The organism is Isoptericola sp. NPDC057559 (assembly GCF_042801555.1).
Classification (GTDB): Bacteria; Actinomycetota; Actinomycetes; order Actinomycetales; family Cellulomonadaceae; genus Isoptericola.
On record NZ_JBHVFQ010000012.1, the window covers coordinates 1 to 56,892 of the forward strand.

General features: G+C 74.8%; 49 protein-coding genes (1 of these 49 only partly in view). 24 read left to right on the plus strand and 25 right to left on the minus strand.

The features are described from left to right. From ACFU5J_RS12705 to ACFU5J_RS12745, 9 genes are all read left to right on the plus strand, one after another. Positions 1-738: 2-oxo acid dehydrogenase subunit E2 (locus ACFU5J_RS12705; protein ID WP_430578940.1), on the plus strand; the 738-nt coding region annotated here is incomplete at its 5' end. Continuing rightward, on the plus strand, positions 735-2,357 hold the full coding sequence (locus ACFU5J_RS12710; RefSeq protein WP_430578941.1) for a carboxyl transferase domain-containing protein: 1,623 nt from the start codon (positions 735-737) through the stop codon (positions 2,355-2,357). The genes ACFU5J_RS12705 and ACFU5J_RS12710, both read left to right, overlap by 4 nt. A 5-nt stretch (positions 2,358-2,362) precedes the next feature. Beyond that, entirely contained in the window at positions 2,363-4,564 is a 2,202-nt protein-coding gene (locus tag ACFU5J_RS12715; protein ID WP_430578942.1) for a biotin carboxylase N-terminal domain-containing protein, read from the plus strand. Then, positions 4,561-5,748, plus strand: coding sequence for an acyl-CoA dehydrogenase family protein (locus ACFU5J_RS12720; RefSeq protein ID WP_430578943.1), 1,188 nt, complete (start codon positions 4,561-4,563; stop codon positions 5,746-5,748). The genes ACFU5J_RS12715 and ACFU5J_RS12720 overlap by 4 nt, the downstream gene beginning before the upstream one ends. Positions 5,749-5,775: 27 nt before the next feature. Beyond that, positions 5,776-6,294, plus strand: coding sequence for a MaoC family dehydratase (locus tag ACFU5J_RS12725; protein WP_430574410.1), 519 nt, complete (start codon positions 5,776-5,778; stop codon positions 6,292-6,294). After that, entirely contained in the window at positions 6,291-7,259 is a 969-nt protein-coding gene (locus tag ACFU5J_RS12730; protein WP_430574411.1) for an HpcH/HpaI aldolase/citrate lyase family protein, read from the plus strand. The genes ACFU5J_RS12725 and ACFU5J_RS12730 overlap by 4 nt, the downstream gene beginning before the upstream one ends. Next, the gene (locus ACFU5J_RS12735; RefSeq protein WP_430578944.1) at positions 7,256-8,011 is read left to right on the plus strand and encodes a CoA transferase subunit A; all 756 of its coding nucleotides are present in this window, start codon (positions 7,256-7,258) and stop codon (positions 8,009-8,011) included. Before ACFU5J_RS12730 ends, ACFU5J_RS12735 begins: the two co-directional genes overlap by 4 nt. Beyond that, positions 8,008-8,706, plus strand: coding sequence for a 3-oxoacid CoA-transferase subunit B (locus ACFU5J_RS12740; RefSeq protein ID WP_430578945.1), 699 nt, complete (start codon positions 8,008-8,010; stop codon positions 8,704-8,706). Before ACFU5J_RS12735 ends, ACFU5J_RS12740 begins: the two co-directional genes overlap by 4 nt. A gap of 12 nt (positions 8,707-8,718) precedes the next feature. Then, entirely contained in the window at positions 8,719-9,894 is a 1,176-nt protein-coding gene (locus tag ACFU5J_RS12745; protein ID WP_430578946.1) for an acetyl-CoA C-acyltransferase, read from the plus strand. A 107-nt stretch (positions 9,895-10,001) separates the two neighbouring features. Here the strand turns inward: ACFU5J_RS12745 and ACFU5J_RS12750 are convergent, their stop codons facing one another. After that, complete coding sequence (locus ACFU5J_RS12750) at positions 10,002-10,442, minus strand: anthrone oxygenase family protein (protein WP_430578947.1); 441 nt, start codon at positions 10,440-10,442, stop codon at positions 10,002-10,004. Positions 10,443-10,522: 80 nt separating this feature from the next. Here ACFU5J_RS12750 and ACFU5J_RS12755 point away from each other — a divergent pair, with 80 nt between their 5' ends. Further along, the gene (locus ACFU5J_RS12755; protein WP_430578948.1) at positions 10,523-11,107 is read left to right on the plus strand and encodes a TetR/AcrR family transcriptional regulator; all 585 of its coding nucleotides are present in this window, start codon (positions 10,523-10,525) and stop codon (positions 11,105-11,107) included. 78 nt (positions 11,108-11,185) lie between these two features. On the opposite strand, the gene ACFU5J_RS12760 is transcribed toward ACFU5J_RS12755, so the two are convergent. Beyond that, entirely contained in the window at positions 11,186-17,155 is a 5,970-nt protein-coding gene (locus tag ACFU5J_RS12760) for a GH92 family glycosyl hydrolase (RefSeq protein WP_430578949.1), read from the minus strand. Between the two features lie 162 nt (positions 17,156-17,317). On the opposite strand from ACFU5J_RS12760, the gene ACFU5J_RS12765 reads away from it, so the two are divergent. Genes ACFU5J_RS12765 through ACFU5J_RS12775 form a run of 3 tightly spaced genes read left to right on the plus strand, consistent with a single transcriptional unit; the run spans position 17,318 to position 18,647 of the window. Further along, positions 17,318-18,028, plus strand: a complete 711-nt coding sequence (locus tag ACFU5J_RS12765; protein WP_430578950.1) for a ThuA domain-containing protein — start codon at positions 17,318-17,320, stop codon at positions 18,026-18,028. Positions 18,029-18,031: 3 nt separating this feature from the next. Beyond that, complete coding sequence (locus ACFU5J_RS12770) at positions 18,032-18,229, plus strand: hypothetical protein (RefSeq protein ID WP_430578951.1); 198 nt, start codon at positions 18,032-18,034, stop codon at positions 18,227-18,229. A gap of 31 nt (positions 18,230-18,260) precedes the next feature. Continuing rightward, complete coding sequence (locus tag ACFU5J_RS12775; protein WP_430578952.1) at positions 18,261-18,647, plus strand: VOC family protein; 387 nt, start codon at positions 18,261-18,263, stop codon at positions 18,645-18,647. Between the two features lie 28 nt (positions 18,648-18,675). Here the strand turns inward: ACFU5J_RS12775 and ACFU5J_RS12780 are convergent, their stop codons facing one another. The 4 genes from ACFU5J_RS12780 to ACFU5J_RS12795 form a co-directional block, all read right to left on the minus strand. Continuing rightward, positions 18,676-19,347, minus strand: a complete 672-nt coding sequence (locus ACFU5J_RS12780) for an AIM24 family protein (RefSeq protein WP_430574421.1) — start codon at positions 19,345-19,347, stop codon at positions 18,676-18,678. Between the two features lie 62 nt (positions 19,348-19,409). Continuing rightward, a complete protein-coding gene (locus ACFU5J_RS12785) occupies positions 19,410-20,111 on the minus strand; it encodes a hypothetical protein (RefSeq protein ID WP_430578953.1) in 702 nt (233 codons plus the stop codon). Positions 20,112-20,163: 52 nt separating this feature from the next. Further along, positions 20,164-20,661 carry a tRNA (cytidine(34)-2'-O)-methyltransferase gene (locus ACFU5J_RS12790; RefSeq protein WP_430574423.1) on the minus strand — a complete coding sequence of 166 codons (498 nt, stop codon included), beginning with the start codon at positions 20,659-20,661 and terminating at the stop codon, positions 20,164-20,166. A 46-nt stretch (positions 20,662-20,707) separates the two neighbouring features. Then, the gene (locus tag ACFU5J_RS12795) at positions 20,708-21,892 is read right to left on the minus strand and encodes a hypothetical protein (protein ID WP_430578954.1); all 1,185 of its coding nucleotides are present in this window, start codon (positions 21,890-21,892) and stop codon (positions 20,708-20,710) included. Positions 21,893-22,118: 226 nt separating this feature from the next. Here ACFU5J_RS12795 and trpS point away from each other — a divergent pair, with 226 nt between their 5' ends. Beyond that, positions 22,119-23,234 carry a tryptophan--tRNA ligase gene (trpS, locus tag ACFU5J_RS12800; RefSeq protein ID WP_430579007.1) on the plus strand — a complete coding sequence of 372 codons (1,116 nt, stop codon included), beginning with the start codon at positions 22,119-22,121 and terminating at the stop codon, positions 23,232-23,234. A gap of 13 nt (positions 23,235-23,247) precedes the next feature. On the opposite strand, the gene ACFU5J_RS12805 is transcribed toward trpS, so the two are convergent. From ACFU5J_RS12805 to ACFU5J_RS12855, 11 genes are all read right to left on the minus strand, one after another. Further along, complete coding sequence (locus ACFU5J_RS12805; RefSeq protein ID WP_430579008.1) at positions 23,248-24,279, minus strand: hydroxyacid dehydrogenase; 1,032 nt, start codon at positions 24,277-24,279, stop codon at positions 23,248-23,250. Then, positions 24,276-25,454, minus strand: coding sequence for a dihydrodipicolinate synthase family protein (locus tag ACFU5J_RS12810; protein WP_430578955.1), 1,179 nt, complete (start codon positions 25,452-25,454; stop codon positions 24,276-24,278). Before ACFU5J_RS12810 ends, ACFU5J_RS12805 begins: the two co-directional genes overlap by 4 nt. Next, positions 25,454-26,527 (minus strand): NAD-dependent epimerase/dehydratase family protein, encoded by a 1,074-nt coding sequence (locus ACFU5J_RS12815; protein WP_430578956.1) that lies wholly within the window; start codon positions 26,525-26,527, stop codon positions 25,454-25,456. The genes ACFU5J_RS12810 and ACFU5J_RS12815 overlap by 1 nt, the downstream gene beginning before the upstream one ends. Next, positions 26,524-27,432 carry a carbohydrate ABC transporter permease gene (locus ACFU5J_RS12820; RefSeq protein ID WP_430574428.1) on the minus strand — a complete coding sequence of 303 codons (909 nt, stop codon included), beginning with the start codon at positions 27,430-27,432 and terminating at the stop codon, positions 26,524-26,526. The genes ACFU5J_RS12815 and ACFU5J_RS12820 overlap by 4 nt, the downstream gene beginning before the upstream one ends. Before the next feature lie 2 nt (positions 27,433-27,434). Further along, complete coding sequence (locus tag ACFU5J_RS12825) at positions 27,435-28,379, minus strand: carbohydrate ABC transporter permease (RefSeq protein ID WP_430574429.1); 945 nt, start codon at positions 28,377-28,379, stop codon at positions 27,435-27,437. 108 nt (positions 28,380-28,487) lie between these two features. Continuing rightward, on the minus strand, positions 28,488-29,762 hold the full coding sequence (locus ACFU5J_RS12830) for an ABC transporter substrate-binding protein (RefSeq protein WP_430578957.1): 1,275 nt from the start codon (positions 29,760-29,762) through the stop codon (positions 28,488-28,490). Positions 29,763-29,872: 110 nt separating this feature from the next. Next, the gene (locus tag ACFU5J_RS12835) at positions 29,873-31,186 is read right to left on the minus strand and encodes a Gfo/Idh/MocA family protein (protein WP_430578958.1); all 1,314 of its coding nucleotides are present in this window, start codon (positions 31,184-31,186) and stop codon (positions 29,873-29,875) included. A gap of 308 nt (positions 31,187-31,494) precedes the next feature. Beyond that, the gene (locus tag ACFU5J_RS12840) at positions 31,495-33,690 is read right to left on the minus strand and encodes a peptidase C14 (protein WP_430578959.1); all 2,196 of its coding nucleotides are present in this window, start codon (positions 33,688-33,690) and stop codon (positions 31,495-31,497) included. Positions 33,691-33,731: 41 nt separating this feature from the next. Further along, positions 33,732-35,837 carry a peptidase C14 gene (locus ACFU5J_RS12845; RefSeq protein WP_430578960.1) on the minus strand — a complete coding sequence of 702 codons (2,106 nt, stop codon included), beginning with the start codon at positions 35,835-35,837 and terminating at the stop codon, positions 33,732-33,734. A gap of 268 nt (positions 35,838-36,105) precedes the next feature. Next, entirely contained in the window at positions 36,106-37,152 is a 1,047-nt protein-coding gene (locus ACFU5J_RS12850) for a GNAT family N-acetyltransferase (RefSeq protein ID WP_430578961.1), read from the minus strand. Between the two features lie 205 nt (positions 37,153-37,357). Continuing rightward, entirely contained in the window at positions 37,358-38,026 is a 669-nt protein-coding gene (locus ACFU5J_RS12855; protein WP_430574435.1) for a GntR family transcriptional regulator, read from the minus strand. Between the two features lie 175 nt (positions 38,027-38,201). Here ACFU5J_RS12855 and ACFU5J_RS12860 point away from each other — a divergent pair, with 175 nt between their 5' ends. Genes ACFU5J_RS12860 through ACFU5J_RS12875 form a run of 4 tightly spaced genes read left to right on the plus strand, consistent with a single transcriptional unit; the run spans position 38,202 to position 42,388 of the window. Further along, positions 38,202-39,623: a hypothetical protein gene (locus ACFU5J_RS12860; RefSeq protein WP_430578962.1), complete on the plus strand. Its 1,422-nt coding sequence runs from the start codon at positions 38,202-38,204 to the stop codon at positions 39,621-39,623. After that, a complete protein-coding gene (locus ACFU5J_RS12865) occupies positions 39,620-40,411 on the plus strand; it encodes an SDR family NAD(P)-dependent oxidoreductase (protein ID WP_430578963.1) in 792 nt (263 codons plus the stop codon). The genes ACFU5J_RS12860 and ACFU5J_RS12865 overlap by 4 nt, the downstream gene beginning before the upstream one ends. Before the next feature lie 7 nt (positions 40,412-40,418). Next, on the plus strand, positions 40,419-41,579 hold the full coding sequence (locus ACFU5J_RS12870) for an enolase C-terminal domain-like protein (RefSeq protein ID WP_430578964.1): 1,161 nt from the start codon (positions 40,419-40,421) through the stop codon (positions 41,577-41,579). After that, on the plus strand, positions 41,576-42,388 hold the full coding sequence (locus tag ACFU5J_RS12875; RefSeq protein WP_430578965.1) for an SDR family NAD(P)-dependent oxidoreductase: 813 nt from the start codon (positions 41,576-41,578) through the stop codon (positions 42,386-42,388). The genes ACFU5J_RS12870 and ACFU5J_RS12875 overlap by 4 nt, the downstream gene beginning before the upstream one ends. 9 nt (positions 42,389-42,397) lie before the next feature. Here ACFU5J_RS12875 and ACFU5J_RS12880 read toward each other — a convergent pair whose 3' ends face one another. Both ACFU5J_RS12880 and ACFU5J_RS12885 read right to left on the minus strand, forming a co-directional pair. Then, positions 42,398-42,727 (minus strand): nuclear transport factor 2 family protein, encoded by a 330-nt coding sequence (locus tag ACFU5J_RS12880; RefSeq protein WP_430574440.1) that lies wholly within the window; start codon positions 42,725-42,727, stop codon positions 42,398-42,400. 53 nt (positions 42,728-42,780) lie between these two features. After that, on the minus strand, positions 42,781-43,548 hold the full coding sequence (locus tag ACFU5J_RS12885; protein ID WP_430578966.1) for an SDR family NAD(P)-dependent oxidoreductase: 768 nt from the start codon (positions 43,546-43,548) through the stop codon (positions 42,781-42,783). 93 nt (positions 43,549-43,641) lie between these two features. On the opposite strand from ACFU5J_RS12885, the gene ACFU5J_RS12890 reads away from it, so the two are divergent. After that, positions 43,642-44,643: a C-terminal binding protein gene (locus tag ACFU5J_RS12890; protein ID WP_430578967.1), complete on the plus strand. Its 1,002-nt coding sequence runs from the start codon at positions 43,642-43,644 to the stop codon at positions 44,641-44,643. A 53-nt stretch (positions 44,644-44,696) separates the two neighbouring features. After that, positions 44,697-45,551 carry a fumarylacetoacetate hydrolase family protein gene (locus tag ACFU5J_RS12895; protein ID WP_430578968.1) on the plus strand — a complete coding sequence of 285 codons (855 nt, stop codon included), beginning with the start codon at positions 44,697-44,699 and terminating at the stop codon, positions 45,549-45,551. Positions 45,552-45,566: 15 nt separating this feature from the next. Here ACFU5J_RS12895 and ACFU5J_RS12900 read toward each other — a convergent pair whose 3' ends face one another. Together ACFU5J_RS12900 and ACFU5J_RS12905 are read right to left on the minus strand one after the other, a co-directional pair. Then, positions 45,567-46,433, minus strand: a complete 867-nt coding sequence (locus ACFU5J_RS12900; RefSeq protein ID WP_430578969.1) for an SMP-30/gluconolactonase/LRE family protein — start codon at positions 46,431-46,433, stop codon at positions 45,567-45,569. A 107-nt stretch (positions 46,434-46,540) separates the two neighbouring features. Next, positions 46,541-48,475: a phosphoenolpyruvate carboxykinase (GTP) gene (locus tag ACFU5J_RS12905; protein ID WP_430578970.1), complete on the minus strand. Its 1,935-nt coding sequence runs from the start codon at positions 48,473-48,475 to the stop codon at positions 46,541-46,543. A gap of 133 nt (positions 48,476-48,608) precedes the next feature. On the opposite strand from ACFU5J_RS12905, the gene ACFU5J_RS12910 reads away from it, so the two are divergent. After that, positions 48,609-50,102, plus strand: a complete 1,494-nt coding sequence (locus tag ACFU5J_RS12910) for a helix-turn-helix domain-containing protein (RefSeq protein ID WP_430574446.1) — start codon at positions 48,609-48,611, stop codon at positions 50,100-50,102. A 26-nt stretch (positions 50,103-50,128) separates the two neighbouring features. On the opposite strand, the gene ACFU5J_RS12915 is transcribed toward ACFU5J_RS12910, so the two are convergent. Next, a complete protein-coding gene (locus ACFU5J_RS12915; RefSeq protein ID WP_430578971.1) occupies positions 50,129-51,442 on the minus strand; it encodes a hemolysin family protein in 1,314 nt (437 codons plus the stop codon). Positions 51,443-51,594: 152 nt separating this feature from the next. Continuing rightward, positions 51,595-52,386 carry an ABC transporter ATP-binding protein gene (locus ACFU5J_RS12920; RefSeq protein WP_430574448.1) on the minus strand — a complete coding sequence of 264 codons (792 nt, stop codon included), beginning with the start codon at positions 52,384-52,386 and terminating at the stop codon, positions 51,595-51,597. A gap of 181 nt (positions 52,387-52,567) precedes the next feature. Here ACFU5J_RS12920 and ACFU5J_RS12925 point away from each other — a divergent pair, with 181 nt between their 5' ends. Beyond that, positions 52,568-52,951 carry a YybH family protein gene (locus ACFU5J_RS12925; RefSeq protein ID WP_430574449.1) on the plus strand — a complete coding sequence of 128 codons (384 nt, stop codon included), beginning with the start codon at positions 52,568-52,570 and terminating at the stop codon, positions 52,949-52,951. Between the two features lie 27 nt (positions 52,952-52,978). On the opposite strand, the gene ACFU5J_RS12930 is transcribed toward ACFU5J_RS12925, so the two are convergent. Beyond that, entirely contained in the window at positions 52,979-54,295 is a 1,317-nt protein-coding gene (locus ACFU5J_RS12930) for an alpha/beta fold hydrolase (protein ID WP_430578972.1), read from the minus strand. A 55-nt stretch (positions 54,296-54,350) separates the two neighbouring features. Between ACFU5J_RS12930 and ACFU5J_RS12935 the strand changes: the two genes are divergently transcribed. Continuing rightward, complete coding sequence (locus tag ACFU5J_RS12935; RefSeq protein WP_430578973.1) at positions 54,351-55,082, plus strand: hypothetical protein; 732 nt, start codon at positions 54,351-54,353, stop codon at positions 55,080-55,082. Beyond that, positions 55,066-55,659 (plus strand): TetR/AcrR family transcriptional regulator, encoded by a 594-nt coding sequence (locus tag ACFU5J_RS12940; RefSeq protein ID WP_430578974.1) that lies wholly within the window; start codon positions 55,066-55,068, stop codon positions 55,657-55,659. The genes ACFU5J_RS12935 and ACFU5J_RS12940 overlap by 17 nt, the downstream gene beginning before the upstream one ends. Positions 55,660-55,859: 200 nt before the next feature. On the opposite strand, the gene glpK is transcribed toward ACFU5J_RS12940, so the two are convergent. After that, positions 55,860-56,892, minus strand: partial view of a glycerol kinase GlpK gene (glpK, locus tag ACFU5J_RS12945; protein ID WP_430574453.1) — the 3' portion only. The gene runs 482 nt beyond the window's last position; 1,033 of the gene's 1,515 nt are visible here — the last part of the coding sequence; the start codon falls outside the window, past its right edge; the stop codon is at positions 55,860-55,862.

Sequence of the window (56,892 nt, forward strand, 5' to 3'; positions counted from 1 at the left end):
ACGCCGGTACGCGGGGTGCGCAAGCGCACCGCCGCGGCGATGGTGGCGAGCGCGGCGGCCCCGCAGGCGTCGGTGTTCCTCACCGTGGACGCCACCGCGAGCATGGAGCTGCTGGCGCGGCTCAAGACGCACCCGATGGCCGGCGGGCAGCGCATCACCGTGCTGGCGCTGGTGGCGCGGGCCCTGTGCGCGCTGCTTCCCGCGCACCCGTCGCTCACGAGCCGCTGGGTGGACCTGCCGGACGGCGAGGCCGAGATCGTGCGGCCCGCGCACGTGAACCTCGGCATCGCCGTCGCCACGGACCGGGGCCTGGTGGTGCCGCACGTGCCGGCGGCGGACACCCTGTCGCTCACCGGGCTCGCCGCCGCGCTCACGGACCTCACGACCACGGCCCGCGCCGGCCGCACCACGCCGGAGCGGCTGACGAACGGCACGCTGACCATCACCAACGTCGGCGTCTTCGGCGTGGACGCGGGCACGCCGATCCTCAACCCGGGGGAGCCCGCCATCCTCGGCCTCGGCCAGGTGGTCCGCCGCCCGTGGGAGCACGACGGCGAGGTGGCGCTGCGCCAGGTGACGACGCTCAGCCTCACGTTCGACCACCGCGTGGTCGACGGCGAGCAGGGCGCCCGGTTCCTCGCCGAGCTCGGGGCGGTGCTCGCCGACCCGGCGCTCGCCCTCCTGCTCGGCGGCGACGCCCCGGCCGCCGACGGCCCGACCGAGGGGGAGGCCCCGTGACCGTCCTCGACTCCGCCGTCGACCCCCGCGCCGACGCGGCCCGCGCCAACGACGAGGCCCAGCGGGCGCTCGCGGACCGGCTCCGCGAGCGCACGGCCGCGGCCGCGCTCGGCGGCACGGAGCGGGCGCGCGACCAGCACACGTCGCGCGGCAAGCTGCTGCCGCGCGACCGCGTGGCCCGCCTGCTGGACGAGGGCAGCCCGTTCCTCGAGGTCGCGCCGCTCGCCGCCTACGGCCTGGACGACGGCGCCTGGCCGGGCGCGGGCGTCATCGCCGGCGTAGGGCTGGTGAGCGGGCGGCAGGTGATGGTGGTGTGCAACGACGCGACCGTCAAGGGCGGCACGTACCACCCGCTCACCGTGAAGAAGCACCTGCGGGCGCAGGAGATCGCGCTGGAGAACCGGCTGCCGTGCGTGTACCTCGTGGACTCGGGCGGCGCGTTCCTGCCGCGGCAGGACGAGGTGTTCCCCGACCGCGACCACTTCGGGCGGATCTTCTACCACCAGGCGAAGCTGTCGGCGGCACGCATCCCGCAGATCTCGGCGGTGCTCGGCTCCTGCACGGCGGGCGGTGCCTACGTGCCGGCCATGAGCGACGAGACCGTCATCGTGCGGGACCAGGGCACGATCTTCCTGGGCGGTCCGCCGCTGGTGAAGGCCGCGATCGGCGAGGACGTCTCGGCGGAGGAGCTGGGCGGCGGGGAGCTGCACGCGCGGCGGTCCGGCGTCGTCGACCACCTCGCCGAGGACGACGAGCACGCGCTCGACCTGGTCCGCGACATCGTCAGCACGCTGCCGCCGGACCCCGCGCCGGCGTGGGACGTCGCGCCGTCCCGGGAGCCGGTCGTCGACCCGCAGGGCCTGTACGCCGCCGTGCCGGTGGACGTGCAGCAGCCGTACGACCCGCGCGAGGTGATCGCCAGGATCGTCGACGGCAGCGAGCTGCACGAGTTCAAGCCGGAGTACGGCACCACGCTCGTCACGGGGTTCGCGCGCATCCACGGGCACCCGGTCGGGGTGCTGGCCAACGCGGGCGTGCTCTTCCGCGAGTCGGCGCTCAAGGGGGCGCACTTCGTCGAGCTGTGCGACCAGCGCGGCATCCCGCTGCTGTTCCTGCAGAACATCTCCGGGTTCATGGTGGGCCGCGACGCGGAGGCCGGCGGCATCGCGAAGGACGGCGCCAAGATGGTCACGGCCGTCGCGACCACGCGCGTGCCGAAGCTGACCGTCATCGTGGGCGGCTCGTTCGGCGCCGGGAACTACGCCATGTGCGGGCGGGCGTACTCGCCGCGCTTCCTGTGGTCGTGGCCCGGGTCGCGGATCTCCGTGATGGGCGGGGCGCAGGCGTCGTCGGTGCTCGCCACGGTGAAGCGCGACCAGCTCGCCCGCCGCGGCGAGGAGTGGGACCCGGCCGAGGAGGAGTCGTTCCGCGCGGAGATCCGTGACGGCTACGAGGTGGCCGGCGACCCGTACCACGCCACGTCGCGCCTGTGGGACGACGGCATCGTCGACCCGCCCGACACCCGCCGCGTGCTGGGCCTCGCGCTGGGCGTGTGCGCGCGCACGCCCCTGCCCGGCGCCGACGACTCCGAGCCCCGCTTCGGGCTCTTCCGGATGTGAGGGCGATGGACACCCGAGGTCTTTCCGGCACCGCGTTCACCACCGTCCTCGTGGCCAACCGCGGGGAGATCGCGTGCCGCGTGATCGGCACGCTGCGCCGCCTGGGGATCCGCTCCGTCGCCGTGTACTCGGACGCCGACTCCGGCGCCCGGCACGTGCGCGAGGCCGACGTCGCCGTGCGGCTCGGCCCCGCGCAGGCGGCCCGGAGCTACCTCGACGTCGAGGCCGTGGTCGCGGCCGCCGTCGCGACGGGCGCCGACGCGATCCACCCCGGCTACGGCTTCCTGTCCGAGAACCCGGCCCTGGCGCGGGCGTGCGAGCGCGCCGGGATCGTCTTCGTCGGGCCGCCCGTCGCCGCCGTGGAGACCATGGCGGACAAGGCGGCCGCGAAGCGGCTCGTCGCCGCGCACGACGTGCCCGTGCTGCCCGGGACCGTCGACGACGGCCTCGACGACGCGGCCCTGGTCGCCGCGGCCGACGACGTCGGGTTCCCGCTGCTGGTCAAGCCCGTCGCGGGCGGTGGCGGCAAGGGGATGGAGGTGGTGCGCACGGCGGACGAGCTGCCGGGCGCGCTGGCCTCGGCCCGGCGCGTGGCCGCGTCGTCGTTCGGCGACGACGGGCTGCTCCTGGAGCGGCTCGTGGGACGGCCGCGACACATCGAGGTGCAGGTGCTCGCCGACACCCACGGCTCCGTCGTGCACCTCGGCGAGCGCGAGTGCACGCTGCAGCGCCGCCACCAGAAGGTGGTGGAGGAGGCGCCGTCCCCCGTCGTGGACGAGGCGACCCGGGCGCGGCTCGGCGAGGCCGCCTGCGCGGTGGCGCGGTCGGTCGGCTACGTCGGCGCGGGCACCGTCGAGTTCCTGGCTCCCGGCGACGACCCGAGCACGTTCTGGTTCATCGAGATGAACACCCGCCTGCAGGTGGAGCACCCGGTCACGGAGCTGGTGACCGGCCTCGACCTGGTGGAGCTGCAGCTGCGCGTCGCGGCGGGCGAGCCCCTCGGCCTCGCGCAGGACGACGTCGCCCTGCGGGGGCACGCCGTCGAGGCCCGCCTGTACGCCGAGTCGCCGGCGCGCGGGTTCCTGCCCGCCGCGGGCCGCGTGCTGCGCTACGACGACGCCGGCGCGCCGGCCGGGCCCGGCGCCACGCCCCTGCGCCTGGACAGCGGGCTGCTGCCGGGCGCCGAGGTGACCGGCGACTACGACCCGATGCTGGCCAAGGCCGTCGCCTGGGCGCCCGACCGGGCCCGGGCGGTGGAGCGGCTCGACGGCCTGCTCGCCGACGTCGTCGTGCTGGGCGTCGAGACCAACGCCGGCTTCCTGCGCGACCTGCTCGCCGACGACGACGTGCGCGCAGGCCGCCTCGACACCGGCCTCATCGACCGCTTCGTGGCGGACCGCGGCGAGCCGGCGCTCGACGCGGACGCCGTCGCGGCGGGCCGGGCTCCCGACGCCTCGCTGGTCGCGGCGGCGCTGCTCGTGCTCGCCGGCCCGGAGCACGCGGCCGGTGCGTGGGCCTCGGACGGCTTCCGCCTCAACGGGCGCGCCGCGCCGCGCCGCGCGGTGCTCGTCGACGCGACGGGGGCCGAGCACGCCGTCGCCGTCGCCGGGACCGCGGACACCGCCGTCGTCACGACCGGCGACGGCGAGCCGGTCCGCGCGTCCTTGCGCCCGCTCGTCGACCCGCACGGCGACCCGCAGGCCGGCGGCCGCCACCTGCTCACCGTCGACGGCGTCACCCGGACCGTGGCGAGCGCGCTCGACGCCACGACCGCGACGGTGTGGGTGCACGTGGACGGGCGGACGTCGTCGTTCGCCGTGCCGGGGCGGGCGGCGCTGGCCTCGCGCCGGCGCGCCGAGCGCGCCCTCACCGGCGGTGGCGACGACGGCGCCGCGCGGTCCGCGGCGGTGCGGGTCGCGATGCCCGGCACCGTGTCCGCCGTGCCCGTCGCGGACGGCGACGTCGTGGCGGCGGGCCAGCCCGTCGTCGTCGTCGAGGCGATGAAGATGGAGCACCCGCTGCTCGCGCCCGTCGCCGGCGTCGTCCGCGTCGACGTGCGCACGGGCGACCAGGTGCGCCTCGACCAGGTCGTCGCCGTCGTCGACCCGCCCGCCGACACCCCTGTGCGCAACCCCGCAGACCCCGCTCCCGCCCCGGCAGACCCCGCCGTCGCGGCAGCACACTCCGACACCCGAGGAGCGTCATGATCAGCGAGACCCAGTCCACCGTGCTCACCGACGAGCAGCGGAAGCTCAGCGCCGTGGTGCGCGAGTTCGCGGACCAGGTGGTGGCCCCTGCGGCCTACCGGTACGACACCGAGCGGCGCCTGCCGGTCGAGATCATCGCCCAGATGGGCGAGCTCGGGCTGTTCGGCCTGCCGTTCCCCGTGGACGTGGGCGGGCAGGGCAAGGACTACGTGTCCCTGTGCCTCGCGGTGGAGGCGCTCGCCCGCGTGGACCAGTCGATCGCGGTGACGCTCGAGGCCGGCGTCGGGCTGGGGATCATGCCGATCTTCCGGCACGGCACGGAGGAGCAGAAGCAGCGCTGGCTGCCCGACCTCGTCTCCGGGCGGGCGCTCGCCGCCTTCGGGCTCACCGAGGCGGGCGCCGGCTCCGACGCCGGGGCCACCCGCACCACGGCCCGGCTCGACGAGGCCGCCGGCGAGTGGGTGATCGACGGCTCCAAGCAGTTCATCACCAACTCCGGCACGCCGATCACCAGCGTCGTCACCGTCACCGCGGTGACGGGCGAGCGGACCGGCGCCGACGGCGCCGTGCACAAGGAGCTGTCGTCGTTCCTCGTGCCCTCGGGCACGCCCGGCTTCGCCGTCGGCCCCAGCTACGACAAGGTCGGCTGGCACACCTCCGACACGCACCCGCTGACGCTCGACGGCGTGCGGGTCCCGGCCGGGAACCTGCTGGGCGAGCAGGGGCGCGGCTACGCGAACTTCCTGCGCGCGCTCGACGAGGGCCGCATCGCCTTCGCCGCGCTCGCGACGGGCGCGGCGCAGGGCTGCCTGGAGGAGGCTCTGCGCTACTCGCGCGAGCGCGAGGTCTTCGGCCACGCGATCGGCAGCAACCAGCACATCGCGTTCACGCTGGCGCGCATGCAGGCGCGGGTGCACTCGGCGCGGCTGTGCTGGCTGGACGCCGCGCTCAAGCAGGTGCACGGCAAGCCGTTCAAGGCCGAGGCGTCCGTGGCCAAGCTGGTGGGCGGCGAGGCGGCGATGGCCAACGCCCGCGACGCCACGCAGATCTTCGGCGGCTACGGCTTCCTCAACGAGAACCCGGTGGCGCGGCACTACCGGGACTCCAAGGTGCTCGAGGTGGGCGAGGGCACCACGGAGGTGCAGCTCATGGTCATCGCCCGCGACCTGGGGCTCGCGTCGTGAGCCCCACCGGGGAGGAAGGAGCACGTCATGCGTGACGAGGTGCAGCGGGGGCTGTACTACGACGAGCTGGAGCCCGACGTGCGGTACGTGCACCGGCCGGGCCGCACGATGACGGAGGCGGACGACGTGCTGTTCACGTCCGTCACGATGAACCCGCAGGGGCTGCACCTGGACGCGGCGTGGGCGGCGACGCAGCCGTTCGGCCGCCCCCTGGTGAACTCGATGCTCACGCTGGCCACGCTGGTGGGGCTGTCGGTGGCGCACCTGACGCGGGGCACGCTGGTGGCGAACCTCGGCTTCACGGAGGTGGCGTTCCCGCACCCGATGTTCCACGGCGACACCCTGTACGGGGAGACGACGGTGGCCGACCGGCGGCCGTCGCGCTCGCGCCCGGGGCAGGGGATCGTCACCGTGGAGCACGTGGGCCGCAACCAGGACGGCGACGTCGTGGCGCGGGCGGTGCGCACGATGCTGATGTGGACCCGCGAGGGGCACGAGGAGCACGAGCACCGGCTGGCGGCCGAGCACGGCGGGGGAGTGCTGTGAACCCCGCCCCGTTCACCCTCGGCCCGGCGCTGCTGTTCTGCCCCGCGGACCGGCCCGACCGGTTCGCGAAGGCCCTGGACCGCGCGGACGCGGCGATCCTCGACCTGGAGGACGCCGTCGCGCCCGGCCGCAAGGAGGCCGCCCGCGCCGCGCTCGTGGAGACCCCGCTCGACCCGGACCGGGTGGTCGTGCGGGTCAACGCGGTCGGCACCCCGGACCACGACGCGGACCTGGCGGCCCTGGCGCGCACCCCGTACCGCACGGTGATGCTGCCGAAGGCGGACGGGCGCTTCGTCGGCCCGTTGCTGGCGCCGGACGGGCGCCCCTACGCCGTCGTCGCCCTGTGCGAGACGGCCGCGGGGGTGCTCGCGGCGCCGGCGCTGGCCGCGCGGCCGGACGTCGTCGCGCTCGCCTGGGGCGCCGAGGACCTGGTGGCCTCCCTGCACGGCACGTCCAGCCGGGGCGCCGACGGCGGGTACCGCGACGTCGCCCGGCACGCCCGGTCCGCGGTGCTGCTGGCCGCGGGCGCCGCGGGCAAGGCGGCGGTCGACGCCGTGCACCTGGAGCTCGACGACCTCGCCGGGCTGCGCGCCGAGGCCCTCGACGCCGCGGCCAGCGGGTTCGTGGCGTCGCTGTGCGTGCACCCGAGCCACGTGGCGGTCGTGCGGGCCGCGTTCGCGCCGTCGGAGGCCGAGGTGGAGCGGGCGCGCGAGGTGCTCGCCGCGGCGTCGGGGCGGGCCGAGGCGCTCACCGCGCTGGCCGGTGCCGACGGACGGGACGGCACCGCCGACGCGGGCGTGCTCACGGTCGGCGGACAGATGGTCGACGCGCCGCTCCTGCGGCACGCTGAGGCGGTGCTGCGGCGCGCCGCGCAGGCGGAGCCGGGCACCGAGGACGACGGGCCGCGCGCTCCCGACGGGGCCGCCGGCGGACGTACGGTCGAGGAGAACGGGGGAGCACGATGACGAGGACCACCACCCGGCGGCAGCCCAGCGCCGTGGCCGCGCTGGAGGGGCTGCTGCACGACGGCATGACGATCGCCGTCGGAGGGTTCGGCCTGAGCGGCAACCCGAACGACCTCATCGAGGCGGTGCGCGACTCGGGCGTGCGGGACCTGACGATCGTGTCCAACAACATGGGCGTGGACGGCAAGGGCCTGGGCATCCTGCTGGAGAACGACCAGGTGCGGCGCGTGCTCGCGTCGTACGTGGGGGAGAACAAGCTGTTCGCGCAGCAGTACCTGGACGGCGCGCTCGAGGTCGAGTTCGTGCCGCAGGGCACCCTCGCGGAGCGGCTGCGCGCGGGCGGCGCCGGCATCCCCGCCTTCTACACCCCGACGGGCGTCGGGACGCCGGTGGCGGAGGGCAAGCCGGTCGACGAGATCGACGGCCGCCGCTATGTGCTGGAGCGCGCCATCGTGGCGGACCTGTCCCTCGTGCACGCGCGCCGCGCCGACCTGTTCGGCAACCTCGTCTACCGGTACACGGCGCGCAACTTCAACCCGGTGATCGCGACGGCCGGTCGGGTGACGGTGGTCGAGGCGGAGGAGATCACCGACGAGCCGATCGACCCGGACGTCGTCGTGACGCCGGGCATCTACACGCACCGGCTCGTGCTCGCGCGCGAGCGGGTCAAGGACATCGAGCAGCGGACGGTGCGCCCCGCCACGAACCACAGCCCGGCGGGCACGGCGACGACGGCGGGAGGTGCGGCATGACCTGGACGCGCGACGAGATGGCCGCGGTGGCCGCCGCCGAGCTGCACGACGGCGACTACGTCAACCTCGGCATCGGCATCCCGACGCTGGTGGCGAACCACCTGCCGGCCGGGGTGGGGATCACCCTGCAGAGCGAGAACGGCCTGCTCGGCATCGGCCCGTTCCCGCTCGAGGGCGAGGAGGACGCCGACCTCATCAACGCCGGCAAGCAGACGGTCACGGCGGTGCCGGGGGCCAGCTACTTCGACGCGGCGGCGTCGTTCGCGATGATCCGCGGCGGCCACGTCGACATCGCGATCCTCGGCGCGCTGCAGGTGTCCGCCACGGGCGACCTGGCGAGCTGGACCGTGCCCGGCAAGCTCGTCAAGGGCATGGGCGGGGCGATGGACCTCGTGGTCGGCGCGCGGCGCATCGTCGCGCTGATGGAGCACGTCGCCCGCGACGGCTCGCCCAAGCTGCGCAGCCGCTGCACCCTGCCGCTGACGGGGGAGGGCGTGGTCGACCGGATCGTCACCGACCGCGCCGTGCTGGACGTGACCGACCACGGGCTGGAAGCCGCGTTCGTGCTGCGCCGGCTCGCGCCCGGGGTGAGCGTCGACGACGTTCGCGAGGCCACCGAGGCGGAGGTCCTCGTGGAGCTGGAGGACGAGAAGGATGTCGGGACGGGTCATGGCGTGCCAACGCCGATCGACTGAGGAGGAACTGTCATGACCGTGATCGTGGGGTACCGGCGGACGGCGTTCGTGCGCTCCAACGGGGCGTTCGCCACCGTGCCGGCGACGGCGCTGGGCGCGCACGCGCTGGCGGGGGCGCTCGCGGCGGCGGGCATCGCGCCCACCGAGGTGGAGATCGTCGTGGGCGGGCAGGTGCTGCAGGGCGGCGCGGGGCAGAACCCCGCCCGGCAGGCGGGCGTCGGCGCGGGGGTGCCGATGACGGTGCCGGCGATCACGCTCAACGCCGTCTGTCTGTCCGGGGCGGAGGCGGTGACGCAGGCGCACCGGCTCATCGCGGGCGGGGAGGCGCAGGTGGTGGCCGTCGTCGGGATGGAGTCGATGACGCTCGCGCCGCACGCGTGGGTGGGTTCGCGGGCCGGGAAGAAGTTCGGCCCGGTGGAGCTGGTCGACACGATGGCGCACGACGGGCTGACCGACGCCTTCGAGCGGGACTCGATGGGGCTCAGCACGGAGCGGCACGGCGAGCGGATGGCCGCCGCGGCGTGGAACACCCGCGCCGCGCAGGACGACCTGGCCCTCGCGTCGCACGCGCGGGCCGCGAAGGCGGCGGACCTGCTGGCCGAGGAGATCGTGCCGTTCGAGGTGCCGGGGCGCCGCGGCGCGGTGGTGGTCGACACCGACGACGGCGTGCGGCCCGACTCCACGATCGAGGGGCTGGCGCGGCTGCGGCCCGCGTTCCGCGAGGACGGCACGATCACCGCGGGCAACGCGTCGCAGATCTCCGACGGCGCGGCCGCCCTGGTGCTCATGGCGGACGACGCCGCCGCGGCCCGCGGCCTCACCGGGGTGCGGGTGCGGTCGCACGCGCTGGTCGCGGGGCCCGACGTCGGGCTGCACGCCCAGCCCGCGAACGCGATCGGTGCCGCCTGCGAGCGGGCCGGCGTGTCCCCGCGCGACCTCGCCGCGGTCGAGATCAACGAGGCGTTCGCCGCCGTCGTGCTCGCGTCCGTGGACATGCTCGGCCTCGACCCGGAGCTGGTGAACGCGCACGGCGGCGCCATCGCGCTGGGTCACCCGATCGGCGCGTCCGGCGCCCGCGTCGTGGGGCACCTGGCGCGGCGGCTGGAGCTGCTCGGCCCCGGGTCCGTCGGCGTGGCCGCGCTCTGCGGCGGTGGGGGGCAGGGGTCGGCGGTGCTGCTGGAGGCCTGACCGCCCGGACCGGACCATGAATCGAGCGTGCTGACGTGATCCTCGAACGACCCGTTCGAGGATCACGTCAGCACGCTCGATGCCGTCCCCGCCGGAGCCGTGGCGGCTCAGCGGACGGCGGCCACGGTCACGAGGACGAACGCGGCGACGATGACGGCGACGCGCACGAGGTGGAGGCGGTTCCACCGGTCCTTCTGCTCGCGCCAGTCCGCGGGGAGCGTGTCGGGCGTCCACTCCTTCGACCGGTCGTTGATGGGGACCAGCAGCGCGACGGACATCACGACGCTGACGAGCATCAGTGCCACGGAGGTCCAGGCGAGGGCCGCGGCCTCGGGGGTGACCAGCGCGGTGCCGGCGATGAGGAGCGTCGCGCCGATGTACCAGAACGGCATGAGGCGCCCGAGCATCCGGCCGCCGTGCGCGCGGGCGAGGACCGCGGCGTCGTCGGGCAGGCCGTCGAAGATCGGGTTCATGACGAACATGACGGACGCCTCCACGCCGACCAGCAGCCCGGTGACGACGACGGCGACGATGGGCAACCACTCCATGACGACCTCTTCCTGGACCGTAGGATCTAGCAGTGCTAGGAAACGTATCAGCGATTCGCTAGCAGTGCTAGGGTCGGTTCATGACGACCCCCGCAGCAGCCCGCCGAGCCCGCCAGGTCGAGGAGCGCCGGGAGCTGATCGTCGCCGCGGCCCGCGCCCTCGCCGAGGAGCAGGGGTGGGAGGCCGTGACCACCCGGCGGCTCGCGGACGCGATCGAGCACAGCCAGCCCGTGCTCTACGGGCACTTCCCCCAGGGGCGCACCGAGATCGTCACCGCCGTCGCGCTGGCGGGGTTCGAGGAGCTGGCGGCCGCGCTCGCGCCGTCCGCCGCCGCACAGGGGAAGGACGCCGACCGCGTGCGCGCGCTCGTGGTGGCCTACCTCGACTTCGCCGCGCGCCACCCGGCCACCTACGACGCGATGTTCCTGCTCCCCGTCGTCGTCCCGTTCGCGGCGGACGACACCCCGGCGGTCATGAAGGAGGGCTTCGCGGCGATCGCCGGCACTCTCGCGGGGCTGCGGCATCCGCCCGCCGACCCCGCGACGGCGGCCGAGGTGCTCTGGAGCGCCGTGCACGGGCTCGCCTCGCTGCACCGGGCGGGCCGGCTCTCCGCCGACGCCGACGACCGGCGCGTCGACGCCCTGGTGCGGGCCTTCGCCCCCTGAGGGCCCGCGGGCGCCCCGGACGCGCCGAGGGCCGCCGTCCGGTCGGACGACGGCCCTCGGTGGTGGTGACGGGCGGGGTCAGCCGTCCGTCGCCGGGATGTTCGCCAGCAGGGCGCTCAGCGCGCTGGCCTGGGTGCGCCAGTCGTACACGTTGGCCTTCTCCGACCCGCTGCCGCCGGCCCAGCGCAGGCCGAGCCGGTCGTCACCGTTGCGGTCGTGGGCCCAGACGGACCCCGCCTGCCGGTCGACGAACTCCTGGTACGGGTGGCCGTCGAGGGCGTCGTTGAGGTCGCCCACGTACCGCAGGAAGATGCCCTTGAACTGCTTGGCGTTGTCGTCGCAGGTGCCCGCCGGGTCGCACTCCTCGGTGAGGATCCCGTCGGTGACCAGCTCCGGGTCGGTGGTGCCGGCGTCCGCGAGCTGGCGCACGGTCGCGAGGACCGACGCGTCGCCGGTGGCCCGGTACAGCTCGAGGCCGCCGCCCAGGAACACGCCCTGGTTGTAGGTCCACACGGTGCCGCCGTTGTTCTCGCAGTCACCGTTCAGACCGTCGTTCACCAGCCCGTCGGCGTTGATCATGCCGCTGGAGGTGATCCAGTCCCAGCCGGCCTGGGACCGCCCGAGCCACGTCGTGTCGCCCTCGATGCGGTTGTGGAGCTCGGCGCTCAGCCGCACCCACAGCCCGTTGGTGACGGCGTTCTTGTACGTGCGCTCGTGGTCCCACCACACGCCGCCGCCGCAGGTGCTGGTGTCCCAGTAGCCGTTGACGAACTCGCCGATGGTCTCCGCCATGTCGAGGTACTTCTTGTCGCCGGTGAGGTCGTACGCCTGGACCCAGGCGAGGCCCCACCACTCGGAGTCGTCGATCGCGCGGCTGGTGAAGTTGCCCCACAGCTCGTCGCCGGAGAGCTCGCCCGCGGGGAACTTCCCCTTGTTGCGCTCGAACGTGCGGTCCACCTGCGGCAGGTAGCTCAGGTCGCCGGTGCGCTGCATGTACTCGATGACGGTCTCCGTCGCGACGGCGGAGTTCCACCAGCTCGACGGCCACCAGGCCTTGCCGGTGTCGTAGTCGCCCATGAGCACCTCGGCCGCGCGGGTGGCCCGCACGGTCGACGGCGGGGAGGCGATCAGCTCGTCCAGGAGCGGCAGCAGGGCCGCCTTCGCGAGCTTGCTCGCCTTGTTCTCCTTCGCGTCGGCCACGGTCGAGCGGAGCTCGGCCAGGGCCTTCGCTAGCGGGGCGGCGTGGTTGCCGTCCGCGGCGTCCTGCGCGTCCTCGACCAGGCCGAGAAGGGTGCGCGAGAGGCCCTTGTTGACGTCGCCGCTGCGGGTCAGGTCGCCGATCTGGGCCCGGACGAGGTCGAGGCCCTCGCCGTGCCCGACCCACTGCGACACGACCAGCTCGAGGTCCTCGCGGACGCGGTCGGGCAGGCGGCTCTCCGGCGTCGTGTCCATGACGGCCTTGAGCGCGCGCACCTGGGCACGGACGCCGTCGGCGTCACCCTTGCCCTCGGCCGCCCGGGCGGCGTCGAGGACGTCGCCCAGCTCCCGCGCCGTGCGGGCGGGGATCTCGCGGTCGTGCCGGGCGTCGTCGACGACGGCGGCGATCTCCGCGACGCGCGGCTGGTGGGCCAGGAGCTCCAGCTCGGACAGGGCCGTGGCCTTGTCCTGGGAGGAGGTCACGACGATCCGGTAGTGCCCGTAGATCCCCGGGTCGGCCACCGAGAACGCCCGCGTCTGCTGACGCTCGGCGAACTTCTGCCCGCGCCGGGTGTCCAGGGTGACCCACTTCCTGCCGTCGGCCGAGCCCTGCAGGGTCCAGGCCTTCGGGTCCGCGCCCTTCTCGGCCGCCGACGTCAGCGTGTACATGGTCACGCGGGCCGTGCGGCCCTTGAGCTCGTAGGCCACGGAGGGCTTGGCCGAGGTGAACGTCGTCGACGTGGCCGACGTGTCGTCGAACAGCGTGCCGGCCTTCGCGACGGAGTCGTCCGTGGTCGCCGTCCCCTTCTTCGGGCCGGTGACGTCGGCGAGCGGGTCGGGCACGTCGTCGCCCTGCGTGATCGAGGGGAGCGCGTCGTCCTCGCCGGTGCCCCACGCGGACGGCGTCGGGCCCATGTCGAACACGATCGTCCCGCCCGCGGTCAGCTGCTCGTGCGTGAAGGACGTCGACGTCTGGGGCTTGCCGTTCACGGTGACGCCCTGGATGTAGATGTTCTTCGCGCTGTTCTTCGGCGCGCTGAGCACGAGGTCCTTGCCGCCGGCGAGGTGGATCGTCGCCTTCGTGAACAGCGGGGAGCCGATCGCGTAGGTGGGGCTGCCCACCTGCAGCGGGTAGAAGCCGAGCGCGTTGAAGACCTGCCAGCCGGACATCTCGCCGTTGTCCTCGTCGCCGGGGTAGCCCTGGCCGATCTCGCTGCCCACGAAGCCGCGGGCGAGCGCCTCGCGGACGATCTCCTGCGTCTTGGAGGGCTGGCCGACGGCGTCGTACAGGTACGGGATGTGGTGCGAGACCTGGTTGCTCAGGCCCCACTGACCGATCCGGACGGCCTTGGCCTCGCGCATCTCGTGGATGACGCCGCCGTACGCGCCGGGGTACTGCGCCGTCTCCGGGGTGCTGAAGAACTCGTCGAGCTTGTCGGCGAGCTTGTCCCGGCCGCCGTACAGGTTCGCCAGGCCCTGCGGGTCCTGGACCGCGTGGAACGCGAAGTTCCAGCCGTCGGTCTCCGTGTACGGGCTGCCCCACGCGCGCGGGTCGAAGTCGGCGGCGGACTGCGACCAGCCGCCGTCGGCGTCCTTCGCCCGGAAGAACCCGGTCTCGGGGTCGAACAGGCGCACGTAGTTCTGCGACCGGTTCAGGTAGTACTCGTAGTTGTCCGCGTACTCCTGGTGGCGCGGGTCGGAGGCGTCGGTGGAGTCCAGCAGCTTCTTCGACATCGTCGCGATGCCGTAGTCGTTGAGGTAGTCCTCCAGCGACCACGACGCGCTCTCGTGCGTCGAGGCGGGCGTGTAGCCGAGGAACGTCGCCTGCTCCTGGCCCTTGCGGCCCACGTGCTCGTTCGGCGGCGCCACGGACGCGTTCTTCAGTGCCGCGTCGTACGCCCGCTGCACGTCGATGTCCTCGACGCCCTTGCCCAGCACGTCGGAGAACGCGACGTCGGAGCTGGTGCCGGTCATGGAGTTCGCGTAGCCCGGGGCGGACCAGCGCGAGACCCAGCCCCCGTCGTCGTACTGCTGGGTCATCCCGTCGACCATCTCGGCGGCGTCCCCCGGGTACAGCAGGGAGTACGCGGGCCAGGTGGTGCGGTAGGTGTCCCAGAAGCCGTTGTTGACGAAGACCTTCCCGTCGACGATCTTCGCCCCGGTCCTCGTGGCCGTGGTGCCCGCGGGCGCGGGGTCGAGGCTCGTGCCCGACTGGTCCACGTGCTTCCACTCGGGCGCGGCCGCCGTGCCGACGTTCTCGTGCCCGGAGTTCGGGTACAGGTTGAGGCGGTAGAGGTTCGAGTAGAGCGTGGTGAGCTGGTCGGCCGAGGCGCCCTCCACGTCGATCACGCCGAGCTTGGCGTCCCACAGGTCCTGCGCGCGGTCGCGCACCTGCTCGAACGTGTCGTCGCCGGCGATCTCGAGGTCGAGGTTGTGCTTGGCCTGCTCGACGCCGATGAGCGACGTCGCGATCCGCATCTCGACGGTCCTGGTCGTCGAGGTGTCGAACGTCAGGTAGCCCGCCACCTTGTCGCGGTCCCCGACGGTGAGCTTGTCGCCCGCCGTGGCGGGCCGGTCGAACGTCGCGTAGACGTACATCCGCTTGTAGCCGTTGCTCTGGCTGCCGCCCGCGACGTCGGTGTAGCCGGACAGGGTGCCGGTCCTCGGGTCGAGGGTCAGCCCGCCGTCGTTGCGCACGTTGTCGAACAGGACGTTCGACTCGTCGCCGGTGAACGTGAACCGGAACATCGCCGCGTGGTCGGTGGGGGCGATCTCGGTCTTCATGCCGTCGTCGAACGTGACGCCGTAGTAGTACGGGCGCGCGGTCTCGTTGTCGTGGCTGAAGGTCTTGGCCCGCACGGAGCGGGTCGCGTCGGGCGTGCCGGTCGCGGTGGACGGCATCACCTGGAACATCTGGCGGTCGGCGATCCACGGGCTCGGCTCGTGGCTGAGGTTGAAGGACTCGATCTGCGGCCGGTTCTGGCCGTCGTTGTCCTTCTGGTAGGCGTACAGCCAGTTGGTGGACCCGGAGTCGGTCGACGGCGTCCAGAAGTTGAAGCCGTGCGGCACCGCCGTGGCGGGGATGTTGTTGCCGCGGGAGAAGTCGCCGGTGGAGTTGGTGCCGCGCGTCGTCAGCACGTGGTCCGACGGGTGGTCGGAGGTGTGCTGCGCCGGCGCGTCGGCGATGGAGATGTCGTCGACCCAGCCGCTGAAGTCGGCCGGCCCGGCCGCGTTGTCGTAGCCGACGAGGACGCGGTCGATCGTCTTGCCGGCCGCGACGTCGCCGAGGTCGCTCTGCACGGCGTTCCACTGGTTGACGTACAGCGCCTTGGCGTCGCCCTGGCCCTGCGGGTCGAGGGCGAAGCCGTGGCCGTCGGTGGCGGCGAGGTCGCTGAGGTAGGTCCCGTCGGTGAACGCGAGGTCGACGGCGACGTGCGTGCTGGCGTAGGACTGGTCCTTCTCCGACGCCTCGGGGAACAGCTTGTACGACAGCTGCGTGTCGTCGCCCACGGGGACGTCGACGTCGAGCACGCGGTTGTACGCGTACCCGCGGCCGTCGGCGGTCTGGCTGCCCGCGTAGCGCAGGGCGTGCGTGCCGGTCCAGCCGGCCTGCGTCTTCGCGGCGTAGGCGCTGGCGGGGCCGGTGCCGAGCGTCGTCGCCATCGGGGTGGCCGGTGCGGCCTCGGTGGAGACGAGCCACTCGGCGAGCTGGGTGCCGTCGCTGCCGGAGTTCTCGGTGACCTTGAGGCGGTAGTAGCGGAACGACCTCGGCTCCGCGACCGTGTACTGGCGGGTCTCGAGGCGCTCGGCGAAGCCCTGGTTGGTCCGGGTGTCGAGGGTGGTCCAGGCGTCGCCGTCGTTCGACCCCTCGAGCTTCCAGGACCGCGGGTCGCGGTCGGGGGCGTCGCCCGCGGACGCGAGCGCGTAGGTCGCGACGGGGGCGGCCTTCTCGAGCTCGTAGGTCACCGAGGGCGTCCGGGAGCCGACCAGCCACTTGCTGCTCACGTCGCCGTCGGCCAGGTTGGCCGCGACCTCGTTCGGAGCGTTCTCGCCGCTGGCGGTCACCTTCGCGACGGTGTCCGTGACGTCGCCCGGGAAGTCGATCGTGCCGGGCTTCAGACGCTGGACCGACGCGTCGGCGACGACGACGTCGAGCGCGCCGCTGTTGTGGGTCCGGACCTGGAACTGCGGCCGGCCGCCGCCGCTGGCGGGGCGGGCGATGTCGACGGTCACGGTCTTCGGCTCGGCCGTGAGCGTGACCTCCTCGCCGCCGACGTCGCGGTTGCCGTCGTAGACGTTGAGGAACACGGTGCCGCTGCCGCTGAGGGTCACCGACGCGCGGAGCGGGACGCCGCGCTCGAGGTCGGGCAGCGGCACCTGGACCCAGGTCTCGCCGGCGGACTGCATGGCCCAGTGCATCGCGGAGTCGTCCGCCGCGGCGGTCGGCTCGAGCGTGCCGGGCACGTTGCCGACGCCGTTCTGGAACGGGCCCTCCCAGGCGAGGGCGTCGGTCGCGTCGGCGAGCAGGTTGTCGCCGACCGGGGTGCTGGGGCTGCGCTCCAGCACGGTGGTGCCGACGACGCCCGACGAGCGGGGGCCGTCGGGGCCCTGCTCGGCTTCGCTGTCCCAGGTGGGCTGCGGGTCGTCGGGCTCGAACGACGTGAAGAACGACCCGCCGTCGGCGCTCGGGGCGGCGGGGGCGGCCGTCGCGACGCCCGCGACGCCGACGCCGGTGGCGCCGAGCGCGAGCGCGAGGACGGGCGAGACGGTGAGCTGCAGGCAGCGGGCGCGCCCCGCGGCACGTGGCCGCGGCGGCGCGGTCGGGGGTGGGGTGGTCGGGCGTGAAGGCATCAGTGACCTCGTGGCTCGGGGCGGCAGGGATCGCCACCGACTGACAGCGTTGTCTTTCGGAGCACACCAGACCACAACTCCGGCATTTACTCAATATGAAAGACGAAACTCGTCTGCGTGGTGGGTGGCGCCCGCGCGGCGACTGCGCCACGCTCGGGGCCCGTGACCTCCCCATCGATCGCCCGCATCCTGATCCTGGCCGGCCGCGGCCGCCACGAGGACCCCTGGCACGACCACGCCGCCACGTCGCACCGGCTCGCGCTGGTGCTCTCCGGGCTGGAGGTCGGCGCCGGCGCCCCGGACGTCGTCGTGCGGAGCACGTCCCCCGAGGCGCTCGACGACCTCGACGACGTCGACCTGCTCGTCGTCAACGCGGGCACCTCCTGGCCGGGTTTCCGGGAGGCCGGCATCGGACCCGACGACGCGGCGTGGGCGCCGTTCCACGCTCGCCTCGACGCGTGGGCGCGCTCCGGCGGCCGGATCCTCGCCGTGCACCAGGCGGCCAACGCGTTCGGCGACCACCCCGCCTGGGAGGAGGTGCTCGGCGGCCGGTGGGTGCCGGGGACCTCGATGCACCCGCCGCTCGGGCCCACCACCGTGCCGCTCGCGGTCGGTGCCCACCCGATCACGGAGGGCCTGGGGTCCGTCGACGTCGTCGACGAGCGCTACTGCCGCCTGCGGGTGGCGCCGACGTCGCAGGTGCTGGGCTGGGTGACGGACGACGAGGGCGAGCGGCACCCCGCCCTGTGGGTCGCCGACGGGCACGGCGGGCGCACCGTCTACTCCGGCCTCGGCCACGACGGGCGCTCCTACGACTCGCCGTCGCACGCCGAGCTCCTGCGCCGCGCGGCGACCTGGCTGCTGGAGGGCTGACGCGTGCGCGTCCTCGGCGTGGGGGTGCTCTTCATCGTGGCGGTCGTCGCGACCACCTATGCGGTCGAGGCGCTGGCCCCCGACCTTCCGCCCTGGGGCAGGTCACTCGTGATGGCGCCGGTCTTCGTCGTCGGCGGCCTGTCCGTCCGGGCCGCCGCGGTGCGGCGGCGCGCGGAGAAGTCTCGGCGTGAAGTATCTTGACGTCGAGAGACTTCGACGACGAGGAGACGACATGCGACTGCACCACGTCCAGGTGGCCTGTCCCCGCGGCGGCGAGGCCGCCGCGCGCGCGTTCTACGGCGGCGGGCTCGGGCTGACCGAGGTGGCGAAGCCGCCGGAGCTGGCGGGCCGCGGCGGCTGCTGGTTCCGCGGCTACGACGACGCGGGGGTGGTCGTGGCCGAGATCCACGTCGGCGTGGAGGACCCGTTCGCGCCGGCGCGCAAGGCCCACCCGGCCCTGGTCGTCGACGACGCCGCCACCCTCGACGCCACCGCCGACCGGCTCGAGGGTGCCGGCTTCGACGTCGACCGCACCGAGCGTGAGTCGTTCACCGGCTACCTCCGGTTCCACACCCGCGACGGCGCCGGCAACCGGGTCGAGGTGCTCGCCCCCGCCTGACGGCGTCGCCGCGAGACGGCGCCCCGGCCTACTGCTGGTTCGGCAGCGGGTGGCCCTCGGAGGCCTGCACCACGACGATCCCCTCCCCGGTGAGCCCCAGCTGGTACGCCTCGCCGGAGCCGCGGCCGATGGCGGCGCCGAGCTTCGCGGTCTTGCGCACGGTGCTGCGGAGCGACGTCGACCAGAGCACCACGCTCTGCATGTCGACGTACGTCGGCTCGTCCACCTGCAGCACCACGGGGGTGCCGTAGGCGGTGACGGCGAGGGCGCCGGAGCCCGTGAACGTGGTGTTGAACAGCCCGCCGCTGAGCATGGACGCGCCTTGGACGCGGTTGATGTCCCAGGTGAGGGTGCTCTCGAAGGCGAGGATGTTGCTGCCGGAGACGGTGACGCTCTCGTTCTCCAGGTACAGGACGAACACCTCGTCCGCGTCCTGCGCGAGGAAGACGTCGCCGCTGCCCGAGACCTTCATGAGGGACATGCCCTCCCCGGTGAAGGCCTTCTTGAACAGCTTGGTGACGCCGCCGGCGCCCTCGTAGGCGAAGTCGACGTCGCCCTGGTAGGCGACCATCGCGCCCTGCTTGGCGAAGAAGAAACCGCCGGAGCCGGCGAGGTCCACCTTGAGCATCCGCGGGTTGACGAGCTGGAAGCTGCCGGGCTCGCCCTGCGGCTCGGTGTGGTTCATGAGGCTGCTGCGCATGGTCTCCATCCTTCCGTCCGGCCGGCCCGCGGGCATCCGCCGGAGGGAGGAGGGCGGGTCGGTCAGGTGGAGGCTTCGAGCCGCCGCCGCAGGTCCGACACCTCGCGCTCCAGGCGTTCGGCCGACCGGTACTGCACGAGCCCTCCGTGGGCGACCGTGCGTGCGGAGTCCTCGTCGCAGCCCAGCGTGACGGCCACGCGCGTGACGGCGTCGTCGTCCGACGCGGCCGCGAGCACCTCGTCGACCAACCGGGGGAGCACGGACCGCGCGGCCAGCAACGCCGTCGTGCGGTCCAGGCGCCGGCGCAGCGCCGTGGCCTCCTCCTGCGGGGAGGACGTCTCCGGGCGGCGGCCGGCGATGTCGTCGGCGGTCAGGTCGAGGGTCAGGGGTGTCTCCGTCCCGAGGCCGATCCCGGGGAGCACGGCGTCGACGAGGGTCTGGCCCGGCCGCGCCCGGGCCCACTCGGAGCCGCCGACCCTCACCGGCAGACGCGCGTACTCGCCCGAGTCGAGCGGGACGGCGAACAGCTCGCTGCCGGAGTAGGCGAAGCCGAAGCCGCCACGTTCCTTCCCGGCGGACCGCAGCACGCCCACCGCAAGGAGGTGCTCCCCCTCCCGCGGCGCCCAGGGCGCGGTCCCCACGTTGACGAGGTCGACCGCGAGGTGGTCGAGGTCGGGGGCGGCGAGCGTCGGGCCCGCCCAGCGCAGGACCAGCCCGCGGGCGCGCTCCGGGTCGACGGGCAGGGCACGGTTCGGAGGGGCCATGCGCCGAGCATCCCAGGACCGCGGGAGCGCGCAAGAGGGCGGGCGAGCGGTGTCAGGACGCCCCGGGGAACCCGGCCTGGCGCCACGCCTCGTAGACGACGATCGACGCGGCGTTGGTGAGGTTCAGCGACCGCCGGCCGGGGAGCATGGGGATCTTCACGCGGTCGGTGACGCGCGGGTGGTCCAGGGCCGCGTCGGGCAGGCCGGTGGGCTCGGGGCCGAACAGCAGCACGTCCCCGGGCCGGTACGCGACGTCGGTGTACGTGGTGGTCGCGTGCGCGGTGAACGCGAAGACGCGGGCGTCGGGCAGGGCGTCGAGAGCGGCGTCGAACGACGGGTGCACGTCCGTGACGGCGAGGTCGTGGTAGTCGAGGCCGGCGCGCTTGAGCTTGGCCTCCGACAGGTCGAAGCCCAGCGGCTCCACGAGGTGCAGGCGCGCCCCGGTGACGGCCGCGAGCCGGATGGCCGAGCCCGTGTTCCCGGGGATCCGCGGCTCGTAGTAGACGACGTGGGCGAACGGGGACGGCGGGGCGGCGGGCTGGTCGGGCACGGCCCGATTCTCCCACCCGGAGGCGTGCGGGTCAGCCGTCCGCCTGCTACTCGGCCGCGGCCGCCTCGGACCCCGGCGCCCCGCCGTTCATCCGGACGACCTTGCCCTTCAGGGAGAAGTCCACCCATCCGGAGTGGTAGTCGTCGGTGGTGGAGACGGCGACGCGGGGCGGGCTGGGCTTCTCGTCGGCGAACACGTAGCGAGCGACGCGCAGGGACGGGTCCTCCTCGTCGATGCCGGTGAGGCGGCCGGCCTCCTCGACGAGCCCCGGCAGCGTGGCCCAGTCGACGTCGGTGGCGTCGAACAGCTCGCGCGGCACGTCCTCCGGCTCCGGCTGGATGAGCGACGGGCCGGTGCGCTCCGCGGTGCCGTCGCGGTACTGCCACTCGTCGGTGGTGCCGGCGCCCGGCGACGTGGGCGCGGTGACGAGCACGAACTGGTCGTACACGCCCACCTCGGTGACGTCCGTGCCCGAGAGCGCCAGGACGGCCTCGATCGCGGGCTCCAGGTTGCCGGGCGTGAACATGGAGGTCTCGGCGGCGGCCGTGGCCTCGCTCTCGGCCCGGATCTCGTCGATCGAGCTGCCCTGGAGCAGCTGGCCTGCCTCGGCCCACGCCGGGTACAGCGCGGCGGCGCCGCCCAGCACGGCCAGCACCGGGAAGACGACGAACGGGATGTGCCGGATCGCGCCGGGCGCGCGGCCCTGGCGCGGGGGCGCCCAGACGTCGGCGACGGGCGCCTCGCGCACCTGCCGGTCGTTCGCCGCGCGCGCCGCCCACTCCGGGTCGGGGGCGTCGTCGATCGCGACCTCCGGGCGCTCGGCGTCGAGCTGCGTCACGACCCGCACCGCCCCCGGCTGCATGGACGGCAGGTGCGCCAGGTTCACGACCCGCCGCGTGGTGGTGCGGTACGGCCCGCGGCCCTGGCGGGGCACCACCAGGAGCTCGATGTCGCACACGGGCTGGTCGTTGACGCTGGACCCGGTCGCGTCGATGCGCACCACGCGGGCCAGCATGGTGCGGCCCGCCGCCTTGGCGGCGGCCGTCTGCCGGGGGTTCGCGACGCCGGTCGACCCCACGACGCTGCCGATGATGGTCAGCGGCAGGCAGATGCTGGCCACGACGATCGCCACCATCCGCAGGGTCGTGTAGAACGCGGCGCCGGTGAGGGCGTCGCCGAGGATCGACGCCGCCAGCACGCCGAGGGACAGAGCGAACAGGCAGCGGATCACCGGAACATTCTGCCTGGTCCGGGGGCGGATACCGACCGGCCCCCGGTCGGCGGGCGTACGATGGCGGCATGTCGATGCGCGCGTGCTGGTGGTGGCTGCCTCCGCAGCCGTGACCCGACGCGCCCACCAGCACCCGTCCCGAGCTGCCTGTCGCAGCCGGGACGTTTTTCGTGTCCGGACGGACCGACGGGCGGCGAACCCCCGAAGGAGCCGCACCAGGTCCGTCCTGTCCGCCCCCGCCGCCTCCCCCGTCCCCGCGCCGTCCCCGGCGGCCACGGCGAGCGCCGCCGTCGCGCAGGCCCGCTCGGCCGAGATCGAGGCCGAGATCGCCCGCGACCCGGGCCGCTTCCGCGTCCTCACCGGCGACCGGCCGACGGGCGCCCTGCACCTCGGCCACCTGCTCGCCACCCTCGACAACCGGGTGCGGCTGCAGGACGCCGGGGTCGAGGTGGTCCTCGTCGTCGCCGACTACCAGGTCATCACCGACCGGGACGACGCCGGCGACCTGCCCGCCGTCGTGCGCGAGGTGGTGCTCGACTACCTCGCCGCGGGCGTCGACCCCGCCCGCAGCACCGTGTTCACGCACTCCGCCGTCCCGGCGCTGAACCAGCTGCTGCTGCCGTTCCTGTCGCTGGTCAGCGTCGCGGAGCTGGAGCGCAACCCCACCGTGAAGGCGGAGGCCGCGGACGCGGAGAGGCGGCAGGGGCGCGGCATGTCCGGGCTGCTGTTCACCTACCCGGTGCACCAGGCCGCGGACATCCTGTTCTGCCACGGCAACCTCGTGCCCGTGGGCCTCGACCAGCTGCCGCACCTGGAGACGACGCGGATCGTCGCGCGGCGGTTCAACCAGCGCTACGCGACCGCGAGCCCGTACTTCCCGGAGCCGGAGGCGCTGCTCACGCCGTCGCTGACGGTGCTGGGGAACGACGGCGCCAAGATGAGCAAGTCGCGGGGCAACGCGCTGGAGCTGCGCGCGTCGGAGGACGACACGGTGCGCTTCTTCCGCCGGGCCCGCACGGACTCCGAGCGGCACATCGCCTACGACCCCGACGGGCGTCCCGAGGTGGCGAACCTGCTGCGGATCGGCGCGCACTTCGCGGGCACGACGCCGCAGGAGCTGGCCGACCAGGTGGGGGACGCCGGTGCCGGCCGCCTCAAGTCCGTCGTGACGGAGGCGGTCGTGGAGGGGCTGCGGCCGCTGCGCGAGCGCCGGCGTGCCCTCGCGTCGGACGGCCCCGCCGTCGTGCGGGACGTCCTCGCGCGGGGCAACGCCCGGGCGAACGAGGTCGCGGACCGCACGCTGGCCGACGTCCGCGAGCTCATGGGCACCGTGTACGCCTGAGCGGCGGGGTCCCTCAGGCGATCCCGTGGAGCGCGTCGCGCGTCACCTCGTGGCCGAGCGGCCGGCCCTCGAGGTGGCGCGCGACCTCGTCCACGACGATGGCGCCCTGGCGCAGGCGGCCCTCGACGGTCGCGGCCGCGTGGTGCGGGGTGAGCAGCACGTTGGGCAGCCGCCGCAGGGGGTGGTCGCGGGGCAGGGGCTCGTCGTCGTACACGTCGAGCGCCGCGTCGATCCGTCCCGTCGTGAGCTCGCGCACGAGGGCGTCCTCGTCGGTCAGCCACGACCGCGCGGTGTTGACCAGCCCCGCGCCGTCCGGCATGAGCCCCAGCTCGCGGGCGCCCACCAGGTGGCGGGTCTCGGGCAGCGTCGGGGCGTGGATCATCGTCACGCGGCTGGTGGCCAGGAGCTCGTCGAGCGGGAGCAGCCCGACGCCCAGGGCCGCCGCGTCGGCCGCCGTGAGCGTCGGGTCGGCGACCACGACCTCGGCGCCGAGGGCGCGCAGCATCGCGATGGCGGCGCGCCCGGTGCGGGACGCCCCGAGCACGCCGACGCGCGAGCCCGCGATCTCGTGGCGCGGCGGCGCGTCCTCGGCGCGCTCCCACGGGGCGCCGTCGTGCAGCGCGTTGTGGAACCGGGGCAGCCGGTGCAGCAGCGCGAGGGCGAACGCGACCGACACCTCGGCGACCGGGCGGGCCATGCCCTGGCCCGCCTGCGTCACCCGGACCCCGCGGTCGAAGAGCTCGGACGAGACGAACGGCTTCACCGAGGCCCCGGTGTGCGCCACGAGGCGCAGCGACGGGAGGAGGTCGAGCACGGTGGCGTCCAGGCGCGGCGTCCCCCAGGAGATGACGAGCACCCGCGCCCGGGCCCGCACCTGAGGGTCGGCCGCCGCCAGCGCCGCGACCAGCCCCGCGGGCTCGTCCACGGCGACGACGTCGACGGCCGCCTCCAGGGCCGACCAGGCGTCGGGCGCGAAGAACTCGTCGCGCAGCCCGGGGGCGACCGCGACGACGGCCACGGGGCGAGCGGTCCCGGCGGCCGTCATGCGAGCCACGCGTCCCGGTGCTCGGCGATCAGCGCGTCGTCCGCGGCGGCGAGCCACGGGTACGACGCGGTCACGCGGGTCAGCTCCTCGGCCTGCCCGGGAGACAGGGTCTCCGCGGGGTCGAGGCACCAGATGCCGTCGAGCAGGCCCTGGCGCCGCAGCACCTCGTGCACGCCGGCGATGACGCCCGCGAAGTCGTGGGCGGCGTCGAACACCGCGGCGTTCGCGTCCGTGAGGGCGGACTGCCGCGCGACGAGGGCCGCGAGCGCTCCCGGGTCTGGCACGGTGGCGGTGCTCGTGCCGGGCGGCGGGTCGCCGTGCGCGGCGTGGGCCAGGCGCAGCGTCTCGACCGCGCCGGCGGTCCAGACCGCCCACTGACCGAGCAGGCCGCCGACGAACCGGGCGCGGTAGGTGGACGTGCCCCCGTCCGGGGCGGCCACCGGCACGTCGAGCCGCGACACGAGGTCGGCCACGATGGCGTCGTCGTTCCCCGTGTACAGGGCGATCTGGTCGCCGCGGCCGGACGCGGCGACGCCCCGCAGCACGTCGAGGGTCCGGTAGCGGTGGAAGGGCGCCGCCTTGATCGCGACGACCGCCTCGATCGACGCGTACTCGCGCCAGAAGCCGACCGACAGGCGCGGGCCGCCGATCGCCTCCTGGAGGTAGAAGCCGATCACGGGCAGCACCTCGCCCACGGCCCGGGCCCGGTCGAGCAGCACCCGCTCGACCTCCTCGCGCGTCCCCGTCAGCCCGGGCACGCGCGGCGCGAGCAGCACGGCGTCGTAGCCCAGGCCGGCGGCGAGCTCCGCCTCGGCGACGGCCTGCCGCACGTCGCCCGCGGCGCCCGCGACCTGGACGAGCGGCCGCGGGCCGGGCTCCGCCGCCCCGGCGGGCGCACGACCGGCGATCGTGTCCCGCGAGACCTCGGCGGCGAGCTCCAGCACGGGGCGGAGGAGGCCGTGCTCGCGGATCTCGAACTGCGTGGTGTGCACGCCCACGGCCACGCCCCCGGCGCCGGCCGCGTGGTAGTAGCGGGTGAGGGCGCGCTGGCGCCGCTCGTCGAGCCGGCGGCCGGCGTCGAGGGCGAGCGGCTGCGCGGGGATCACGGTGCCCGCGCGCAGCAGCGCGCCGACGTCGTCCGCCAGGCGGGGCACCTCGACCGGGGCGGCCGTCATCAGAACTTCCCGTCGCGGACGGCGAACTTGGTCGGCTTGCCCGACGTCGGCAGCCCGGCGGCCAGCCACGCGGCCTGCCACTCCACCAGGGTCCGCAGCGGCACCTGGGGGTAGCCGAAGAGCTCGTGGCAGCGGCTCGCGTCGTTGAGCAGCGCCGTGGGCGACTCGGTGCCCGTGAAGGACACCTCGCGGCCCAGGGCGGCGCCGAGCTGCGTCGCGAGCCGGCGCACGGACGCGGTCTCCGGCCCGGTGAGGTTGATGGCCGTGGCGGGCGCGGACGCGTGCCCGAGGGCGCGCAGCGCGACCTCGTTGGCGTAGCCCTGCCACACCACGTTGACGTGCCCGGTGGTGACGTCCACGGGCTCGCCCGCGAGGATCGGGGACGCGACGTCGAACAGCACGCCGTAGCGCAGGTCGACGGCGTAGTTGAGCCGGACGGTGGCGACCTTCGTGCCGCGGGTGAGGGCCACGTGCTCGAACAGCCGCTCGCGTCCCAGGCAGCTCATCGCGTACTCGCCGACGGGCCCCACCGGGTGGTCCTCGGCGCAGCCGCCCGACCCGACCGGCACGAGCGGGTACACATTGCCGGTGGAGAACGCGGCGATCGTGGAGTCGGCGTAGCGCCGGGCGACGTCGTGCACCAGCGCGGCGTTCGCCGCCCACGCGAGCGACGGCGCGGAGGTCGTGCCGAACTTGGCCCCCACCATGTAGACGACGTCGGCCGCGTCGGGCAGCGCGGACAGGTCGGCGTCGGGGCCCATCAGGTCGGCCGTGACGACGTCCACCCCGGCGTCCCGCAGGGTGTCGGCCTGCGCGGCGTCGGACCAGCGGGAGACGGCGTGCACGGCGTCTCCGGAGCGACCGGCGGCGTCGAGGGCCCGCCGGGCGAGGACGGTGAGGGAGGGGCCCATCTTGCCGCCCGCGCCGAGGATCACGAGGTCGCCCGTGCGGGCGGCCATGTCCTCGACGAGCGCGGGGGACGGGGTGGTGAGCAGGCGCTCCAGCTCGGCCACGGAGGCCGGGGCCGAGAGGCGGGCGGACGGTGCGGTGGTCGTCGTCATGCGTGCGGTCATCCCTTGATTCCGGACATCGTGACGCCCTCCTGGAAGTAGCGCTGGGCCACGAGGTAGGCGGCGAAGATCGGCACGAACGAGATGGTCGCGCCGGCGAGGATCATGTTGAGCGGCACGTCCTGCTGCTGCAGCGAGGCGATGCCGACGGTGAGGGTCCAGTGCTCCGTGCCCTGGCCGATGATGAGCGGCCACAGGAAGTCGTTCCAGTGCCACAGGAAGACGAACGTGCCGAGCGTCGCGAGGATCGGCTTGCACAGCGGCAGGACGATCGAGACGAAGATGCGCCACTCCGAGGCGCCGTCGAGCTTGGCCGCCTCGAACAGCTCGTCGGGCAGGTCCACGATGAACTGCCGCATGAGGAAGACGGCCTGCGCGTTCGCCAGGGTCGGCAGGATGAGGCCCCAGTAGGTGTCGAGGCCGCCCGCCTGCGCGATGAGGATGAACGTCGGGATGAGGGTCACGTGGTACGGCACCATGACCATCGCGAGGAACGACCAGAACATCGTCTCGCGGCCCGGGAACCGCTTCTTGGCGAACGCGTAGCCGGCCATCGCGGACAGGGCGAGCACCGCCACGACCGACACGGCCGAGTAGATCAGCGTGTTGACGAACCACGTGCCGATCCCGCCGGCGGAGAGCACCCGCTCGTAGGCGCCCGTGCCGAGGTTCGTCGGCAGCAGCGACGCGGGGAACTCGATCGCGGCGGCCGGCTTCAGCGACAGGACGACCATCGCGTAGAACGGGAAGATCGTCACGACGGCGGCCACGGAGAGCACGACGTAGCGCACGACCTTGCCGCCGAGGGTCGGCTCCATGCCCGAGCCGCGCGAGCGGCGGCGCCGCGCGGGAGGGCTCGCGGGGCGCGGGGCGGCCGCGGGGGGCGGCGTGGTGACCTGGGTCGTCATGGTCACTTCTCCTTCCCGATGACGGCTCGCTGCACGAGGGCGACGACGAGCGTGAGGACGAACAGGGCGACGCCGAGGGCGCTGGCGTACCCGAGGTCGAAGTACTTGAAGCCCTGGTTGTAGATCTCGTAGACGAGGCTGTAGCTCGCCCGGGCGGGCCCGCCGCCGGTCATCATGTAGACGAGGTCGAAGATCTGGAACGACGCGGTCGTCTCGATGACCGCGAGGAAGAACAGGGTCGGCTTGAGCTGCGGCACGATGATGTTCCAGAACCGCTGCCAGCCGTTGGCGCCGTCGATCGCCGCGGCCTCCTCGAGCTCGCGGGGGAGGTCCTGCATCCGGGCCAGCAGGATCAGCATCCCGTAGCCGAACCGGGACCAGATGGCCACGAGCGCGAGCGCGGGCAGGACGAACGTCGTCGACCCCAGCCACGAGTCGGTCGACAGCCCGAGCAGCCCCATGAGCTTCGACCAGGGTCCGCCGGTCGAGAACACCCAGGTGAAGACGGTCGCCGCGAGCACGAGGCTCGTCACGACGGGCAGGAAGAACACCGACCGGTACAGCCGCGAGCCGCGGAACCCGCGCCGCACCAGCAGCGCCATGAGGGTCGAGATCGCGAGCTGGACCGGGACGATGAGGACGCTCAGCACGATCGTCACGCGCAGCGCGGACCAGAACACCGGGTCGACGACCAGCCGGCGGAAGTTGTCCAGCCCGGTCCACTCGGCGCCGGCGCCGATCGTGTAGTCGAAGAAGCTCAGGCCGACGCCGGCGATCGCCGGCCCGAAGCGGAAGAGCAGGAAGAGCAGGAACGCCGGCAGCGCGAACAGCAGGCCGATGCGGGCCTCGCGCCGCGCCATCGTGCGGCGCAGGGCGCCCGGCCGGCCGGGAGGCCGGGGGCCGGTCGCCGCGCCCGGGGCGGGTGCGGTCGGGGTGGTGGTCGTCATGGGTGGTTCTCCTTCGCGGCGCGGGCGCCGGGCGCCGGGAGGCGGGCTCCCGGCGCCCGGCACGTCCGTGCACGGTGCGTCGGTCCGCTCCGGACCCGCGCGGGTGGGTCAGCCGAGCAGGGGCGCAGCCGCCGCGGCGGCGTCCTCGAGCGCCTGCTCCGGGGTCTTCTCGCCGATGAGCGCGGCCTGGATCTCCGGGGCGAGGACGCCCATGACCTCGCGGGACTTCTCGTTGAGGTCGCCGGAGGTGGTGGCGTCGAGCGTGTCCTCGAGGGCCGTCATGGTCTTGTCGCCCTCGTAGAGGCCCGTCTGGTCGCTGTACGGCCCGAACCAGCCGGAGGCCTGGGCGTACTCGGCGCTGACCTCGTCGCTCGTGGCGAACGCGAGCCACTTGCCGGCCGCGTCCAGGTCGTCCGAGCCCTTCATCAGCGACAGCGAGCCGACGGTGCCGTAGCCGATCGACTTGGCCTCCTTGAGGGACGGCAGCACGACCACGTTGTCCTCGCCCCAGAAGGACGCGACGTCGGCCGGACCCTGCTGCCAGGTGCAGGCGATCTTGCCCTGGGCGGTGCGGGTCTGCTCGAACGCCGGGATCGTGGTCAGCAGGTCCTTCTCGACGTAGCCGCCCTCGGCGAGGTCGGTGATGAACTGCAGCGCCTCGACGCCCTCGGGGGAGTCGAACGCGACCCCCGTGCCGTCCTCGGTGAACACCGAGCCGCCCGCCTGCCACAGGAGCGGGTAGAACGACTCGTTGAGCGTCGCGTCGACGGCGCCCCAGTAGTTGGTGACGTCGTAGCCCGCGTCCTTGAACTCCGGCGCCAGCGCCATGAGGTCGTCCCACGTGGCGGGGTAGTTGCCGGACTCGCCGATCGCGTCGAACGCGGCGGCGTTGCAGACCAGGGGCTTGGAGTTCATGATCAGCGGCGACCCGAGCATGGCGTCGTCGATCGTCACGGCGGCCTTGGCGTTCTCGCGCAGCCCGGCCGACTGGTCGGTGACGAAGTTGTCGACGGCGGCGAGGGACTTCGCGTACTTCGGCAGCTGGTCGGGGATGAGGTAGACGACGTCCGGCCCCTTGTTGCCGGCGATGGCGGTCGCGAGCGTCTCGTCGCGGCCGGCCCAGGGGTAGATTTCGACGTTCACGTCGACGTCGGGGTTCTCCTTCGTGAACTCCGCGATCTTCTCGTCCCAGAACTTCTTGTGGGCGGCCTCGTCCGCGATGACCGGGTAGGTCCACATGGTGACGGAGCCGGAGGCGGCACCGTCCTCGGGCTCGGGGACGGCGTCGCCGCCCGTGGTGCCGCCGCCGCACGCCGTGAGGGCGCCGAGCGAGGCGAGGGCGAGGGCGGCGGTCCAGCCGCGCCGGATCGTGCGCTGGGTCATCGACTTCTCCTTCGGGAGTGCCCGGGCCGCTCCAGTGCGTCCGGGCGATGGGCTGTGTCGGGTGTCGAGCAGGTCGGTGCCGTCCGGGGGGACGGGTCGGTCGGCGGCGGTCACCGGGCGGGGACGTCGACGACGGTGCGGTGGTGCCGGGACTCCTCGGCGGCGAAGACCGCGAGGTGGGACTGGAGGGACTCGACGGCGCCGGAGCGCACGTGGCTCGGGTCGCCGGTGGCGACGGCGCGCACGAAGGCGTCCATGACGCCGCTGTCGCCGCCGCCGTGGTCGTCGGCGGCGTTGGTCGCGCCGTGGTGGCCGCCGTCGTGCACGGTCACGCTCCCGTCGCGGAAGTCGGTGACGCGCACCTTCTCGCCGTCGCCGTCGAGGCAGCCGTGGGTGCCGAAGATCTGCGTCTTGCGGTGGTCCTGCTCGCTGAACGCCGTCATCGTGAAGGTGGCGGCGGAGCCCCCGTCGAGCTCCATCGCGACGACCTGGTGGTCCACGACGTCGTTGTCGGAGGCGTAGACGCAGCGGCCGTAGTCGCCGGTGCGCAGGGCGTCGAGGACGCCCGCCTCGTCGGTCGCGTCGGTGATCACCGAGACGGGCCAGATCGGGCCCTGCTCGCGCAGCGTGGTCAGGTAGAGCCGGGGCGCCGAGTAGGGGCAGGTGGGCTCGAGGGGGCAGTCGAGGCACCGGTCCGCGGCGCCCTCCGGCCGCTCCTCGGGGCGGAAGTGCTTGAGGGAGCCGAAGCTCGCGACGCTCGTGATGCGCTTGCCGGTGACGTACCGGATCCAGTCGAGGTCGTGGCTCGACTTGGCGAGGAGCATCGGGCTGGACGTCCGCTCGGTGCGCCACGGGCCCCGCACGTACGAGTGGGCGTCGTGCCACCAGCCGACCGGCTCCAGGTGCTGCACGTTGACGATCTCGCCGAGGACCCCGGAGTCCACGACCGACTTCACCAGGTCCGTGTACGGCATGTAGCGCATGACGTGGCAGACCCCGAACAAGGTGCCCGCCGCCTCGACCGCGTCCACGACGGCGCGGCACTCCTCCGGGCTCGGGGCCAGGGGCTTCTCCACCAGGACGGCGTAGCCCTGGGGGGCCAGCGCGACGACGGGGTCGCGGTGCTCGCGGTCCTGCGTCGCGACGATCACCATGTCCGCGACGCGGCCGTCGGCGTGGTCGGTGCCGGCGGCGACGAGGTCCCGCCAGCCCTCGAGCTCGAGCACCTCGGGCGTCGTCTCACCGGCTCCCGCGCGGGACTCGCGGGCCTGCGCGGCGACGAGGCCGCGCTGGTGGGGGCGCGGGTCGGCGACCGCGACGAGGCGCGCCCGGTCGGGGTGCGCCGCGATCCAGCGGGCGTACGTCTGGCCGCGGTTCCCCGCGCCGACGAGGGCGACGGTCACGACCTGGGGGGTGGGGGTCACGTGCGGTCCTTGCTCCGTTGCGATGGGTGCTGCGTGGGGTCGTACTGTGGGTGCCCGTCCCGCGCGGGGGCGGGCGCCCGTCCAGAGAATCTGCTATTTGCTATAGCACTCTGCCAGAGGGATGTTACGCCAGACGGGCCCGGGTGTTAACTCCCTCACGACGGCCGGTCCACCTGGTACCGATTTGTGACCTCGATCCCGAAGGTGGCCGGGAGCGGCCCCCACGGCGGCCGGGTCCCGCCCGTCCCCGCGCCGAGTGGGGCGGGGCGGGGACGGGCGGGGACCAGGGAGCCGGACGGGTCGCGCCGTCAGAGGACGAGCGAGCCCGCCGTCGCCACGCGCGGGCCGTCCTCCGGGAACGCGGTGCGCGTGACGCCCTGCTCGACCGTCCCCGTCTGCACGAGAGTCGATCCCTCGCCGAACGCCGCCGGCGCGAGCTCGACCCTCCCTCCGGCGAACCGTGAGCCGACGGCGGCCCACCGGTTCGTGCCCTGGGTCAGCACCGCGTGGGCCGTGCCGTCCCCGGCCGTGGACGCCAGCCCGTCGAGCGCCCACGTCACGGTGGCCGTCGCCGCCCTGCGGGACAGGAACGCCCCGCCGGCGGGGGCGCCCTCCAGGCGCGCGCCGCCGCCGGCGCGCACGGTCTGGTCCTTGGCGCCCGCGGCCACCAGGGCGACGTTCCGCAGCACGCCGCCGCGCACCGTGACGTCGCCGGAGACCGTGAGGGTGCCCGCGCCCTCCGCGGCCTCGAGGACGCAGTCCTCGAGCACCACGGGGCCGGAGCCGGCGAACGACGCGTTCCTCAGCCCGCTCAGCGCGGTGCGCACCAGGTGGACCGGTCGCGTCACGTTCGCCTGGGTGACCGGGGTGTCGGGCAGGACGGCGAACCGCGACCCCTCGATGACGTTCGGTCGCGCGGAGCGGTCCGAGGCCTGCGAGACGATGAGGGTGTCGTCGGCCTGGCAGCCGCGCAGCTGCACGCCGTCGGCGTTCACCCACATCATCCCCGAGCCGGCCAGGCCCTCCTTGCGGATCACCTGCACGTCGGTGAGCGTGAGGTCGGTGACCTTGACGCGGGCCACGAACCACGAGCACACGTGCCGGGTGACGGTGATGCGCTTGGCGGAGGAGCCCCACGCCGCGCCGGAGTTGGCGAACGTCATGAGGCCGGAGTTCCCCACGTACGTGAGGTCGTGCTCGTACTGGCCGTGCGTGACGAACGGGCCCTGGTCGTCGCCGTCCCCGTGGCAGTTCTCCACGAGCCCGTACGACGACGCGGTCCAGTCGTTGAGGTGCCGCGCGTTGCTCGTGTGGCAGTCCACGACGTGCCCGTAGTTGCAGTAGATCTGCTGGGTCAGGTAGCCCGCGCCGCCCCACGTCACCGACGCCGGGTTGGTGAGGGAGCAGCCCGACGTGCGGAAGAACGTGCTCCACCGGCGCATGACGAGCGGCCAGAAGGTGGCCACGCCGTGCACGTCCTCCACGTCGCAGCCGACCGCGTACTCGTAGGCGATCGGGTGCGAGCCCGTGTACTGGTCGCCGTCGGGCCGACCCACGAACGACAGGTGGCGCACGTGCACCTGCTCCACCGGCTCCACGCGCGTCCAGGTCAGGGTGCGCCCCTTGGCCAGCTCCCAGCCCGCCTTGTAGTTGACGCGCACGTGGGTGGCGTCGACGACCTGCGTCACCTGGACCAGGCGCTGGAGCTCCTTCTCCCAGCGGCCCGACAGCGCGTTCACCTCGAGGGCGTACCACTGCCCGACCTCGAACCGGGACGAGTCGGCGACCTCGTAGTCGTCCCGGAGCTCGGGCATGACCGCGGTGAGCGTGTTCGTCCGGACGTCGTCCGTGACGGTGCCCCGGAAGAACAGCACCGCGGCGAACGGGTCGTCCTGCCCGGCGTCCTCGATGCCCTCGGTGGTCATCGTGTGCCCGCCGAAGTCGAGCTCGAGGTGCGAGCGCGTGAAGCGGTGGCGGCGCACGAAGGCGAGGTCGCTGTGCGCCTCGATGCGGCTGACGCTCGCGTCGCCGACGAGGGCGTCCAGCGCGTCGTCGGCCGGTGCCTGCGGGCCGAAGAGCCCGAACCAGCGGAAGTCGGCGGTGCCGGTGTGCAGGGTGTGCCAGCGGCCCCTCGCCCCGGCGTCCGCGGGCGCGAGCACCGTGCCGCCGTTGGGTCGGGCGGTGGAGCGGGCGTCGTAGCGCACGAGCCGCGCGGCCCCGTCGCCGGCCTTCGCGTGGCCGAGCAGCTGGGCCACGGTGCCGTCGTCGAGCTTCTTCGCCTGCCAGCCGACGAGCTGGGCGACGGTGGTGGCGACGACGACGTCGGTGGCGGGCTTGTCGGCCTTGTCGGCCTTGGCCGCCGCGAGCGGTGCGGCGCTCGCCGCGGTCGTGCCCGCGGCGGCTCCCGCGACGACGAGCCCGCCGATGCCGGCGACGCGCAGCAGCGCGCGCCGCGAGGGGACCTCGGTCGCCTCGGTGGTGGGGGTGGTGGGGGTGGTGGTCATCGTCCGTCCTTCCTTCGGTACGGGTGGGGCGGTGGTGCGGGTCAGCCGAGCGACGCGTGCAGCACGGTCGCGGGGCCGGGCTGGGGGACGGCGTCGACGCCGTCGAACGTGCACCCGGCGTGCAGCACGGGCGCGGCGGCGTCGAGGTCGAGGCGCCCGCCGGCGAACCGGGTGCCGGTGGCCTGGTACGAGGACGGGCCGGCGTCGAGGGCGACGTGCGCGGCGCCGTCCGGCACCGTGAGGTCGGCGCCGCGCAGGTGCACGGCGACGGCACCGGTCCCGGCCCGGGACACGAGGGCGCCTGCCGTGGTCGTGCCCGTCATCGTCGTGCCGTCGACGGTGAGGCGCTGGTCGCGGGCGCCGCTCAGGACGATCCCGGCGCCGGTCCACCGGCCGCCGCGCACGGTGACGTCCGCCGACCCGACGCTCATCGGGGCGGCGACCTCGTCGCCCGTGGCCCCGACGACCTCGCAGTCCGTGAAGGTCACGGGACCGGGGCCGCGCAGCACGGTGCCGTCGACGCCGGTGAACCGGGTCCGCACGAAGTGCACGGGGCTCGTCACGGGCGTCTGGTGCAGCACGGAGCCGGGCGGCAGCGCGAAGGAGCAGTCCTCGACGACGGTCGGGCGGGACGACAGGGCGGACCGCTGCCCCACGGCGAAGAACCCGGCCGAGCAGCCGCGCAGCCGGGCGCCGTCGGCGTTGATCGTCAGGGTGGCCTGGGGGTCGAACGTCGAGCGGGCCACGACGTGCACGTCCTCCAGCGTGAGGTCGGTGATCTTCGTGCCGACCACGAACCACGACGCCACGTGCCGCCGCACGGTGATCCGCTTGGCCGCCGTGCCCCACTGCGCGCCCGAGTTGGCGATGTCCATGAGCCCGCTGCAGCCCGAGAACACGAGGTCGTGCTCGTACTGGCCGTGCGTCGTGAACGGGTTGCCGCCCTCGTCGTCGCCGTCGCCGTGGCAGTTCTCCACGAGGCAGTAGGCCGAGGCCGTGAGGTCGTTGAGGTGCCGGGCGTTGTGGCTCCGGCAGTCGACGACGTGCCCGTACAGGGAGTAGATCTGCTGCGTGAGGTAGCCGGCGCCGCCGTAGAAGACGGTCGGGGGGTTGGACACCGAGCACCGCCGGGTGACGAAGTGCGTGTTCCAGCGCCGCATGATCACCGGCCACCAGGTGCGCTCGCCGTGCACCTCCTCGACGTCGCACCGCACCGCGTACTCGAAGGCCACGGGGTGCGAGCCGGTGTACTCCCGGTCGTCCGGGAGCTCGCCGTCCTCCGGGCCGTCGAAGGGGCCGGCGCCGAGGAAGCGCAGGTGCCGCACGTGGACCTGCTCGACGGGCTCCACCGGCGTCCAGGTCAGGGTGCGGCCCGCCGGCAGCTCCCAGCCGTTCTTGTAGTCGACGCGCACGTGCGTGCCGTCCACCACCTCGGTCACCTCGACCAGCCGCTGCAGCTCGCGCTCGTCGCGGCCGCCCCCCGGCCGGGGGTCGGACTGCACGGCCCACCACTGCCCGACGGCGAACGCGGCGGAGTCGGCCACCTCGAAGACGTCCGCGAGGTCGGGCAGCGGGGCGGTGAGCACCCGCGTCTGGGTGGCGTCGCCGACGCGGCCCCGGAAGAAGAGCAGGGCGCCGAACGGGTTGTCGTGGCTGTTGCGCTCGATGCCGTCGGTGTCGACGGTGTGCCCGCCGAAGTCGAGCTCGAGACGGGAGCGCGTGAACGTGTGCCGGCGGCGGAACAGCAGGTCCGTGTGCGCCTCGATGCGTGTCACCGCGGGGTCGCGCACCAGGGCGTCGAGCGCGTCGTCGGCGGGGCTCTCGGGGCCGAGGTGCCCGAACCAGCGGAAGTCCGCGGTGCCGGCGTGCACCGTGTGCCAGCGCCCGGTGGCGCCCGCGTCGCGCGGGGCCAGCACGGTGCCGCCGTTCGCGGCGGTGGTCGACCGGGCGTCGAAGCGCAGCAGCCGGCCGGCGCCGTCGCCGGGGGCGGCGTGGCCGAGGAGCCGCGCGACGGTCCCGTGCGCGAGGTCGCGGGAGCGCCAGCCGGTGAGCTCGGCGAGGTGGGCCGCGACGCGGGTCGGGGCGGAGCGGTCGGGGCGGGTCTGGGGTGCGCCGGCCGCGCGGCCGGTCGTGGTGATGGAGGTCAAGGGAGACACCCTTCGGGACGGTCGGGACGACGGTCCGTCCGGGGCGAGCGACGGGGGTGGTGCTCCGCGTACCGGCCCGGGGCTGCGGGTGGTCGGCGAGCGGTCCTGCGGGGCCGGGCGGGTCCTGCGGTGCGCCGACGGTGGTGCGCGTCGTTGCGCCGTCCCGAGCAGAGTAGCCAAATCCTATAGCAACGTCAACGGCTGACCGAGGAGCGTTGATGCAGGTCAGAGCGCTGAGAGGATCTCGTCGATGCCATAGCATCCGAGATCAGACGTAGTCTCCCGGCCAGTGGAACCCGGCGCCGACGGCGGACGGCGACCCCCGGAGCGCGTCCACCTCCGCCCGGCCGGCACCGACCGGCCGGAGCATCCCCGTCGCGTCGACCGACGGCGTGGCCTCGGCCAGCACCGCCCGGGCGAACGCCAGGCCGGCCGCGTCCTGCGGCAGCCGGACCTCGACCGAGGCGGCGCGGTGGTGACGGGCGCGGGCCAGCGCGGCGTCCGCGAGGGCGGTCGTGGCCGCAGGGTGCCCGGGGGCGGCCGGGTCGACGGCGAGCTCGCGGACCCGCAGGGTCGGGCCCGGCTCGAGGACCACGTACCCGACGACCTCGCCGTCGGTCGCGCGCGCCGTGAGCAGCTCGCACGACCGGAACCACAGCGGGACCCGCCGCTGCCAGTGGTCCTCCGTGCGGACGGTGGCGAGGGGGCGGCGCCGTCCGTCGTCGCCCGTGTCGGCCGCGTCGTGCAGGCGGGCGAGCGGCCGCCACGGAAGCGCCGGGCCCCAGCCCTGGTCCCACGGGTCGCCCGGCAGGCGGTCGACGCGGACCGCGGGCGGGCCGGCGGGCCGGTCGTCGAGCAGGTCGGGAGCCGGGAGGTCGGGGGTCGCCGGGGCGGGGCGCGGGGGCCCGGTGAGCACGGGCACGCCGAACGTCTCGAACCCGCTGGACCGGTAGACGCCCGGGGTGCCGGTGAAGAGCAGCGCGACGTCCGTGCCGGCCGCCGCCATCTGCTCGAGCGCGACGGCGAGCGCGCGGCGCACCAGACCGCGGCCCCGGGCCTCCGGCGCGGCCGCCACGTTCGCGACGCACCCGGCGCGCAGTGCGCGCGTGCCGTCCGCCGAGGTCACGACCCGTGGCGTCCAGTACACCGACGCCAGCACGGCGCCGTCCCGGCCGGGCGCGACGGCGAGGACGGTGCGCCCCAGGCGGCCGTCGTCGGACTCGTAGACCGGGACCATGAGGGGGGCGTCGAACGCCCGGGCCCACAGGGCGTAGAGCGCCGCGGCGTCGGTGGCGGAGGCGGTCCGGAGCTGCACGGCTGAGATGGCTGACCCCTTCCTGGCGGAGGCGCGGCGCCACCTGTTGACGGTTTGCTATAGCAGGATTAACGTCGGCCGCACGTTCGTCGGCGAGCGACGGACGAGCATCGCGCGGAGGGTCGGGCTGGCCCCTCGTCGCACCAGGACGGGCGCGCCGCGGCCGTCCGCACCGCCCGTGCCCCGCCGTCGCGCTCCGGAGCGCTCAGTCGTCGTCCTGCGTGTGCGGGGCGAGGCGTGCCGCCGCCGCCCCGACGTGCTCGGCCATCACGCGGCGGGCCGCCTCGGGGTCGCCCCCGGCGATCGCGTCGACGATCTCCTCGTGGGTCTGCGCGTGCGCGACGCGCGCGGCCGGCTCCAGCGCCACGTTGGCCGCCCGCAGGAAGCCCGTGATCCGGCTGCGGAGCTGCGCGTTCAGCGCCATGAGCATCCGGTGGTCGGCCATCTCCCAGATCTGCTCGTGGAAGCGCCGGTCCAGCTCGAAGACGCGCGCGGCGCTGCCCTTCTCGGCCGCCTGCACCATCTGCTGCACGATCTTGCGCAGCCGCGCCTCCTTGGCTGCGTCCCAGTCCTGCTGCACGCGGACGACGGCGAACTGCTCCAGCAGGGTGCGCAGGCTGGAGATCTCCTCGAGGTCCCGGCGGGTGAGCGCCGCCACGCGGGCGCCGCGGTGGGGGAGCCGTTCGACGAGCCCCTCCTCGGTGAGGCGGGTGAGCGCCTCGCGCACCGGGATGTGGCTCGTCCCCAGGCGCTCGGCGAGCTTGCGCTCCACCAGTCGTTCGCCGGGTTCCAGCTCGCCGGAGAAGATCGCCTCCCGCAGCTCCACGGTGACGCGGTCGGCCACGTTGAGGTCGGGCACGTTCTTCAGCGCCATTGCTACTCCGTCGGTCGGGTGGGGCAGGGGCCGGTTCCGGTTCGGTGGTGGCGCCGGCGGGGGTCGCCGCGCCTGTGGCGCGCCCCGCGGTCCACCCGGGTGCGACGCCTGGCCGGGGGCCCGGCGCCGAGACGCACATGCTATAGCATCGGCGGCGTCGACGACTGGAGGATCGATGGCGACTCTGCACGACCGGGTGCCCGTGCCCGCGTTCCACGGCCTGGCCGGCGTCGCGACGCGTGACGTCAGCCCACCCGTGGGGATCCGCGCCCGCAACTGGGGGCCCGCGGACTGGGACGCCGCCGAGGGGCAGCACCGGTCCATGGCCCTGACGGCGGTGGCCCTCGCCGGGGCCGACGGCGACCCGGTGGTGACGATGACCGTCGACGGCACCTGGTGGCGCCGCGTCGACGACGAGGCCGGGGTGCGCCACCGCGTCCTCGAGGCCCTGGGCCTGCCCGCCGAGCGGCTGCTGATCTCCCTGTCGCACACCCACGCCGGCCCGGTGCTGTGCGCGGGCGACGCCGACCTGCCGGGCGGGGACCTCGTGCCGGGGTACCTCGACGCGCTCGCCGCCGCGGCCGTCGACGCCGGGCGCGAGGCCCTCGGCGCGCTGCGCCCCGCCGTCCTCGAGTGGACCACCGGCCGCTGCGCCCTCGCGGCCGACCGGGAGCTGCTCGTGGAGACGCCGGACGAGCCGCGGCCCGTCGTCGGCTGGAACCCCGAGGTGCCCGCCGACGACACCGTGCTGGTCGGCCGCCTCACCGCCGCCGACGGCGACGGGCCCGGCCGTCCGCTCGCCACGATCGTCAACTACGCCTGCCACCCCACCACGCTCTCGTGGCAGAACCGGCTCGTCTCCCCGGACTACGTGGGCGCCATGCGGGACCTGGTCCAGGGGGCGACGGGGGCGCCGGTCGCGTTCCTCCAGGGGGCGTCCGGCGAGCTCGCCCCGCGCCAGCAGTACACGGGCGACCTCGCGGTGGCCGACCGGCACGGCGAGGCGCTCGGGCACGCCGTGCTCGCCGCGCTCGCCGAGCTGCCCCCGCCCGGCACGTCCTGGGAGCTCACGCGGGTGGTGGAGTCCGGCGCGCCGCTGGGCGTCTGGGAGCCGGCGCCGTCCGCGGGGTCCACGACGCTCGCCGTGCGGCAGGAGGACGTCGAGCTCGACCTGCGCCCCCTGCCGACCATCGCCGAGCTCGAGCAGGAGTGGGCCGGCATCGACCCCGGCTCGCGGGAGGAGCGCCTGCGCCGCGCGCGCAACCTGCGCGACGGCTACGTCACCGGGCCCACCGTCCGGCACCCCGCGTGGGTCTGGCAGGTCGGCGACGCGATCCTCGTCGCGCACCCGGGGGAGGCGTACTCCCGGCTCCAGCGGACCGTCCGGGAGCACGCCGCCGGCCGACCCGTCGTCGTCGCCAACCTCACCAACGGGCCGGGCTTCGTCTACCTCCCCACCGACGTCGCGTACGAGCGCGGCGCCTACCAGGCGTGGCAGACGCCCGTCGCCCCCGGGTCCCTGGCCCGGCTCGAGGCGCACGCCGCCCGGCTCATCGACACCCTGCCCGGCACGCCGGGCGAGAAGGAGGACCAGTGACCGACCCGACCCCGACCCGCGCGCCGCTCGCGATCGTCACCGGCGGCGCCGCCGGCATCGGACGGCAGCTCGCCGAGCGGCTCGCCGCCGAGGGCCACCGCGTCGTGTGCCCCGACGTCGCGCAGCACGACCTGCCCGCCCTCGGCGACGGCCCCGTCCCGACGGCCGCGGGGCTCGTCTGGACGTCCCTGGACGTGACGGACCCCGAGGCCGTGCGCGCGACCTTCGACGACCTCGCCGCGCGGTTCGGCGGGATCGACGTCCTGGTGAACAACGCGGGCATCCAGCGCCACCGCGGCCTGGAGGACCTCACGTTCGCCGAGTGGTCGGCGGTGGTGGACGTCAACCTGCACGGCGTCTTCTCGTGCCTGCAGGCCGCCGGCCGGCACATGCTCGCGGCCGGGCGCGGGGCCGTCGTCAACATCTCGTCGGTGTCCTCGCGCGGCTCGGCCGGCCGCGCCCCGTACGCCACGACCAAGGCCGCGGTGGTCGCGCTCACGGCGACGGCCGGCGCGGAGTGGGCGGCGCGGGGCGTACGCGTCAACGCGGTGGCGCCGGGGTACATCGACACCGGGGTGTTCCGCCAGGGCGTCGCGGCGGGGACCCTCTCGGAGGAGACGATCCTCGCGCGCATCCCCGCCGGCCGGCTGGCCGACGCGTCCGAGGTGGCGAACGCCGTCGCGTTCCTGGCCTCCGACCAGGCGTCCTACGTGGTCGGGCAGACCCTCTACGTCGACGGCGGCTTCATGGTCGACTACGGCGTGCCGCTCGCGAAGAAGCCGGAGTGACGCGCTGATGGCCCGCGTGACCGAGGTCCGCACGCACACCGTCGCCGTGCCGTTGCCGCAGCCCCTGCCGCTGGGCGCGATGACCGTGACGCGGCGCGAGTACGTCGCCGTGGAGGTGCTCGCCGAGCCGGAGCCGGGGGAGGCGGACGGCCCGCTGGTCGGCGTCGCCTACGCGCTCACGCGGGAGGCGCCGATGGCGGAGCTCGTCGAGCGGCTCGTGGCGCCGCACGTCGTGGGGCGCCGGGTCGCGGGTCCCGACGACGTCCGCGCCGCCTGGGACGCGATGCTGCGCGGCTCGGCGATCGTCGGGCGGGTCGGCCTGGTGCGCCGGGCGATCGGGCTCGTCGACGTGGCCCTGTGGGACGTCGCCGGGCAGGCGACGGGCCGCCCGGTCTGGAGCCTGCTGGGCGCCGACCGCGCCCCGCGCCCGGCGGTCCTCGTCGCCGCGTACCCGACGCCGGGGCGCACCGCCGCCGACGTCGCCGACGAGGTGCTCGGGCACGCCGCCGAGGGGTGGCCGCTGCTGAAGATCTCGCGCTCGCCGGACCGCGCGCTCATGCGCGACGTGATCGCCCGGGTGCGGGCGGGGCTCGCGGAGCGCGGCCGGCGCACGGTCCCGGGCCGGGACGGCCTCGTCGTCGACGTCGGCTTCGGCTGGCGCGACGCGGAGGAGGCGCTCGCCGACCTCGCCGCCTGGGGCGTCGCGGCACCGGGCGGCGAGCCCGCCCTGGCGTGGCTCGAGGACCCGCTGCTGCCGGAGGACGCGGCGGGTGCGGCCCGGGTCCGGGCCGCGACCGGGCTGCCGCTGAGCATCGGCGACGAGGTCACCGACCCGGAGGTCCACGCCCGGCTCGCCGCGCTCGGCGCCCTCGACGTGCCGCGGGTCGACGTCGTCGCGATCGGCGGCCTCACGCCGGCCGCCGGGCTCGTGCGTTCCTGGCGCGGCGCCGGGCCGGCGCCGTCGAGCCATGTCTACCCGGAGGTCAGCGTGCACCTGGGCGTCGGCGTCGAGACCTTCGACCGGTCCCCCCACGGCAACCCCTACGACCCGGCGCCCCTGCTCGTGACGGGCGGGCCGACGTTCGACGGCGGCCGCGCGACGCCGCCGGCAGCGCCGGGCCTGGGCTTCGGCCTGTCCCCGCGGTTCTTCCCGGGGGCGGCGCGATGAGCGCGCGCAGCGTCGTCGTCACGGGCTCCGGCAAGGGCATCGGCCGGGCGATCGCGGCCCGGCTCGCCGCCGACGGCTGGGTCGTGGTCGGCGTGGAGCGGAGCCGGGGGTCGGGCAGCATCGAGGACGGGGTCTGCGCCGCCGTCGTGCTGGGCGACTCGCGGGAGCGCGGGGTGCACCGCGAGGCCGCCCGCCGGGCGCGGGAGCTCGCCCCGCTGGCGGGCTGGGTGAACAACGCCGGGGTCACGCGGACCACGCCCCTGCACGCCCTCGCCGACCCGGCGCGCGAGGCCGAGGTGGAGGCCACGGTGCGCGAGATCGTCGACATCAACGGCCTGGGCTACCTCTGGGGCGCGGCCGCCGCGGTGGAGGCGTTCACGGACCAGGTCTCGGGCGGGGCGATCGTCAACGTCGGGTCCATCCACGGGCGGGCCTCCTTCGCCGACCACGCCGCGTACGAGCTCACGAAGGGTGGGATCGACGCCCTCGCGCGCAGCGTCGCCGTCACGTACGGGCGCTACGGCATCCGCGCCAACACGGTCGCGCCGGGCGGTGTCCGCACGCCCCACCTCGAGGCGCAGATCGCCGCGGCCGCCGACCCCGCGGCCGAGGAGCGGCACCTGTCGCAGGGGCCGCCCCTGGGGCGGATCGCGACGGCCGAGGAGGTCGCGGCGGTCGTCGCGTTCCTGCTGTCCGACGAGGCGGCCTACGTCTCGGGGCAGTCGCTCGCGGCGGACGGGGCGTGGACCGCGTCCTTCGGCACGCCGCCGTCCGACCCGGAGCTCGACCGGCGCTACGGGCTGGCCTGAGGCCGCGCGTCAGGCCTTGAGCATGCTGGCGCGGGCGATGGCGCCGTCGGTGACGTCGAACGTCGCCACCGTCTCGCCCGTGCCGCTCGTGCTCGTCACGAGCTCGCGCGCCACGAGCCACCGCTCGCCGAACGCGACCGACGTCGTGATCTCGCAGTGCAGGGCGGGGTCCTCGAAGCGCCCCGCGTAGAAGGTGCGCAGGGCGTCGCGGCCCACGAGGGGCTCGGGCGTCACGCCGGTCACGACGGCGTCGGCGGCGTACGTGGTGAGGAAGCGGTCGAGGTCGCGGGCGTTGAAGGCGTCGACCTGCTCGGCGACGACGGTGGCAGCGGTGGGCACGGGTCCTCCGGGTGGTGGGGTGATGGGGCGGTACGTGCGGTGGGGCGGCGGCCTCAGTCGATCCGGACGCCGCCGTTGACGTCGTAGGTGGCGCCCGTGACGAACGCGGCGCGCGGGTCGGCGAGGGAGCCGATGACCCAGGCGACGTCCTCCGGGGTGCCGAAGTCCCCGAGGGGGATGGACGAGGTGAGCGCGGCGCGCCCGGCGTCGTCGAGCTGGTCGGTGATGCGGCTGGTGACCGGGCCGGGGGCCACCGCGTTCACGCGGATGCGCTCGTCGGCGAGGATGCGGGCGAAGGACCGCGTGATCGCGAGGATCGCGCCCTTGGACGCCGCGTAGTGGACGCCCGTCCTGAGAGCGCCCTGCTGGCCGGCGATCGACGCGACGTTGACGATGGCGCGGTCGTCGTCCGAGCGGTCGGCGGCGCCCCGCCCGGCGCGCAGGAGCGGCAGCGCCGCGCGGGACAGCACGAAGGTGCCGCGCGCGTTGGTCTCCATGACCTGGTCCCACTCGTCGAGCTCGATGTCGTCCAGCGCGCGGTACGGGCAGGTGCCGCCGTTGTTGACGAGCACGTGCAGCCGGCCCCAGGTCGCGGTCACCTCGTCGACGAGCGCCGCGACGGACGCCGGGTCGCGCAGGTCGAGGCGGGACACGCGCACGTCCGCGCCCGCCCCCGCGCAGCGCTCCGCCGTCGCCGTCGCGCCCGCCTCGTCGTGGGCGTAGGTGAGCCAGACGTCGTGGCCCTGCTCGGCGAGGTGGACGGCGGACGCGGCGCCGATGCCGGAGCTGGCGCCGGTGATGAGGGCGAGTCGTCGGGACATGGACGGAACGCTATAGCACCCGGAAGGCGCCGCGCACCCGGTTCGAGGGCCGGGCGGTTGGGTGAGGAATGCTATCTGCTATAGCATTCCCGCATGAGCTCCGACACCGTCGTCATCACCGACTGCGACCTGCCGTCCACCGCCTGCGAGGACACCGTCGGAGCCGCCGGCCTGCGCGCCGTGGGCGCCGCGGCGCGCACCGAGGAGGAGGTCGTCGAGGCCGTGCGGGCGGCCGGGGGCGCCCAGGCGCTCGTCGTCCAGTGGGCACCGATCACGGCCCGCGTGCTCGACGCGGTCGGCGGACCCGGGGGCGTGCGCCTCGTCTCCCGGATGGGGATCGGCTACGACATGGTCGACGTCGCCGCCGCCACCGAGCGCGGCATCGCCGTCGCGAACACCCCGACCTACTGCATCGAGGAGGTCGCGTCGCACACGCTCGCGATGGTGCTCGGACTCGGGCGCGGGCTCGTCGGGTACGACCGTGACGTGCGGGCCGGTCGCTGGGCGCCCACCGCGGCCCGTCCCGCCGCCGTCCGTCCGTCGACGACGACGGTCGGCGTGGTGGGGTACGGCCGCATCGGCTCCGAGGTGGCGCGGGGCCTGGCCGCCCTGGGCTTCCGGGTGCTCGTGCACGACCCGGTGGTGCCGGCGGCGGACGTCGAGGCCGCGGGCCACCTGCCGGCGTCCTTCGAGGAGCTGCTCGCCGCCGTCGACGTCATCACCCTGCACGCGCCGCTCACCGACGACACCCGGCACCTGCTGAACCGCGACACGCTCGCCTCGGCGCGTCCCGGCGTCCTCGTCGTCAACACCTGCCGAGGGCCGCTCGTGGACGAGGAGGCCCTCGCGGACGCGATCGAGGCCGGCCACGTCGGCGGCGCGGCGCTCGACGTCTTCGCCCACGAGCCGCTGCCGGCCGGCAGCCGGCTGCGGTCGCTCGACACGGTCGTGCTGACCCCGCACGCCGCCTGGTTCTCGCCCGAGGCCATGGCCGACCTGCCCGTCCACACCGCGCGCAACGCCGTCGACTTCCTCGCGGGCCGGCCGGTGCCCTCGGTCGTCAACCCCGGGTTCGCCCGCGTGCTCGCGCGCTGACGCCGCCCCCGCCGCCCCGCCGCCCCCCACCGCCTCACGCCCCTGGAGCCTCCGTGCAGCTCGTCCGTCTCGGCCCCGCCGGCCAGGAACGCCCCGCCGTCCGCCACGACGGCGTCACGTACTCGCTCTCCCCGCTCACGCGCGACGTCGACGGGGCGTTCCTCGCGGCGGACGGCGTCGCGCGCACGCGCGCGGCCCTCGCCGCCGGCGGCCTGCCGGTGCTCGACGGGGCCGAGTCCCTGCGGGTCGGGCCGCCGGTCGCGCGGCCCACGGCCCTCGTCTGCGTCGGCCAGAACTACGCGGCCCACGCCGCCGAGTCGGGCGCCGCCCCGCCCGAGGCGCCGATCGTCTTCTGGAAGCACTCGAACACCGTGGTCGGCCCCTACGACGACGTCCTCGTGCCGCCGGGCGCCACGACCGTGGACTGGGAGGTCGAGCTCGGCGTCGTCGTCGGGCGCCGCGCCCGGTATCTCGCCTCGCCCGAGGAGGCGGCCGCGCACGTCGCGGGGTACGTCCTCTCGCACGACGTGTCGGAGCGCGACTACCAGCTCGAGCACTCCGGCGGGCAGTGGTCGAAGGGCAAGAGCTGCGAGACGTTCAACCCTCTGGGGCCCTGGCTCGTGCCGGCGGACGAGGTCGACGCCGGCGGGCTGCGCCTGCGTTCGTGGGTCAACGGCGAGGCGCGCCAGGACTCGACGACGGCCGACATGATCTTCGACGTGCCGTTCCTCGTCTGGCACCTGAGCCGGTACATGGTGCTCGAGCCGGGCGACGTCATCAACACCGGGACACCGCAGGGCGTCGCGCTGTCCGGCCGGTTCCCGTACCTGCGGGACGGCGACGTCGTGACCCTCGAGATCGACGGGCTGGGGCGCGCGGAGCAGCGCGTGCGCGACGCCGTCGTCTGACCCGACGGCGCGGGCTCAGCCGGCGAAGGGCAGCGCCGGCAGGCCGCGCACGCCCACCTCCACCCGGAACAGGGAGCCGGCCTCCGGCTCCGCGCCGGCCGCGAGACCCTGCCTGGACGTCGTGACGTACAGCGTGTCGAGCCGCTCGCCCCCGAAGGCGCAGGCGGTCACCTGGGAGGCCGGCAGCCGGACCTCGGCGTCGGGCCGCCCGTCGGGCGCGTAGCGCCGCACGACCGACCCGCCCCAGAGTGCGACCCAGACCCCGCCCTCCGCGTCCACGGCGAGCCCGTCGGGGACGCCGTCGGCGGGGTCGATCGTGGCGAAGGGCCTCCGGCCCACCAGGCCCCGCGGGTCGACCGACGCCGCGACGACGTCGAGGAGGTCGACCCGGTGCGCGGCCGTGTCGACGTAGTAGGCGAGCGTCCCGTCGGGCGAGAAGCCCAGCCCGTTCGAGCAGCCGATGCCGTCGAGCACGACGCGGGTGGTGCCGTCGGGGTCGATCCGGTGCAGGGACGCCGTGGCGCCGGGGCCGGTGACCATCCCGCCCGCGTACAGCGCGCCGTCCGGCGCGGTCGCGCCCTCGTTGAGCCGCACCGCGGGGCCGTCGTCCAGCCGGGCGAGGGGGCGCAGCGGCCCGTCGTCGTCGTCCGCGACCGCGACCTCGCGCTCCAGCGCGACGACGAAGCCACCGGCGGCGCGCGGCCGCACCAGCGCCGCGACGTCGCCCACGTGCCGGCGGTCGACCGCGCCGTCGGGGCGCACCGTCAGCAGGTCGCCCGCGAGCATGTCGACGAAGCGCAGCCCGCCCCACGCCGGCCACCAGACGGGGCCCTCGGCGTGGTGGGCGACGGGGCCCGTGACGTTCTCGGGGGTCGCGGTCATCCCGCGATTCTGCCGCCTCCCGGGGCGGCGTCCGGCACGCGGTGGTGCCGGGCGTGCCACGGGCCCGCCGGTGCCTCTCCGGCGGGCCCGAGCCTGAGGTGGCGCCGTCAGCGCTCCGCGCCGAGCCGGTCGCGCAGCAGGGACAGCTGCGCCCAGAGCTGGTCGGGCACGCGGTCGCCGAACGTCTCGAAGAACTCGCCGGTGAGGGCCGCCTCGGCGCGCCACGGCGCGACGGGGACGTCGAACAGCGCGGCGAGGTCGTCGTCGGACAGGTCGAGGCCCTCGGTGCGCAGGGCGCCCGGAGCGGGCAGGAGCCCGACGGGGGAGTGCACGGCGCCGGCGTCGGTGCGCAGGCCGCGCGAGCGGTCGAGCTGGGTGACGACCCACTCCACGACGCGCGAGTTCTCGCCGAACCCGGGCCACAGGAAGCGGCCGTCCTCGCCCTTGCGGAACCAGTTCACCTGGAACACCTTGGGCCGCTTGTCGGCGTCGAGCGCCTTGCCGACGCGCAGCCAGTGCGCCCAGTGGTCGGCCATGTTGTAGCCGCAGAACGGCATCATGGCGAAGGGGTCGCGGCGGAGCTCGCCGACCGTGCCCTCGGCCGCGGCGGTGCGCTCGGAGCTGATGGTGGCGCCCATGAAGACGCCGTGGTCCCAGCTGGTCGCCTGGGTCACGAGCGGCACGTTCGAGGCGCGGCGGCCGCCGAAGACGATCGCGTCCACGGGCACGCCCGCCGGGTCCTCCCACGCGTCCGCGATGGACGGGCACTGCGCCGCGGCCACGGTGAACCGGGAGTTCGGGTGCGCGGCGGGGGTGTCGGAGTCCGGCGTCCAGTCCTCGCCCCGCCAGTCGACGAGGTGCGCGGGGGCCTCGGGGGTGAGGCCCTCCCACCACACGTCGCCGTCGTCGGTCAGCGCCACGTTCGTGAAGATCACGTCGTGGGTGAGGGTGTCGATCGCCGTCGGGTTGGTCTCGACGCCGGTGCCGGGCGCGACGCCGAAGAAGCCCGCCTCGGGGTTGATCGCGCGCAGGCGGCCGTCGGGGCCGGGGCGCATCCAGACGATGTCGTCGCCGAGCGTCTCGACCGTCCAGCCGGGGATGGTCGGGCGCAGCATGGCGAGGTTCGTCTTGCCGCAGGCGCTCGGGAACGCGGCGGCGAGGTGGTACTGCCGCTGCTCCGGCGAGGTGACGCGGACGAGGAGCATGTGCTCGGCGAGCCAGCCCTCGTCGCGGGCCATCGCCGAGGCGATGCGCAGGGCGAAGCACTTCTTGCCGAGCAGCGCGTTGCCGCCGTAGCCCGAGCCGTACGACCAGATCTCCCGCGTCTCCGGGTAGTGGACGATGTACTTGGTGTCGTTGCACGGCCAGGGCACGTCCTGCGCGCCGTCGGCCAGCGGGGCGCCCACGGAGTGCACGGCCGGCACCCACTGCTGGCCGCCGTCGATGAGGTCCAGGACGGCGGGGGAGACGCGCGTCATGACGTGCATCGACACGACGACGTACGGCGAGTCGGTGATCTCGATGCCCACCTGCGAGATCGGGCCGCCGACGGGGCCCATGGAGAACGGCACCACGTACATGGTGCGGCCGCGCATCGAGCCGGCGAACACGTCGGCCAGCTCCGCGCGCATCGCGGCGGGGGCGCGCCAGTTGTTCGTGGGGCCGGCGTCCTCCTCGCGCTCCGCGCAGATGAACGTGCGCGACTCGACGCGCGCGACGTCGGACGGGTGCGAGCGGGCGAGGTAGGAGTTCGGCCGCCTGGCCTCGTCCAGCTTGATCAGCGTGCCGGCCTCCACCATGCCGTCGAGCAGGCGCTGCTTCTCCGCGGCGGAGCCGTCGCACCAGACGATCTCGTCCGGCTGGGTCAGCGCGGCGACCTGCCGCACCCACGCCCGCGCGTCCTGCGGGGCCTGTGCCCGGGCGGCCGGTGCGGTCGCGGCGCCGGCGTGCTCCGCGGGTGCCAGCGCGTGCGGGGCCAGGGCGTCCGGGGCGAGCTCGGCGATCGCGAGGCGCGTGCGGCGCGGGTTCGCGGTGAAGGTCATCGGGTGCTCCGTCCGTCGGATGGGCCCCCGGCGTGCGCTGCCGGGTGGGCTGACTCCAGCGTCTCGCACCCCGGAACCAGCTTTCCAGCAGTTCACCCGTGAAGATTCGCCGATCTTCACGTACCGTCAAACCATGGCGACGAAGGACGGCCCGGCGGCCGAGTCCCCGGACCTCATCACCCTCGGGCGGCGCATCCGGCACGCCCGCACGGCGCGGGGCCTCACGCTCGAGGCGCTGGGGGAGCGGGTGGGCTCGGCACCCAGCCTGCTGTCGCTCGTGGAGAACGGCCGGCGCGAGCCCCGGCTGTCGCTGCTGCGGTCGCTGGCCGAGGCGCTGGACGTCGCCGTGCCCGACCTCCTCGCCGACGAGCCCCCGTCGCGCCGCGCCGAGCTGGAGATCTCCCTCGAGCGGGCGCAGCGCGGGCCGCTGTTCGGGGCCCTCGGCCTGCCGTCGGTGAAGCCGAGCCAGAAGCTCCCGATGCCGGTGCTGGAGCAGCTCGTCGGCCTGCACTCCGAGCTGTCGCGCCGCGAGGAGGAGGCCATCGCCACGCCCGAGGAGGCCCGGCGGGCGAACACCGAGCTACGCAACGAGCGGCAGGGGCGGGACAACTACCTGCCCCAGATCGAGGCCCTCGGCGAGGAGCTGACCAAGCGGGCCGGGTACGCGGGGGCTGGTGCGCTGACGCACCGCACGGTGGCCCGCATGGCCGAGCAGCTCGGGCTGACCCTGCTGCACGTGGACGACCTGCCCCGGTCCGCACGCTCCGTGACCGACCTGGAGAACGGCCGGATCTACCTGCCGCCGGCGTCGATCCCGGGCGGGCACGGCCTGCGGTCCCTCGCCCTGCAGGCGATCGCGCACCGGGTGCTGGGGCACGACCGCCCGCGCAGCTACGCCGAGTTCCTGCGCCAGCGCGTCGAGATCACGTACTTCGCCGCGTGCTGCCTCATCCCGCAGTCGGTGGCCGTGGAGTTCCTCCAGCGCCGCAAGCGCGAGAAGGACCTGGCGGTCGAGGACTTCCGCGACGCGTTCGGCGTCACGCACGAGGCGGCCGCGATGCGGCTGACCAACCTGGCGACCGTGCACCTCGGCATCCCGCTGCACTTCCTGCGGGTGGGGGACGACGGCGCCCTGTTCCGCGGCTACGCCAACGACGGCCTCCCGCTGCCGCAGGACGTCACGGGCGCGATCGAGGGGCAGCTCGTGTGCCGCTGGTGGGCGGGCCGCGAGGCGTTCACGCGCCGGGACCGCGCCACCGAGTCCTACCAGTACACGGACACGCCGGCCGGCACGTTCTGGGACTCCGTGCAGACGGGCACGGGCGCCGACGGGCGGCAGTTCTCCATCACGGTGGGGGTGCCGTACGCGCACGCCAAGTGGTTCCGCGGCCGGGACACCCAGGTGCGGCACAGCTCCACCTGCCCCGACCCGGCGTGCTGCCAGCGCCCGCCGGCGGACCTGGCCGAGCGCTGGGACGGCGTCGCCTGGCCCAGCGCCCGGATGCACCAGCAGGTGCTGGCGGCCCTGCCCCGCGGCGCGTTCCCCGGCGTCGACGACACGGACGTGTTCGCCTTCCTGCAGCGCCACGCCCCGGCCGCCGGCCCGGCGGACGAGACCGCGGGCTGAGGCCGGCGGGGACCGGGGCGGTCTCCTCAGCCCCGGTCCAGCCGCACCTCGCGGATGCGCCGGTCCTCCACCTGCGTCACCCGGAGCGTGCCCGCGGCGCGGCCGTCGCCGTGGCCCGGGTCGTCCAGGCCGTCCGCGCCGTCCAGGACGACGACGTCGCCCTCCTCCGCGAGCCGGCCCAGCCGGGCGAGGACGTAGCCCGCGACCGTCTCGTACGGCCCGTCGGGGAGCTCCACGCCGGTCGCGCGGGCGAACTCCTGCAGCGTGAGGCCGGCGTCGTAGGTGCCGGCGACGTGCACGGCGGCCAGCGGGTCGTGCTCGTCGCGGATGTCGCCGACGAGCTCCTCGACCAGGTCCTCGAGCGTCACGATGCCGTCGGTGCCGCCGTACTCGTCGACGACCAGCGCGAGGTGGGTCCGCGTGCGCCGCATGTCGGCGAGCGTGGGCAGCAGGCGCCCGGTGGCCGGCAGGTCGAGCACCGGCCGGGCGACCTCGCGCACGGTGCGCCGCCCGTCCGCCGGGTCGCCCGCGGCCCGGGCGAGGTCGCGCACGTGCACGAAGCCGAGCACGTCGTCGACGTCCGTGCCCGTGACCGGGTAGCGCGAGTAGGGCAGGTCGCGGGTGCGCTCCTGGGCCTCGGCGAGGGTGAGCGTCGCGTGCAGGAAGACGACGTCGCCGCGGGGGCGCATCACCTCGCCGAGCGTGCGTTCCGTCGCGGCGAACACGTCCGACAGGATGCGCCGCTCGTCCTCGTGGAGCCCCGGGTGGGCGGCGACGAGGTCGCGCAGCTCCTGCTCGGTGATCTCCTCGGACCGCTGGGTCGGGTCGCCGCCGAGCAGCCGCACGACGGCGTCCGTCGAGCGCGAGAGCAGCCAGATGACCGGCCGCATGAGCACCGCGAAGCGGTCCAGCGGGGGCCCCACGACCAGCGCGACCTGCGCGGAGCGCTGCAGCGCGATCCGCTTCGGCACCAGCTCGCCGAGCACCAGCGACGCGTAGGCGATGACGAGGGTCAGCCCGACCAGGGCCACGGTCGCGGACGCGCCGGCGGGCAGGCCGGCGGACTCCAGCGCGGGCGCCAGGTCCGGCGCGAGCGTGGACGCGCCGTACGCGGCCGAGAAGAAGCCGGCCACGGTGACGCCGATCTGCACGGCGGCGAGGAACCGGTTCGGGTCGCGCGCGATGGCGGCCACCCGCCGGCCGCGCGTCCCCTGCTGCTCCAGCCGGTCCAGCTGCGTGCTGCGCAGCGAGACCAGCGCGAACTCCGTCCCGGCGAACACCCCGCCCAGGAGTACGAACAGGAGCACGAGCGCGATGTTCCACCAGGTGTCCGCGTCCACCGGGGTCCTCTCCGTCGGTCGCCGGCCCGCGGGGGACCGACGGTCGCCGGCCCCGGCGTCGCTGCGGGTGCGTCACGGGGAGAACGCCCCGTGCCGGGTCCCGGTTCCGGCGCCGGCGGCGCGGTGCCGGTCGGACGCGGGTCAGGCGCCGGTCAGCGGAAGCGCTGCGCCGCCAGCGGGGCGGCCTCGGCGAGGCCGCGCACGGCCGGGTGGGCGTCGTCGTCGGCGCCGGCGGCGAGCACGTCGCTCATCGACCCGGACGCGACGAACGTGCCGTCGGCGAGCACGTGCACGGTGGGGCAGAGCCGGCCGACCAGCTCGACGTCGTGCGAGACCAGCAGCACGGCGGTGCCCTCGGCGCGGGTGGCCTCGGTGAGGCGGCGCACGATCTCGCCGCGCATGGCCGGGTCGACGGCGGTGAGCGGCTCGTCGAGCAGCATGGCGTCGGGCCGGGTGGCGAGGGCGAGCGCGAGGGCGAGGCGCTGCTTCTCCCCGCCGGACAGGGAGTGGATGGTGCGGCGCGCGAACTGCGGCTCCAGCGCGACGTCGTCGAGCAGCTCCTCGACGGTGCGGCCGCTCGCCCGGCCGGCCTTGCGGGCGTCGGACAGTGCGCCGGAGACCGCGCGCTCCACCGTCCACCGCGGGTCGGCGTCGAGCCCGTTCTGCGCGACGGTGCGGACCGCGGCGCGGAACTTCTTCTTGTCCCGCCGGCCCAGCTTGCCGACCGTGCGGCCCTCGAACGTCACGTGGCCCTCACGGATCCGCAGCTGCCCCAGCAGCGCCTGCACCAGCGTGGACTTCCCGGTGCCCGACTCGCCCACGACACCCACCGGCTCCGCGCCCGGCAGCAGCGCCAGGTCGATCCCCTCCAGGATCGCCGGGCCGCCGTACCCGACCACCAGGTCGGCCGCGCGCAGGATCGGGGTGGGGGAGGTGGTGCTCATGAGGTCGCCTTCTGCTTCACGTGGCGGGCCCGGGCGGGCGCCGCCGGTACGTCCGACGAACGACGGTACCCCGCGGTTCCCGCACCCCGGCGCGGTCGTCCAGATCTCCGCGGCGGTCCTGATCCCGGCGAGGTGGTCCAGAGCTCGGCGGGGGAGTCCCTGCGGCGGGCATACTGCGGAGATGGCAGCGGACCGGGAGTCGGTACGGCGGTGGGTCGCCGGGTACGAGGCCGCGTGGCGGGCCGGCGACGCGGACGCCGTCGAGAAGCTCTTCACTCCCGACGCCCGGTACGCACGCTCGCCGTACGACCCCGAGGAGCTCGTGGGGCACGAGGCCGTCCGCGGGTTCTGGACCGTCGACGAGGACGCGTCGTTCACGATGACGGCCGAGCCGCTCGCCGTGGAGGGGGACGTCGCCGTCGTCCGCCTCGAGGTGCGCTACACCGCACCGCGCGAGCAGGAGTACCGCGACCTGTGGGTGCTGCGCTTCGCCCCCGACGGCCGCGTGGCCGACTTCGAGGAGTGGGCGTACTGGCCCGGGAAGGCCTGGACCGCGGCGACGTGAGTCAGGCGCCGACGTCCCCTGGCCGGCTCAGGACCGTGCGCCGCCGCGGGCGTCCATGCGGGCGAGGAGCTTGGGGAGCACGTCGCCGAGGCGCAGGCCGTCGTGCTCGAACTCGTTGGTCACCCAGGCGCGGGCGTTCCCGACGTGCCCGGCGGTCTCGAGGGACAGGCCCGCGTCGACGAACATGTCGTCGTGGTAGACGGCCGCCTCGAGCGGGGCCTCGTTGCGGGCGAGGACGCCGAGGTCGTACAGGTCGTCCCAGCCGTCGCGCGCGGCGAGCGCCTCGGCGGCCGGGCGGAAGGGGCGCAGCGCGGCGACCTGCTCGAACATCCAGGGGTAGATCATCTCGCCGGTGAACAGCAGCGGCCGCGCGTCGGCGGCGAACGACGCGTCCCCGTCGCGCACGCGCTGCGCGGACCACGCGGTCGTGCCGGTGCCGGACTGCGCGTAGATCGACTCGTGCAGGACGGCGTACATGGCGTTGGTGGCGAAGCCGGTGGCGGCCTCGACCTCCGCGAGGAACGTGTCGCTCAGCTCGTCGGGGGCCGCGTCGTCGAACGCCTCGTCGACGATCCAGTGCACCCGCTCGAAGCCGGGGCCCATGCCGAACGCCGTGCCGAGGGTCTGGAACCGCTCGACGGACAGGAGGTCCCCGCCGGGCAGGCGGACGTCGCCCACGGCGATGCGGTCGGCGATCCGGGCCACGCGCTCGACGTCGTCGGGGTACCGCTCGCGGTAGAGCGCGTTCTTGGCGACGACGCGCGGCTGGGTGCGCCGGTAGACGTCCTCGGCGCTCGCGGTGAGCCCGGCGAGGCCGCCGGTGACGTACGACGCGGCCACGGCCTCGGGCGCGCGCGACAGGTAGGTGAGGGTGAGGAAGCCGCCGTACGACTGGCCGAGGGTGGACCAGCGACGCCCGCCGTAGACGGTCTTCCGCACGTGCTCGGCGTCGTCGACGATCGCGTCGGCGCGGAAGTGGGAGAGGTGCTCGGCCTGGACGTCGGCGGACCCGACGGCGGTGAGGGCGCCCGCGCGTACCGCCGTCGACCGGCCCGTGCCGCGCTGGTCGAGCAGGACGACCCGGAAGCGCTTGATCGCCTCGCCCACCCAGCCGTCCGGGCCGGTGGGGCGCGGGCCCTTGCCGCCCGGGCCGCCCTGCAGGAAGACGAGCAGGGGCAGGTCGTCGCCCTGGCGGGTGGGGTCCACGAGCTCGCGCACGAAGAGAGAGATCGTGCGGCCGTCCTCGGGGTGCGACCAGTCCAGCGGCACCGTGAGGGTGCGGTCGGTGACGTGGACGCCGGGGATCGTGTACTCGCGCGTGGTGGTCCTGCCCGTGGTGCTCACCGGCACAGCCTAGGCCGGGTTGCATTAATGGAGTGCGTGCTCCAACAATAGGGTCGTGCCCCGAACCGCTCCCGCGTCCGTGACCGAGGTCCGACAGCCGCGTGCCGTGCCCCTGCTCGTCCTCGCGGCGACCGTCCTGCTCGCCGTCGGGCTGGGCTTCGGCCTCCCGCCGCTCGCCCGCTGGCTGGAAGGGGTCCTGAAGGCCGGCCCGCTGCCGGTCCTCGGCCCGGTCGAGCTGCTCGCCGGGCTGCCGCTGACCTGGTCCGTCCCGATCCTCGGCGGCCTCGGCGTGGTGGCCGGGACGCTGCTGGCGCTGTCGACGATCGGGGAAGCGCTGCGCCTCACGGTCGCCGCCGACCACCTGGAGCACCGCACGGACGACCAGGAGGGCTGGGTGGAGCGGAGCGACGTCGCCGACGTCTTCCGCGACGGCCGGTACCTGGTCCTCCTCGGCCGGGGCGGCGCACCGCGCGCCCGGCTGGACGCGGACACCCTCCGCAAGGCCGAGGTGCGGGGCGCCTTCGAGGCGCACGGCTGGCCGTGGCGCGACGCCGACCCGCACGAGCACGAGTACGAGCGGTGGGTGGACGGCCGTCCGGGCTTCGCCCCCGCCGAGCACGCGCTGCTGCGCCGCCGGCTCGCGGAGCGCAAGGACGCGGGCGCCGTGGCGGAGGTCGACGCCGAGCTCGGCGCCCACGGGATCGCCGCGCGCGTCCAGGGTGACCGGCTCCAGGCCCGTCGGTGCGGCGTCCCCACCGTCGAGGACGTCCGTGGCACGCACCGTTGACCCGGCGCGCCACGAGGCGCGCCGCCTCCAGATCGTCGCCGCCGGGCTGACCGTCCTCGCGGAGCGCGGGTACGAGGGGGCGACCACGGCGGCGATCTGCCGGCAGGCCGGCATCGGCTCGGGCACGTTCTTCCACTACTTCGCCACAAAGACGGAGCTGGTGCTCGCGATCCTGGAGCTGGGCACGGCCGAGACGGTCGAGAAGGCGGCCGCCCTCGAGGGTCGCACCGACCCGCTCGGCGTCCTGCTGGATCTCCTGGGGGGCTGGGCCGACGACGCCGCCGACCCGCGCATCCCCGGCTTCGTGCGCGCCGTCGCCGGCGTCATGCACCTGCCGGCGGTCGCCGCGGCCCTCGCGGCCGACGACCAGGCCCAGCGCGACCTCCTCGTCCCGTGGATCGCCCGCGGCCAGGCCGCGGGCGAGGTCCGCACCGACCTCGCGCCCGCCCGCATCGCCTCGTGGCTCGTCCTGCTCTCCGGCGGCTTCCTGGAGCGCGTCGCCACCGACGACCGCTTCACCGTCGACGGCGAGCGCCCCCTCCTCCTCGCCACGGCGCAGGACTTCCTCCGCGGGTGACCGCGCGGCGGGCAGGTCCGCGCCGCCGTGCGGATCCCAGCTCCGGCAGCAAGCCACACCCCGGGCAGAGCTCGAACGCAGAGCGGCGGGGACGGACCTCGTGCGGGCGGTCGTAGGTGTTCCCGAAGTGGAGGGCGCCCTGGCGCCCGTGAACGCGACCGCCCGCACGAGGTCCGTCCCCGCCGCGGGTTCAAGCAGAACTACTGCACGTCAGCATCAACCCAGTCGAAGGTCTTCGACACGGCCTTCTTCCAGGACCGGTAGAGGCGCTCACGCTCGTCCTCGGCCATGGCCGGCGACCAGCGCTTGTCCTCCGCCCAGTTCGCGGTGACGTCCTCCTCGCCCTTCCAGAACCCGACGGCGATGCCGGCGGCGTAGGCGGCGCCGAGCGCCGTCGTCTCGGCGACCTTGGGCCGCACGACGTCGACGCCGAGCTGGTCCGCCTGGAACTGCATGAGCAGCTCGTTCTGGACCATGCCGCCGTCCACCTTGAGCTCCGTGAGGTCGACGCCGGAGTCCAGCTTCATCGCGTCGACGACCTCGCGGGTCTGGAAGGCCACGGCCTCCAGCGCCGCGCGCGCGATGTGGTTGCGGTTGACGTACCGCGTGAGGCCGACGAGCGCGCCGCGCGCGTCGGGCCGCCAGTAGGGCGCGAACAGGCCGGAGAACGCCGGCACGAAGTAGGCGCCGCCGTTGTCCTCGACCTTGCGGGCCAGCCACTCGACGTCGGGGGCGTCCTCGAACATGCCGAGGTTGTCCCGCAGCCACTGGATGAGCGAGCCCGTGACGGCGATGGAGCCCTCGAGCGCGTACACCTGGGGGGCGTCGCCGATCTTGTAGCAGACGGTGGTGAGCAGGCCGTTCTTGCTCGGCACCTTCTCCGTGCCGGTGTTGAGCAGCATGAAGTTGCCCGTGCCGTACGTGTTCTTCGCGGTGCCGGTCTCGAAGCAGGCCTGGCCGAACGTGGCCGCCTGCTGGTCGCCGAGGATGCCGGCGATCGGCACGCCGGGCACGAGGCCGCGGGGGCGGCCCTGCCCGTACACCTCGGAGGAGGAGCGGATCTCGGGCAGCATCGACATCGGGATGCCCATGTCCGCGGCGATGTCCTCGCGCCAGCTCAGGGTGTCGAGGTCCATGAGCATGGTGCGCGACGCGTTGGTCACGTCGGTGACGTGGACGCCACCGTCGGGGCCGCCCGTCATGTTCCACAGCACCCAGGTGTCGGTGTTGCCG

Bases quoted from the DNA above. Each gene is read 5' to 3' on its own strand.
- ACFU5J_RS12715 (WP_430578942.1), top strand. From the start codon at position 2,363: ATGGACACCCGAGGTCTTTCCGGCACCGCGTTCACCACCGTCCTCGTG.
- ACFU5J_RS12720 (WP_430578943.1), top strand. From the start codon at position 4,561: ATGATCAGCGAGACCCAGTCCACCGTGCTCACCGACGAGCAGCGGAAG.
- ACFU5J_RS12725 (WP_430574410.1), top strand. From the start codon at position 5,776: ATGCGTGACGAGGTGCAGCGGGGGCTGTACTACGACGAGCTGGAGCCC.
- ACFU5J_RS12735 (WP_430578944.1), top strand. From the start codon at position 7,256: ATGACGAGGACCACCACCCGGCGGCAGCCCAGCGCCGTGGCCGCGCTG.
- ACFU5J_RS12740 (WP_430578945.1), top strand. From the start codon at position 8,008: ATGACCTGGACGCGCGACGAGATGGCCGCGGTGGCCGCCGCCGAGCTG.
- ACFU5J_RS12745 (WP_430578946.1), top strand. From the start codon at position 8,719: ATGACCGTGATCGTGGGGTACCGGCGGACGGCGTTCGTGCGCTCCAAC.
- ACFU5J_RS12750 (WP_430578947.1), bottom strand. From the start codon at position 10,442: ATGGAGTGGTTGCCCATCGTCGCCGTCGTCGTCACCGGGCTGCTGGTC.
- ACFU5J_RS12755 (WP_430578948.1), top strand. From the start codon at position 10,523: ATGACGACCCCCGCAGCAGCCCGCCGAGCCCGCCAGGTCGAGGAGCGC.
- ACFU5J_RS12760 (WP_430578949.1), bottom strand. From the start codon at position 17,155: ATGCCTTCACGCCCGACCACCCCACCCCCGACCGCGCCGCCGCGGCCA.
- ACFU5J_RS12775 (WP_430578952.1), top strand. From the start codon at position 18,261: ATGCGACTGCACCACGTCCAGGTGGCCTGTCCCCGCGGCGGCGAGGCC.
- ACFU5J_RS12780 (WP_430574421.1), bottom strand. From the start codon at position 19,347: ATGCGCAGCAGCCTCATGAACCACACCGAGCCGCAGGGCGAGCCCGGC.
- ACFU5J_RS12785 (WP_430578953.1), bottom strand. From the start codon at position 20,111: ATGGCCCCTCCGAACCGTGCCCTGCCCGTCGACCCGGAGCGCGCCCGC.
- ACFU5J_RS12805 (WP_430579008.1), bottom strand. From the start codon at position 24,279: ATGACGGCCGCCGGGACCGCTCGCCCCGTGGCCGTCGTCGCGGTCGCC.
- ACFU5J_RS12810 (WP_430578955.1), bottom strand. From the start codon at position 25,454: ATGACGGCCGCCCCGGTCGAGGTGCCCCGCCTGGCGGACGACGTCGGC.
- ACFU5J_RS12815 (WP_430578956.1), bottom strand. From the start codon at position 26,527: ATGACCGCACGCATGACGACGACCACCGCACCGTCCGCCCGCCTCTCG.
- ACFU5J_RS12820 (WP_430574428.1), bottom strand. From the start codon at position 27,432: ATGACGACCCAGGTCACCACGCCGCCCCCCGCGGCCGCCCCGCGCCCC.
- ACFU5J_RS12825 (WP_430574429.1), bottom strand. From the start codon at position 28,379: ATGACGACCACCACCCCGACCGCACCCGCCCCGGGCGCGGCGACCGGC.
- ACFU5J_RS12830 (WP_430578957.1), bottom strand. From the start codon at position 29,762: ATGACCCAGCGCACGATCCGGCGCGGCTGGACCGCCGCCCTCGCCCTC.
- ACFU5J_RS12840 (WP_430578959.1), bottom strand. From the start codon at position 33,690: ATGACCACCACCCCCACCACCCCCACCACCGAGGCGACCGAGGTCCCC.
- ACFU5J_RS12855 (WP_430574435.1), bottom strand. From the start codon at position 38,026: ATGGCGCTGAAGAACGTGCCCGACCTCAACGTGGCCGACCGCGTCACC.
- ACFU5J_RS12860 (WP_430578962.1), top strand. From the start codon at position 38,202: ATGGCGACTCTGCACGACCGGGTGCCCGTGCCCGCGTTCCACGGCCTG.
- ACFU5J_RS12870 (WP_430578964.1), top strand. From the start codon at position 40,419: ATGGCCCGCGTGACCGAGGTCCGCACGCACACCGTCGCCGTGCCGTTG.
- ACFU5J_RS12875 (WP_430578965.1), top strand. From the start codon at position 41,576: ATGAGCGCGCGCAGCGTCGTCGTCACGGGCTCCGGCAAGGGCATCGGC.
- ACFU5J_RS12885 (WP_430578966.1), bottom strand. From the start codon at position 43,548: ATGTCCCGACGACTCGCCCTCATCACCGGCGCCAGCTCCGGCATCGGC.
- ACFU5J_RS12890 (WP_430578967.1), top strand. From the start codon at position 43,642: ATGAGCTCCGACACCGTCGTCATCACCGACTGCGACCTGCCGTCCACC.
- ACFU5J_RS12900 (WP_430578969.1), bottom strand. From the start codon at position 46,433: ATGACCGCGACCCCCGAGAACGTCACGGGCCCCGTCGCCCACCACGCC.
- ACFU5J_RS12905 (WP_430578970.1), bottom strand. From the start codon at position 48,475: ATGACCTTCACCGCGAACCCGCGCCGCACGCGCCTCGCGATCGCCGAG.
- ACFU5J_RS12910 (WP_430574446.1), top strand. From the start codon at position 48,609: ATGGCGACGAAGGACGGCCCGGCGGCCGAGTCCCCGGACCTCATCACC.
- ACFU5J_RS12920 (WP_430574448.1), bottom strand. From the start codon at position 52,386: ATGAGCACCACCTCCCCCACCCCGATCCTGCGCGCGGCCGACCTGGTG.
- ACFU5J_RS12925 (WP_430574449.1), top strand. From the start codon at position 52,568: ATGGCAGCGGACCGGGAGTCGGTACGGCGGTGGGTCGCCGGGTACGAG.